Genomic DNA, 57,671 nt, shown 5'->3' with positions numbered 1-57,671 from the left:
CACTTCTGCTGGAGCTTCATATCCGGTACGCAGACGGTTCAAATGAGCTTATTAGCTCAGATCAGAATTGGCAGGCTGCAAAAAGCGCAATTATGATGTCTGAAATTTATAATGGTGAAACCTATGATGCTCGGCTGGAGCTGGATATCACCGATCCTTCATCAGAAGGTTGGCATCCAGTGGAGATTATTAACTATTCCAAAGCGATTATCGTTGCCCAGGAAAATGTGCCAGTGACACAAGTTGAAACCTTGAAGCCGATTGCACTGCTGACTACCCCGCAGGGAGATAGAGTGCTGGACATGGGCCAGAACATGGTAGGGTGGTTAAAATTTAATGTGAAAGGTCAATCTGGTCAGGCGGTAGAACTTCAGCATGCTGAAATATTAGACCGGGACGGAAATTTCTACACGGAGAATATGCGTAAAGCGAAACAGTGCATCCGCTATACTCTGAAAGGTGGAGAGCAAGAGACGTATGAACCACACTTCACTTTCCAAGGTTTTCGGTATGTGAAGCTTAGTGGGTTCTCAGCAGATCTTCAACTAGAGGATTTCACAGGAATTGTGATGCACTCCAATATGGAACGTACGGGTGATTTTCAGTGCTCAGATCCACTTGTGAATCAACTGCATCACAATATCCTGTGGGGGCAAAAAGGGAATTTCCTCGATGTGCCCACTGATTGTCCACAGCGTGATGAGCGGCTCGGCTGGACGGGGGATGCTCAGATGTTTGTCCGCACAGCCTCTTATTTGATGAATACGGCACCATTCTTTACGAAATGGCTGCGGGATTTGAAGGCAGACCAAACCCCTGAGGGCGGCATTCCGTTTTTTATTCCAGAGCTGAGAGCAGCTCCTCCTGGCGGTGGAGATACTAACCATTCTTCTGCGGCCTGGGGAGATGCAGCTACGATCTGTCCATGGACAATCTATGAAATGTATGGCGACAAAAGGCTGCTTGCAGAGCAATACGAGAGCATGAAGCAATGGATTTCTTATATTTATGCACAGGGAAGCAATCCCTATCTATGGAATACTGGGTTTCATTTCGGCGATTGGTTGGCGCTTGATTCCAAGCCAGACAGCTATGTAGGGGCTACAGATCGGGATTATGTCGCCACCGCTTTTTATGCCTATTCTGTTTCTCTGACTTTGAAAGCGGCAATAGCCTTAGAAAAATCGGAGGACGTGGACTATTATAGTGAGCTGCACGCCAAAATTATAAAAGCATTCAGTGATGAGTTCATAACACCTGCGGGAAGGTTATCCGTCTCTACACAGACTGCACAGATATTAGCCTTACGTTTCGATCTTGTAGAAGGGGTCGCCAAAGAACGTGCAATTCAGAAGCTCACTGAGCTGCTTGCTGAAGCTAAGGATCATCTGACTACTGGATTCGTGGGCACACCTTATCTGAATCCTGTGCTCAGCGAGATTGGAAATAACGAACTCGCGTATAAGCTTCTTTTTCAAAAGGATTATCCATCCTGGCTGTATCAGGTGACGAAAGGTGCGACGACGATTTGGGAGCATTGGGATGGGATCAAGGAGGACGGCAGCTTCTGGAGTGCAGATATGAATTCTTTCAATCATTACGCCTATGGCGCAATAGGTGAATGGTTGTATCGTTACGTTGCAGGAATTGGAACAGATGAGTTGGAGCCTGGCTTCAAAATCGTTCATATCAAGCCACAGCCAGGCCCCGGTCTGGATTATGCAGAAGCTAGTCTTGAAACCATGTACGGAAAAGTGGAGTCAGCGTGGCGGCGATCAGAGGATAATGGAATGGTGATCCACGTTACGATTCCTGCCAATACCAACGGTATTGTCGTTCTGCCTGGAGCCAATCAACTAGGGTTATTAGAAAATGGAGTTCCTGTAGAGCAGTCCAGAGGCGTGCACAGCATCAGCTTGGTCGATAACGGAGTGAGACTCGAAATAGGTTCGGGCAGCTATCAATTTACGTATTCTTTATAACCTATACTAGGGGGCTTCCTAGTGTGAACTGACATCGAGGGGTATTCGGTGTCAGTTTTTCGTTTTCGAATTGACGAATGTAGAGAGGAGTTATTATAATGATTTATATTGATATGAACTAAGTAATATAAATATAAATCAAATTGGAATTCACAAGGAGGAAGACAAAAGAATGAAAACAGAAGGAAAATTGACGATACATACGCAGCAGCGGGGGGCGGAGTTAGGCGATCTATTCGGTATTTTCTTCGAGGATTTGAATCATGCGGCCGATGGTGGGCTTTACGCTGAGCTAGTTCAGAACCGATCTTTTGAATTCGACCCGATTGACCGGGCAGATTATCATGCGCTGATGGCTTGGGAGCCTGTAGAACGTGGAGATGGAAAGGTGAATATCTCTGTAGAAGACAGCAAGCCCTTAAATGATCGTAACCAACATTATGTTGCCATCGATATTGTGGCTGAAGGTGACGGCGTTGGCCTGATGAATCTAGGCTTTAACAGTGGTATTCCGGTAAAAGAAGGCGAGAATTATAACTTCTCGGTGTATGCCCGCCGGGAGACAAGCTTTGATGTGCCGCTTACCGTAAACATCGAAAGCACAGACGGCACCATTCTTGGTGAAGTGGAAATAGCCGTTAGCAGCTCGGAATGGAACCGATATGAAGCCGTTATCACAGCTAATAGCACTGACACAAGCAGTCGTCTTGTAATCGTTACCAAAGGTAGCGGGAAGGTATATCTGGATATGGTTTCTCTGTTTCCTGAGAAGACCTTTAAGAATAGACCCGGAGGCATGCGTGAAGATATTTCGCTGCTGCTCGCTGATTTAAAACCTAAATTTATGCGGTTCCCAGGAGGATGTCTGGTGCATGACGGTTCCTTGGATCCAGATGACAGAGACTCCATGTACAGATGGAAGAATACGATTGGGGATGTTGCACAAAGACCGGCAAGACGCAATAACTGGTCATATAATCAGACGCTTGGGTTAGGTTATTATGAATATTTTCAGTTCTGTGAGGATATTGGAGCTAAGCCGATCCCCGTTCTTCCGGGCGGCTATGACCCGCATCATAAACGGATGGTCCCGCTGGATGAATTAACGCCTTGGATTGAGGATGCTTTGGATTTAATTGAATTCGCCAAGGGGGATTCTTCCACGAAGTGGGGAGGCATTCGTGCAGAACTGGGTCACCCCGAGCCTTTTGGGCTGGAGTATGTCGGCATTGGGAACGAAGAGGTAGGTACACCCTTTTTCGAGAGATATCCTTACTTTCATCAAGCCATCAAAGCAAAATATCCGGAAATCAAGGTCATTAATTCTAGTGGCCCGTTCTCTGCCGGCCAGGAATATGAACGGGGCTGGACGTCGGCAAAAGAGAATAAGTCTGACCTCGTAGACGAGCATTATTACTGTACACCTGAATGGTTCCTGGCTAATCATCATCGTTATGATGACTTCAAAGCGGATGAGCCAAAGGTATTCCTCGGTGAATATGCTTCATGGGGCAATACCTATTACAATGCATTAGTAGAAGCAGCATTTATGACAGGTCTGCAAAATAATGCTCATGCCGTTGGCTTAGCTTGTTATGCTCCAATGCTCTGTAATGTGGATTATATCAACTGGAAGCCGGACCTGATCTGGTTCAATAATCATGAAGTGTACGGAACGGCAAACTATTATGTGCAAAAGCTATTCATGAACCATCAGGGAGATCATTTGCTGAAGATGGAAGCAGATGGCTTCACGGCAACGAAGGAAAGCAGAAAGGAAGCGATCACTGGAGCCGTCAGTTTCGGTGTGGATGCCTCTGCTGCTCGTTTCTCCGAGATCACATTAGTCAACAATCTTACGGGAGAAGTGAAGACGTATTCTGACTTATCAGAGGAGGTTTCAAATCTGCCTGACCCTGCTCAGAACAGAACGGCTAAACGGACACTAGAGCTTGGTGAGACAGAGTGGGAAAACTATACTTTGCATTTTAAGGCTACACGAACCGCAGGGAATAAAGGGTTTATCTTCTATTTTGGTAAAGCAGATGATCAGAATCATTTGTACTGGGAGCTTGGTGGCTGGCAGAATCAGGATTCGATTGTGGCCTCAATTATCAACGGAAGAAATTCTGTTCTGACGCATGCTATGTTTACTGTTGAAACAGACGTAGAATACGATCTTAAGCTAGAAGTAGTGGGCAGACATATCCGTACTTTTATTAACGGAGAACTGGTGAATGAGACAGAAGATAAACTTCCGGTCATTGAACCGCTGTATTACACGGCAAGTGTGGAAGATTTAACGGGGGATATTATCCTCAAGACAGTAAATGTACAAGAGAACAGTGTTTCTGCAGAGGTTGTACTGGAATCTTTGGTAAAAGAAGCACTGACCATCGAAGTCTATGAAATGTCGGGATACCAGCTTGAGGACGAAAATAACTTTGAGAATAAGCAGCGGGTCTCTCCGAAACAAACCAGCTTTAAGACAGAAGGAAGCAGCTATACTTATGAATTTCCGAAGCAATCGGTGACAATTTTCAGAATAAAATAACGAAGACGCCCCCATGAATCTCTGGCTTATTAAAGATTCATGGGGGCGTTTCTATGACTATTACAAGTTAACTTAGCCGTTCACACGCAGTCGAATCACATTCCAGGAAGCTTTTGCGAGAAGGGCTTTTACATGTCCACCCTCAACAATGGCTTTGCCTTGGCTAGGCATCACATTATGTGGATTGGATTTGGTATTTACAGCTTTAATATCTTCATGTTCCAGTACAATATGCTCAATAATGTTTACGGAACTGAAGCTGCGCAGATCCACGTCGAGCTCTAGTCCTTCGGATAAATGGCGGTTTACAGCGAAGACGGTTACTTCATTCAGCTCCTCGTTGTATACACTAATGGCTTCCAAATAAGGCACATCAGTGAAATCTTTGGAATCGTATTTAGGGCTGGAAATCAGCGGGTGAAGTACGGTTCCACGACCATAAAGGGAAGCATGCAGGTACGGATAATAAGTAGTCTGCAGCCAAAGCGGTCCGCCATTTTCAGTCATAATTGGGGCGATAACATTGATCAGCTGCGCTAAGCAGGCCATTTTCACACGATCAGCATGCTTCAATAATGAAATAAGACAGCAGCCCACAACAAGTGCATCTTCAAGTGTGTACACATCTTCGAATTCTGGCGGTGCGATCTGCCAGTGTTGTTCGGCACGGCTGCTGCCTTGTGATTTCCATACATTCCATTCATCGAGCGACAGATTTATTTTCTTTTTGCTCTTTTTCTTCGCTTGAACATAATCACAGGTGGCAGCCACACTGCTGATGAAATGATCCAAATCCATGGAGCGGGCTAGGAAGTTAGGCGTGTCGTCATTGTTGTTATTGTAGTACGTATGCAGTGATAAATAATCCACATTATCATAAGAAAGATCAAGCACGGTAGCTTCCCACTCGGCAAAAGTGTCCATACCGCTGCCGGAGCTGCCACAAGCCACAAGCTCAAGCGTTGGATCGACCCAGCGCATAGCTTTTGCAGTTTCGTTCGCTAACCGGCCATATTCGACCGCGGTTTTAGCTCCAATCTGCCACGGACCATCCATTTCATTTCCGAGGCACCAGGTCTTAAAAGCGTGGGGCTCTTTATACCCATGAGAGATCCGCAGGTCACTGTAGTAGGAACCGGAAGGATGATTGCAGTACTCTACTAGATTTCTAGCTGCATCGATGCCGCGTGTTCCAAGGTTAACTGCCATCATGACTTCGCTGCCTACGAGCTTAGCCCAATCTGCAAATTCGTTGGTACCCACTTGATTGGTTTCTGTGGTCCACCAAGCTAATTCAAGAGATTGCTTGCGTTCATGCTTGGGTCCAACCCCATCTTCCCAATTGTAACCGGATACAAAGTTTCCTCCAGGATAACGGATGATAGGAACGTTTAGGGCACGAATAGCTTCGATGGCATCGTTCCGAAAACCATTCTGATCCGCAGTAGGGTGACCCGGGTCATAAATCCCACCGTAAACTGCTCTTCCTAAATGTTCGATAAATGAGCCGTAGATCCGCGGGTCTACTTCAGCTAGTCTGAAATCTTTGTCAATAATCATTGTCGATTTAATCGGCATGAGTGTACAGCTCCCTCTAGTTGAATTAATGATTTCACTAATTAAGTAATTGTTTTATGATTACATGATACTGATTTTAGCTTATAATAAGCAATGAATTAATTTAGGATTCGTTAAAATACTAATTCAATAAGCATAGGAGACGTTGAAATGTACTTAACCACAGATTCTGAATCCTTGCAGGTGTATGAAGCACTGGCAAGTGAAGTTAGGCTGCGAATTATTGAACTTCTGGACCGCAGAGAGATGCACATCAAAGAGCTGGCAGCGGAGCTCTATCTTAGTAGTGCAATTGTTAGTACTCATGTAGCAAAGCTGCAAAAAGCAGGCCTGATCAGTTCTAAAATGAGACGAGTAAATGGAGGGACCTATAAATATTGTTCTTTGTCTGCGAATTACCTGCAGATTAAATTATCGGGCTCCCGTGGAGTTGCCAGAAAGGTGGTTGAGGTGTCTATCCCTGTAGGGCAATATACCGATATTCAGGCTTCACCTACCTGCGGGATTGCTACTACTGAGAAACTGATCGGCTATTATGATGATCCACGTTATTTTCTGGACCCGGAACGGGTGAATGCCGGCATTGTATGGTTTGCGAAAGGTTCTATCGAGTACAAGATTCCAAATTATCTATTTCAAGATCAAGTGGTGCAAGAGATTGAGATTTCACTGGAAATAGGTTCCGAAGCTCCACATGTAAATGAGAAGTGGCCGTCGGATATCGGCTTTATGATGAATGGACAGGATTTAGGGAAATGGACCAGTCCGGGCGACTTTGGCCTCACTAGAGGACGATTAAATCCCATTTGGTGGCGTTCGGATGTTAACCAATATGGTTTGCTTAAGGTTCTGCGGATTAATGCAGGTGGAACCTTTGTGGATGGGCAGCAAATCTCAGATATTACCTTGGAGGATGTACGAGTAGAGCAGGATCAGTGGACCTTTCGTTTAACGGCAGAGAATAGCGGACGGAGAAGAGGCGGACTAACCATATATGGCCGTGGATTTGGGAACTACGAGCAAGACATTATGTTTAGAGTGTATTACGAATGATTTCGAGTTTGCAGGTAAAGTGTTTATAAGATTCTGTAGAAAATTTAAGCTTGTGTACCAATTATTACCTCTGATAAAATAAATATAAAAAATATATTGTAATGAAAACGTTTTTATGTTAATTTAAATCTATAAAAACGTTTTTATTCGTAAAGGAAGATTGAATCATTATGGAAAAGGTAACGATCAAAGATGTTGCCAGAGAGGCTGGAGTCTCCATTTCTACGGTTTCCAACGCGCTAAATGACGTAGATGTATTGAACCCGGAGACCAAATCACATGTTCTTAAGGTTGCGAAGCGATTAAATTATGTTCCTAACCTAAACGGTAAGCTCCTAAGGAACGGAAAAACCAAAATGCTGGGTTTTTTCACAACAAGTGTGTCGGGTCCATACTTCTATAAACTGGTCGAGTCCATGTCGCGTGAATGTGATCGACTAGGTTACGGGCTGAATGTATTTGTTACCAAGGATAAACAAGTGATTATGAGCAATATTCTAGGCCGGCGAGTGGATGGTGTCATTATCTACGAGGAGCTGAGAATAGACGAAGAAGAAATTGCTGCAATGGTGAAAGACAAGATTAAGGCTGTATTTTTAGATCGACCGCTTAAGAACGACACGATGGGAAGCGTGATTTTTGATTCCTTTGAAGCGGGGTTTGAAGCGACCAAATATTTAATCAGTCTAGGGCATAAAAAGATTGCTTACATATCTGGTGTGGATGAGATGTACGACAGTGTTCAGCGGAGAGAAGGATACTTAGCTGCTTTGCGTCAGTATCAGCTACCCACTCATGAAGAGTATATTATACAAGGATATTTTGAAGAAGAAAGCACTTACAACGCTATAAAATCTTTTCTTCATTATAGTCCTGATAAAATACCTGATGCCTTCTTGGCAGGGAACGACTTGAGTGCGATTGGATGTATTCAAGCTTTGAAATCGCATGGATACGAAGTTCCGCTAGATGTTAGCGTTATGGGGTTTGATGATATTGATATTGCGCAGTATTTCTCACCACCTTTAACTACGGTAAGAAATCAAATTGCTAGACAAGGTATTTTGGCTATTAATCACCTAGTTCGCATGATCCAGAAGAAGGAACAGGGCGAGATGATGAAATTGGCAGGTGAATTAGTCGTAAGAGGTTCTAGTCAAGTAAAGATTGGTCGGTAAGAACACATATATGTAATGGGTTCAAGATTTTACCCGATCATTTTTTATAATTTTGTTGTTTTGGGAGGGTTTTTTTTTCAAAAAAATAAAAACGTTTTTATTGTGTGGGGATCATGATTTGGAGGGGAGAAGAAAAAGTGGATAAATTAGCCGTAGTGCCAGCAAACGGAAAGAATCCAATGAGCGGGAAAAAGCCTATGGGGCAGAGGGTCAAAGAATTTGTAATTGATTACAAGAGACAATGGGAAATTCAATCCATGGTCATCCCGGGAATTATTTTTATGATTATCTTTTGTTTTATTCCGATTTACGGATTGACGATTGCTTTTAAAAGCTACACCGTAATTGATACGCTAGATTCTGCACCTTGGGTAGGGCTCGATAATTTCAGAATTATTTTATCTGATAAATATTTTTGGGACGCTGTAGTCAATACATTAGGGATCAGCTTTCTGAAATTAGCCATAGGGTTTGTTATTCCTATTATTTTATCCGTTATGATTTACGAATTAAGTGGCGGACGCTTTAAAAAGATAGTGCAAACCATCTCTTATTTACCACACTTTTTGTCCTGGATCGTTCTCGGCGGGATGCTGATTGCCTGGTTTTCCTCATCCGGTATGTTTAATGAGATTATGCTCAGTTTGGGACTGATTTCGAAACCGGTAAATATTTTGCTTGATGCGAATAAATACTGGTGGATTGCAACGTTATCCGATATTTGGAAAGAGGCTGGTTGGGGAACGATTCTCTACTTAGCCATTATGTCGAAAATAGATCCTACTTATTATGAGGCTGCCAAAATAGATGGCGCAAGTCGTATGAGACAAATTTGGAATATTACGCTTCCTAATATGAAGCCGATTATCAGTTTAAATCTGATTCTCACTGTAAGCGGTTTATTAGGATCAAATCTGGATCAAACCCTGGTATTGATGAATTCTCAGAACCGCGTTAAGGCGGAGGTCATTAATTCTTATGTGTATCGTATGGGTATGACGCAAGGTGACTTCTCTTATGCTACTGCTGTTGGTTTAGGTGTCTCCATCGTTTCAGTCATCCTACTGATTAGCGCCAACAAAGTATCCAGTAAATTAAATGATAATCAATCAGTTCTGTAGAAGGAGGCATTTCTGTGAATCGTACGGTGGCTAAAGAAGATCTCGATAGTCGAATCTTTAATACCTTAAATATTATCCTGCTCTGTATTTGTACAATCATTATTGTCGTTCCTTTATGGAATGTAGTCATATCCTCTTTAAGCTCGGGTAAGGCGCTTGCGGAAGGCGGATTCATATTTTGGTCTCCAGAGTTCTCCTTGGAAAATTATCGTGCTGTATTTCAAGATGAGACCATTGGTTTAGCGTTCGTAGTATCGCTTGCCAAAACATTTATTGGTGTCATTACCCACGTATTCTTTTGTGCCATGATCGGTTATGGCTTGAGTAAGAAATACATACGTGGACGTAAGCTGTATGTTGCCATGGGTGTAATCACCATGTTTTTCTCAGGTGGAATGATCCCTACGTATTTATTGATTAAATCATTAGGCCTCTTAAACAGCTTCTGGGTTTATATTATCCCGGCCTTGTTCAGTTATTATGATGTAGTTATTCTAATGAACTTCTTCAGAAATGTACCGGATTCACTTGAAGAGTCAGCCAAAATTGATGGTGCAGGTGACTGGCGCATTTTCCTAAAAATCTTTATCCCTCTTTCCATGCCGGCTATGGCCACCATTGCGTTATTTAACGGGGTTGGGCAGTGGAACGACTTTATGACCACTAAGTTATATATTACCGATCAATCGCTCTACCCGCTGCAGATGAAGCTCTATGAAATCATTGTTCAGTCGCAAACACAATCCATGCAAAATGTTGGTGGATCTGCGATTATCGAAACTACGACTAAAGGGGTTCAACTAGCAACAATTGTCATTACAACTTTGCCGATTGTTGTGATGTATCCAATATTACAGAGGTACTTTATCTCAGGCATGATGATGGGGGCGGTGAAGGAATAGTAAGTAAATCTCCAAGTAGTGAATGCTTACAAAACTTTTTAGGGGGAAACAAAAGATGAACAAAGCATTTGGGAAAAAAGGACTCAAACTTTGTACGGCACTTATGGCTGTTGTATTAGTATTTACAGGTTGCGGATCGAAAGGTAATTCTGACAGCTCCAGTAAAGAGTTAAGCTCCATTGAAGGCCGTTATACTATAGATCCGGAAACACCGGCATGGAAGCTGGATACAAAAAAAGAGACAACAGATCTGACTTGGTACGTGAATGCAGACTGGTGGAATACTGATTTCGGAAAAGACCTTGTCACTAAGAAAATTAAAGAGGATTTAAACATCAACATTAAATTCATTACAGGCGATGACACTAAGCTAAATACGATTTTTGCCGGCGGTGAAATGCCAGACCTGTTGACTATTTTTGATTCCAACTCTCCAGTCGTACAAAAAGCTGCTACATGGGCATTGCCTTTAAATGATCTGGCAGATAAATATGATCCTTATTTCAATAAAGTTGCAGAAAAAGATACGATGAACTGGTTCCAGTTAGCTGATGGCAAGACCTATGGATACCCTAACTATTCCAATACGCAAAACGATTATGATAGCGGTAACATCCCTGCCAAAACAGCCTTTGTCATCCGCAAGGATGTTTACGAAGCCATTGGAAAACCAAGCTTTGGAACTCCTGAAGAATTTAAGAGTGTAATGCAACAAATCAAAAAGCAATTCCCGGATATGATTCCTTTTGGTTTTAACTCCATTGGTTCAGGTACTGGTTCTTTGGGTGATGCACTGCAGGACTTTATCGGTGTGCCGATGGAAACTGAAATTGGTGATTTCTACAACCGGAATCTGGATGAGGATTACCTGACTTGGTTGAAGACATTAAATGAAGTCTACAGAAATGGTGACATCAGTGATGACAGCTTTGCTGATGACGGTACTGCCTTTGAAGAAAAAGTGAAATCAGGTAAATACGCAACAATGCTTCTAGATGGAACACCGCAACAAAGTGGTAACCTGCAAATCTTCATGACAGAAAATCCAGGTAAGGAATATGTCGCTATTGATGGACCACAAAGTACTGTTGGACATGAGCCAACATTGAATCAATCTGGAATTACAGGTTGGATGATTAGCTATGTTACTAAAAAGGCTAAGGACCCTGCCAAAGCGATTCAAATTTACACTTATTTGCTCAGCGACGAAGGACAAAAGCTCATGAACTACGGTATTGAAGGAGAAACCTATAAAGTTAACGACAGCGGTAAAATTGAATTCTTGCCTGAAATCAAAGACCTGCAATTAAATAATGCCGATAAATTCAAAAAAGATTACCGGATGGGCGAATTTATGTTCTTTGGACATGACCGTGATAAAGCGCTGAGTAATGACGCATTCGCAGATTCCATTAAACAAATGCAAGAGTGGGGCAAAGGAAAGCTAAAACCACACTTTATTCTTGAAAACATTAACCCGGCTCAAGGAACGCCTGAAGCTCGCAGTCTTACTGCAATTGATACTACTTGGAACACTACGCTTGTAAGTATGATCCGCGCTAAAGACGATGCTACATTCGACAGCACCTTAGCTGCTTACAAAACATTTTTAAATGATAACAACTGGGATAAGATTGTAGAAGTTCGTTCTGAAAAAATGAAAAACAACAAAGAAAAATTAGGCCTTAAATAAGTTAGAAAATAGAATGTGGCCCCTTCACTGGGGCCTCTTCATAGAAAGATGGAGGGAAACAACATGCCAGAGCTTAAAATTTATCAATCCACCGGGGAGAATACATTGTTTGTAGAGCAAAGTCTGCAACAATTAACTCCAATTGCTGACGCAGAGGCGACCACTACTGTAACTATTGACGAGAATCAAACCTTTCAGGAAATGGATGGCTTTGGAGCATCTTTTACGGATTCATCCGCTTATTTGATTAATCAAGTCCTGGACAACGAACAGAAAAAGGAAGTCATGAGCAAGCTTTTTGACGCACAAGATGGAATTGGTTTGTCCGTATTAAGAAATCCAATGGGGGCATCGGATTATGCTAGAGATATTTATAGCTATGATGATAGACCTGCACAGGAAACGGATACGGAATTAACCCACTTCTCTATCGCACATGATGAAGCAGACATTATCCCTTTGTTGCAACAAGCTCTGGAAATTAACCCTGAGATCAAACTGATGGCTTCTCCATGGAGTGCACCAGGTTGGATGAAGACTAGCGGATCGATGATTGCTGGAGAACTTAAACAAGAATATTATCAGGCTTATGCCGATTATTTTGTTCGATATATTCAAGCTTTTGAAGGGCACGGATTGCCAACTTATGCTGTAACACCACAGAACGAGCCTTTATTTGAACCCAAACACTACCCTAGTATGTTAATGTTGCCTGAGGCGCAAAAAGATTTCATTAAAAACTACCTGAAGCCGAGCTTTGTTAAGCATAACATCGCTACAAAAATTCTCTGCTACGACCACAACTGGGATCGTCCAGATTATCCGTTAACCGTGCTCGATTATGCAAAAGATGAAGTGGATGGTGTAGCTTGGCACTGGTATGGTGGCAATGCGTCAGCGCAATCAGAGGTTCTGAAAGCTTTTGCTGATAAAGAAGTGCATTTTACAGAAGGTTCTGGTGGAGAATGGATTCCTCCGTTTGAACAAGCCTTCTCCAATGTAATGAGGACAGGGATTGATATTCTTAGAAATCATAGTAAATCCTTTGTGTTATGGAATATGGCCTTAGATGAAAAGAACGGCCCAACCGTACCGGGTTTTGGCAAAAGTACTTGTCGTGGTGTTGTGACAGTCAACCAAGAGACCAAGGAGCTTACGTATACGCTCGACTATTATGCGCTGGCCCATTTCAGTAAATTTATTCGTCCGAAGGCTGTGCGCATTGACGCCTCCACCAATCAAGAAGTGATTCGTTCCGTAGCTTTTAAGAATACAGATAACTCTATTGCAGTTGTTCTGTTCAACGATGGTGAAAAGGCTGAGAATGTGGCTTTGAACTTGCCGGGAGCGGATGAATTATCTTTCCGTTTGGCGTCAAAAAGTGCTTTATCCATTTTGATAAAATAATTGCTGGACGTAGCTCAGAAGCATTCGAATCTTGATTCGGGTGCTTTTTTCATGAAAATAATCGTATAAAAAATCAATGTTCGGTAAGCAAAGTTTTGAATTTACGGATTTTCAATAATAGTAAATAAAAATGGCAGTCCAGAGCTGATGTTCAGCATCTGGACTGCCATTTATTTTTTTGTGTAATTGGATTGCCAGTTCTAACGTTCTAAACGGTAACCACCGTGAAATACAGGACCCACATATTCATTAAACGCAAATCCATTACGAATGGCTGCGGAGACAAAATCTTTAGCTTTTGCAACAGCCTCATGAACCGTTAAGCCATTAGCTAGACCGCCTGTAATTGCTGCGGCAAAAGTACATCCAGCCCCGTGATTGTGAGCGGGTTCGATTTTGGCTGTTTGGAATACAGTGTACTCAGAACCGTCGTAGAAGATATCAATCGCTTGATCGCCGCCGAGTGCTTTGCCGCCTTTAACCACGACATTACGTGCACCGAGCTTATGAATCAGACGGGCAGCTTCTTTCATTTCCTCAAGGGTAGTAAGTTTGCCAAGACCTGAAAGAACACCTGCTTCAAACAAGTTTGGGGTGACCACAGTTGCTAGTGGTAGCAATAAGTCACGAATAGCCTCAGCGCTGTCAGGGTTCAAGACTTCATCTTCACCCTTGCACACCATAACTGGATCAATAACTACATTAGTCTGAAGATTTTCTTTGATCGCTTGCTCTGCAACGCGCACAATTTCAACACTTCCAAGCATACCTGTCTTCATGGCATTAACCGGGCCACCAGCGAAAATAGTTTTTAACTGCTCAGCAACAATGGAGGCATCAATTGGATAAACATTATGGTGCCAGCCGTTGTCCGGGTCCATAGTAACGATAGTGGTCAAGGCACTAAAGCCGTAGGTACCATACTCTTCAAATGTTTTTAGATCCGCTTGGATGCCTGCGCCACCACTGGAGTCGCTGCCTGCAATAGTTAGAGTTTTAATAATTTGAGTCATGGTTACGTCCCCTTTATATATGTCTGAATTCATAAACAACGCATTGCATTGATTATAACAAAAAATAGCACCTACGTCTTTCTAAAAGCAAGAGCAAGGTTGAAAATACCTTCCTCTAACAATTCCCACCCTTAGTCCAGCTTCTCTGCGTTTGGGTCAGCAATGAAGAGCGGTCCATGATTATCTGTAAAGAACTTCATGAGGGTCTCCACTACTTCCTGCTGTGGGGATGTTTGAGCTTTATGTATTCCGATACTGCGGAATAAATAACCCCATTCTCCCTTATCGTAATAGGCAGCACCCTCGTCCTGATAGCCATTCGCGTCTGCTTGAAGCGTATATCTGACCGTTCTGGCTTCAGCTCCTGCAGTACCTAAAATATGCTGTTCGCTAAACTTAAGCGGATTATTAATGGTAAATCCCAACGCGTCAGCCCATTCGGCTTTTTCCGGGAAATAGGCTCCGATTGCAGTGATAGCACAGCCTATACAAGTCCAAGCCGTATCTGAATAGTTCATGTTTTGTTCCGGATGGTTCGGATCCTGAAAGGTAACTCCATAAGAACCGTTAGCGCCGACAACCGCGGTAGCCTGCCATCCGGCAGGAGCGAGTAGAAGATAACCTCCACCGATATCAGGGCGGTAGACCAGCGTTGCTTCTACTTGGTTTTTCATGTCTTGAGATATAGCAAAGGTCATTTCAGGTATGGGGGGGATTTCTGTGTTTACATATTCGCTGCCACTATCAATATTTAGCTGCGCGAGCGTGGTATGCAGTGGAATGATGACCTGCCCATTATCGGGATCACTGCTAGGAAATTCGAGCATTTTTAGAGTGGAGCTGGGTTCGTTATCTGCTTCATTATTAGTTTGTGCGTTGGTGGACGGGGGTGGAGTGGTGGGCGTTCCCCAGTCGAGCCCTTTATATCCAATCAGCAGTACTAGTACAATTACGACGCACAATATTGAAGTTAAGATCCAGCCGTTTCTAACGCTTTTTCGTTTGGATTTCATATATGCTGTACCTCCTTTGATCTTACTTATATAGACCTAAGAATGGAGTGAAAAGTTTCTTACATAATCTTTATATTTCTGAAGTTCTTCATGATCGGGCGGGATAGAGCGGGAGTCCGTTTCTTAAACCCTGCATATCAATATAGAAAGAATTTCAAACAAAGCGTGTAGGAGGGCGAGTATGGTTACGATTAGTTTATGTATGATAGTACGAAATGAAGAAAAAAGCTTGCACCGATGTTTATCTACCATTGCAAGTCTCGTAGATGAAATTGTTATCGTGGATACAGGCTCGACGGATAAAACAAAAGAGATTGCGTTGTCCTTCGGAGCTGTAATTTATGATTTTGAATGGATTGATAATTTTAGTGCCGCACGTAATTTTGCCTTTAGCAAAGCTACTCAGGAGTACATTTTGTGGCTTGATGCGGATGATTATATAAAGGAAGAGGATCAGATTCTTTTAAAAAAACTAAAAGAAATCCTGCCGGGACATATTCACAGTGTGAACATGCAATATAATCTGGCTTTTGACGAAGCGGGAAATGTCACAGCTAGTTTACGCCGCAACAGGCTGGTTCGGCGCAGCTGCAACTTTCAATGGATCGGGCCTGTTCATGAGTATTTAGAGGTAGGTGGTCCTTCTTTTAGTAGTGATGTCTGCATCACACATGAGAAAGATAAGGAATACACAGATCGTAATTTGCGGATTTATCAAAAACGTGTTGCACAGGGTGAAGTATTTTCGCCGAGAGACCAGTATTATTATGCGAATGAATTAAGAGATCATGCTATTAATGAAGAGGCTTGCAAATACTATGAGATTTTCTTAGCGGGTGGACAGGGCTGGATTGAAGATAATTTTCAGGCTTGCCTAAAGCTTGCCGAATGCCGGGAACGGCTGGGGGATAAAGAAGGTGCATTTGAAGCGTTATGTAAAACCTTGCAGTATGATAAACCACGTTCAGAGTTTTGTTGCCGACTGGGGGCACTTCTGCTGGAAAAAGGCCAGTTGCAACCAGCCGCATACTGGTATGAGCTAGCGATTCAACTACCGCGGGATTACGATTCGATGGGGATGAAGAATGGGATCTTTTATACCTGGCTGCCGCATCTTCAATTGGCACTCTGTTATGATCGTCTCGGCCAACACGAGAAGGCGAATCATCACAATGAAACGGCGTTGAGTTTTTATCCATCCCATCCTAGTATGTTATATAATCGCACCTATTTCAAAAATCTGCTTGGCGATAAGTATGTAACGCTTCAGGCTTAATTTAGTAAAAGAGATGCCCCAGCCGTTCTGATTATGACTGCTGGGGCATTTATGTGTTTTTTGGAGCTTGCAAGATTACTGGCGGTGGGGAACCTTCCCGTGATCCCCGGCAAGCTTCGCAGATTCGATTAGATTTCCGCGTACGAAGTAGCTATCGGACTCAGCTGACCTTAAACGCTGCTTTATGCCACATTTGGAATTCTAACGGACCGCATAGTCGCTATTGACCTGAAACACACTCGATTTGGAGCAATATCACAGTAATAGTTGCACTGGAGTCCGAAACTGTGCTCAAAAGGCGATAAATGAGCAAATAGCGTCATCTGGGTCCGGAAGCAGGGGGACATGGTGGATGGTTACTGGATGTAAGAGTAAAGTCAGGGGTGTAAGATTCCCGGCAGAGTAGGCGTAAAGGTGTGGCGGATGATTACTGTGTGTAAGAGTAAGCTCGTAGGTGGATCATTATCAGCAGCGTAGGAGTAAAGGTAGACAGTAATTAATATTCAGAAGATATCCCAAAGAGGGTAACCCAGCATCCATGAACTAGATGCTTGGTTACCCTCTTTTAGTAAGCTGGATTGTATTGTTGTTCCTTCTTATAATCGTTTGGAGGGAGACCTACTTCTTGTTTGAAAAGCTTGGAGAAATAGGAGTAGTTGCTATAGCCGACTTTGTTCGCGACGGTATATACAGACATATTTGTGGTTTCTAATAGATGTTTCGCAGCCGCGATTCGGACGTGGATGACGTAGCTTCCTAATGAAACCCCAGTTTCTCGTTTGAATATCCTTGCCAGGTAATCAGGATTGAGATAAACAATTTCAGCCAAATCATTTCGGGTCAGGTCATCGCCGTAATGTGAATGAATGTATTGTTTGATTTCTTCTGCGACTGACTTAGGCTGGGCAGCAAAGTCACGATATTTCATGGCTGTAGTGACAAGGTATTTAAGATATTCTTCCATATCCTCGATTGAATCCAAAGAGTGCATAGATAATTTATCATTAGTTTTGCCAGAGTATAATTTGTGCGATCGTATCCCTTTCAGGTTGAGAAATGAATAGACTAGCTGAACTACATCTAAACGGAACAAGCTAAGGACAGAGGTCTCAAGTGTTCTATTGTTAAGCATGACCTTTAAATATTGTGTAACTTCTACAAGAAAAGCAGTGAATTTATTCTGGTTCAGCAGCTCTTCCAAATAGGCAAGATCCGGTGGTGCATAGCCCGGTTTATTTTGCTGCAGATAAGCCTCCACCAAAAAGGTCTGATTTCTGCATCTCGTAATTTCCTCATCCATAGTCAGGGATTGTTTTAGAACATTCCCTACATTACTCAGTTTATCGTATAAGCCAATATTGCAGCAGACATCACATTTTAAATAAGGATTCGCCTTTTGAATAAAAGAAGAACATAATGCTTCAAGCAGTTGCGTGTCTGGTGCCTGGTTCCATTTTAAAATGGCGATCCAGTTATAATCTCTATATTCCAGAATGCTTTCGATGGTAAAACAAGGGTGCTGAAACAATTCGTACATTACATTTAGCAGGGCAAAATCAAACAGATCCTTTTCTTCTTTTCCCATGCTGCCATTGTAAGGGAATAAGTTAAATATCAAAGGCTGTAGAGTATCGCTCATTTGATAGGAGAGGTTTTGTTCTTCAATGGCATGTGTGATGTCTGCCAACTTAATCGGAAATGATGTACTGCCACTAACTAGCTTCCGCCAAAAATGTTCAAGAATCTTCGCCTGATTTTTTTGCCAAAAGTAACCGCCCTGAATGGCTTTTTCGTTTTTTTGCTGCTCTTTTGCTTGGGTGACCGCCTTTTGGATGATCAACATCAGCTTGTCAAATTCAATGGGCTTGAGGAAATATTCAAAGCTCTGCAATTCGATTGCTTTCTGCGCATAGTTGAAATCTGCATAATTGGTAAGAAGAATTGTCTGAATACTATAATTTCCCTCGCGAATCCATGCTAGTAATTCCAGTCCGCTGCCCTGCGGCATTTCAATATCTGAAATCAGAATTTGAACAGAATGCTTTTCTATTATTTCACGTGCTTGAGCGACATTATTAGCCGTATAAACAGTATCAATGTGGAGTGATTCCCAATCTATTTTCTTTTGCAATGCGGCAATAACATAAAAGTCATCATCAACAAGCAGTACATTCATAGTTTGCTCTCCATTCATTTAGATTTATTAGGAAGCTTCGGAAGATATAAGATTACACTAGCGCCGCCGCCCTCCAAATTGGAGAAGGTGACGGTTGCTCTTTTTAAATATAGGTACTCTAGTCTTTTAAGCGTATTCATAATGCCGATTTGCGTACCTTTACTTTGATCCAAGGGCTCTCCAAGATTAAGTTTCTCTAACACCTGAGGTGGAAAACCGGGACCGGTGTCGGTGAGCTGGATAACGAGCATTTCTTCTTCCTGTTCCATCTGTAATCGTTGTACTGTAAGTCTGATCTCGGCTTCATGTTCGCGTGAAATCGCATATTTAATTGAATTTTCGATAAAGGTTTGCAGCACTAACGGTGGAATTTCCACACTGCCTGCCTGATCCTCTTGTTCGATGTAATAAATAAATGCGTCCTGATAACGTTGCTTTTGAATCTCCAAGTAGGTTCGGACATGCTCGATTTCATCCTCCAACCGGACAAAATTCTCGCCATTCTGAAAAATGTAACGGAAATATTTAGAGGTAGACAACGTCATATTTTCAATTTCTTTATACATATGAATTTGCGCCATGCTATAGATGCTAGTCAGACAGTTTAAGAAAAAGTGTGGTTTAATCTGTAGCTTCATATAGTCCAGCTGTATTCTTTGTTTCTCCAGTTCCTGCTCGTACATAGCGATTTTAAAGGTTTTGATTTGTTCAACCAAGCCTTTAAACTGAGTGTTTGCTTGTTCCAGCTCTATAATCTCACTGCTTTTGAAATCTGCGGGTTGCCCAGACTCATTAATGAAAGCAAGGTTATCGGAGAAGCTTTGAATCGGACCTAACACTCTTTTTTTGAAAAAGAGCAGAACAATGCATAACGTGGAGGTCACAATGAAGAACAATAACATAATAAGCAGCTGGGCAATCATGATTTTTTCGAATATGCCATATTTAATGACCATTTTGGTGCTGAAGGTGGTGTCTGAGAATGCGCTGTTGATGGTTGTACGCGATTGCAAAAGATTAGCGAATCCTTCATTTTCCGTTATTAACGTTCCGCTATTGGAGATCGGACTGGTTAAAGGCTGTTCATTCTCATCTACTAGAGAAACATAACCATTGGCGCCAAGATTAATTTGGCGTAGCGGCCGGATCAGATTATCTGCGGAGATCAGTCCAATTAAATAACGATTGTAATAGGGCACGATATTAATTACATAATAATGGTTGTTCACAAGAATAGGCGTCCATTTGGAATAAAACTTCTCATACATCTCCTTATCATCAATATAAGAAATAATCTTCTTTTTCAGCTCCCTGTAATCCGTATAGGTTACGCTGATCGGTGCACAATTCAAAAAATAGGTCTCATTTTTCAAATAGTAGAAGAAGTTATACTCATGCCCGTAGTTTTTTTGCAGCTCGGTAAAGCGTTTGAACAGATTATCATTTGCTTTTAAGAACTCGATACTGTTGACCCCGTAAGTATTCATCGTTAGTAAGCTCTCATCGTTCCCAAGCGTCCAGCCCATATAGTGATTAATGTAGGCAAAATCATGATTAATACGATTGATGTAAAGCGCCGCAGTATCCTGCAAATTTCGAGTGGACTGCTGCTTAACGATGGAAATGGAAGCGATGCTGATTCCTAAATCCAGAATAAGGACTGTGAATGAAACCAACATCATGACTTTTATATAATGGCGAATGGGGTAGGTTTTGTGTTTCGCTGTTTTTTTGATCATAAAGTCATTATAAAACCTCTGCGTGAAAAAAACATAAGAACTCGCTATCGATTTCCCTCAAAGTCCGGATAGCACATACAGAAGTCGGGATACTGTTATTTAATCTCCCCAAGTAGAGCATTTAGCTTTTGTATTTTTTGTAAGCGAATTCAAAGGTCTGGATAACCGTCTTAATGTGTCCGGAATACGAAAAAATAAGAAGTTATTATAAAGCTATTCAGATGCATTTTGATAAATTGAAATGGGGGATTAAGAGATGAGTCAACACAGTAAGAAAAAAACTGCAAAGAAATGGACTGTGGGTCTGCTGGCGGCTGCGATGGTATTTGGAATTGCTGGCTGCGGCGGTAACAACGGGAATAATGCAGCGACAAATGAAACGAGCAGCTATAACAAAGAAGGTCTGCCGATTGTGAATGAGCCTGTGACACTTAAAGTGCTGACTGTCCGTTGGGGGAGTATGGGGGACACCTTTACGCAAAACCAATGGCTGAAGGATCTGGAGAAAAATACGAATGTCAAAATCGATTGGCAAGTAATGTCCTCCAATGACTGGGGTGAGCAGAAGTCGATTATGCTGGCAAGTGGCACGCTTCCGGATATCGTTTTGGGAGATCAAACCTTTGGGGATGCCGATATCGTAAATAATCTGAGCTTTTTCCGGCCGCTTGATGATTATATCGAGCAAAATATGCCTAATCTCAAAGCAGCTATGGAAGAAACCCCAGAAATGAAAAAAATCAGCACATTTCCTGACGGAAAAATCTACTCCCTGCCAACAAGACTTCCTGCACGTCCAAAAAGCTCACGTCAGCCTGTGATTAACAAGACCTGGCTGGACAAATTGGGCTTGAAGGTGCCTGAAACGATTGATGAGCTTTATAACGTGCTCAAAGCTTTTAAAGAACAAGATCCGAATGGGAATGGAAAACAAGATGAGATTCCTTTTATTGAAATTGGTAATGACTTGATTAGTCCTTTCGGAATTGCCGATTTAAATAACAATAATATGATCATCAAGGACGGAAAAGCGATATATTTCCCTATTTCGGAGGAGTTCAAAGAAGGTCTCAAATGGGAAAATAAATTGTATGCGGAAGGCTTGCTAGATAAAGAGGTATTCACTCAGGACGATACGATGAGATCGGCTAAGTTCCAGAATCCGGATGCTCCAATCGTAGGCTTTACGTACCAATGGACTCCAGACGCCGTGTTTGGGAAATGGAGCGATCAATATGTGACGATTCCACCGATTGCCGGACCAGATGGTAAACGTTATACGATCGGGAATCCGATTGGGATGAATCTTAACCGTAATGAGCTGCTGATCACCACGTCCTGCAAATATCCTGAGGTTGCCGCACGTTGGGCAGATCAGTTCTATACTGACGAAGCGAGCATTCAGAATTTCTGGGGTGCGATTGGAACGGTTATTAAGAAAAACGATGATAGCACTTATACATTGATGGATCCACCAGCTGGAACCAGCGCAGATGCTTGGTATTGGGATCAATCGCTACGTGATTTTGGACCGAAATATGTGAGCCCATCCTTTGAATCGAAAATTGTCCTGAACCCTGAAAGTGGAGATGGACTGAAGCTGCAGCTGGATAAGCTGGGCAGTGAATATGTAACCACACCTTTCCCTAACGTAATGTACACTTCTGAGGAGTTCGAGGAGCTGCCAACCTTGACTACGGATATCGACAGCTATGTGAATACTATGCGGGCGCAATTTATTAGCAAAGGCGGAATTGACGAGGGCTGGGATGCTTATGTGAGCAAGCTTAATAAAATGGGACTTGAAAAGTTAGTTAAGATTCGCACGGATGCTTACAGCCGTTATATGAACGTGAAATAACCTATTCGTCTTTCGAAAAAGGTGCTGCCCTGCAGGATAGCTGTGGGGTAGCATTCTCTATTTTAAATAAGGAGGGGATGTCATGAAATCTAGTCCACTTCATTTCGGGCGGAAATTCGGACAAATCAAACAAAATTGGGGTCTCTATCTATTGCTTTTTCCTGCTGTAGTTCTGACGTTATTATTCGCGTACAAGCCAATGTACGGGGTGCTGATTGCTTTCAAGGATTATAGCCCGGCGTTGGGAATTGGAGGCAGCCCTTGGGCAGGATTCAAATACTTCGAGAAATTCTTTCATTCCTATCAATTTTCATCAACGATTAAAAATACACTGATCATCAGTGTGTACAGTCTGATTACCTTTCCGATTCCAATTATACTGGCGCTGATGGTTAACCAGATGAGACCAAACCGGTTCAGACGTTTTTTCCAGACGGTGTCCTATATGCCGCACTTTATCTCCACGGTAGTAATGGTGGGTTTAATGATGATTTTGTTCTCACCTAGCACCGGACTGCTGGGCAATATATATAGTCTTTTTGGAAAAGAGGCTCCTGATCTGATTGGCTCCGCTGGATTATTCAGCAGTGTATATGTTTGGTCGGATGTGTGGCAGCATGTCGGCTGGGACAGCATTATCTTTATCGCTGCGCTCTCCGCAGTTGATCCTAGCTTGTACGAGGCGGCAACCGTAGACGGAGCAAGCCGGATGCATAAAATTCGTTATATCGATATTCCGATGCTGATGCCAACAGCGATAACCTTGCTTATTTTGCGGGTCGGTGGATTGCTTGGGGTTGGTTTTGAAAAAGTGTACTTAATGCAAAATGACTTGAACATCACTTCAAGCGAAATTCTTTCTACTTATGTCTACAAAATTGGCTTGCTCAGCAGTCAATATAGCTTTTCCTCGGCGATCAACCTATTCAACACCGTTATTAATTTTATTTTATTGATCATGGTCAATCAGATTTCTAAAAAACTAAGCGAAAATAGCTTGTGGTAGAAGGGAGGAGAATTGAAATGGGAGGTTTAGAGACAGTTACTAAAGGGAATGTGGGGAAAATAAAGAAGAATCGTTCTTCGGATACTATAATGGAAATAGTGATGTATGTTATATCAGCAATTTTTCTAGTTATCTTAATCTATCCGCTATATTTTATCGTCATTGCTTCGTTCAGTGATCCTTCCGCGGTGGCGGGGGGGCAGGTTTGGTTATTTCCTAAAGGGTTCACCTTCGATGGTTACAAAGAGCTGCTGCGTCATGAAAATATTTGGATCGGTTACTGGAATACCATCATGTATACGGTGGTAGGGACGGCAATCGGTTTAATTGTAAATATTTCTGCGGCCTATGCGTTGTCCAGAAAGGATCTTGTGGGACGGAAATATCTTTCCCTGTTTTTCATCTTTACGATGTTTTTTAATGGGGGGTTAATTCCGACTTTTCTAACGATCCGTGATTTCCATCTGTACGACACATTTCTGGTGATGGTACTGCCTTTCTCCGTTGGGGTGTTTAACATTATCGTTGCCCGCACCTTTTTTCAGTCGAGTATTCCGGGAGATTTATGGGAAGCTGCACAGATCGATGGTTGTGGAAATCTTCGATATTTTGTACAGATCGTTTTGCCACTATCGAAGGCGATTATTGCCGTGCTGGGTCTATGGATCGCCGTTGGTTACTGGAATTCATATTTTAATGCCTTGATCTATTTGAAAAATCCTAATATGTATCCCTTGCAGCTGATTCTGCGAAATATTCTGATCACCAATCAGATGCAATCGGGGATGGGAACCGGGGAAGCTGCGCAAATCGCACTACGACTCGCCAATATGATGCGGTATTCTGTTATTATCGTGGCAACGGTTCCGATTATGTGTGTGTACCCCTTTGTACAAAAATACTTTAACCAAGGGGTAATGATCGGCGCAGTGAAGGAATAGTACATTCGGCTATTCTACTAACATTCATTCGTAAGGAGCAAGAACGTTATGAAAAAGCAACAAAAAAACAGGATATATAGAACAATCACCGTCATTCTTTTAGTGACAACGTTGCTTGCTAGCCTTACTGCCTGTAAAGGGAGCAATGGGGTTAATTCTGTTGAACCTGAGCCGGGCGGATTTAACAAAGAAGGATTGCCGATAGTGGATAAGCCTGTGACGCTGAAAGTACTCACTGTCCGGTGGGTAAGCATGGGAGATTCTTTTACCGAGAATCAATGGCTCAAGGATTTGGAGAAGAACACGAATGTCAAAATCGAGTGGCAGGTGATGTCCTCCAATGATTGGAGTGAACGGAAGTCTATTATGCTGGCCAGCGGCACACTTCCAGATATCATTTTAGGGAGTCAGACCTTTGGAGATGCGGATATCGTCAATAATTTAAGCTTATTTCGGCCGCTAGATGATTATATTGAGCAAAACATGCCTAATCTCAAAGCAGCTATGGAAGAAACACCGGAAATGAAAAAAATCAGCACCTTTCCTGACGGGAAAATCTACTCGCTGCCTGCAAGATTACCCTCACGTCCTAAAAGCTCACGTCAGCCTGTGATTAATAAAACCTGGCTGGACAAATTGGGTTTGAAGGTACCGGATACGATAGACGATCTTTATAACGTGCTAAAAGCATTCAAAGAACAAGATCCGAATGGAAACGGAAAACAGGATGAGATTCCTTTTATCGAATTAAGTAATGATCTAATCAGTCCCTTCGGAATTGCAGATTTGAATAATAACTTCATGGTGGTCAAGGACGGAAATGCGGTTTATTACCCGATTTCAGAGGAATACAAAGAAGGGCTCAAATGGGAGAGCAAATTGTTTAAAGACGGATTACTTGATAAAGAAGTATTCACTCAAGACGAAACGATGAGATCGGCAAAGTTTCTAAATCCGGATGCCCCAATCGTAGGCTTCTCTTATCAGTGGACGCCAGACGCTATGTTTGGCAAATGGAGTGATCAATATGTGACCATTCCGCCAATTGCTGGACCAGACGGGAAGCGCTACACCGTTGGGAACCCGTATGGGATGAATCTGGAACGCAACGAGCTGTTGATCACCACATCCTGCAAGTATCCAGAAATTGCAGCACGCTGGGCGGATCAGTTCTATACCAATGAAGCCAGCATTCAGAATTTCTGGGGTGCCATTGGAACGGTGATTAAGAAAAATGACAACGGTACGTATACATTGATGGACCCTCCAACCGGCACCAGTGCGGATGCTTGGTATTGGGAACAGTCACTCCGGGATTTTGGGCCGAAATATGTAAGTCCAGCTTTTGAAAAGACCATCTTTCTAAATCCTAAAACCGGAGATGGACTGAAGCTACAACTCGATAAGCTGGGAAGTGACTACACAACACCACCTTTCCCCAACGTAATGTACACTGCAGAAGAGTTTCAGGAGCTGCCGACCTTGACCACCGATATTGATAGTTACGTCAATACAATGCGTGCTCAATTTATAATCTCAGGTGTTATTGACGAGCAGTGGGATGACTATGTGAAGCAGCTACGGGGGATGGGCCTCGAAAAGATGGTGAAAATTCGGACAGATGCTTTCAGCCGTTATATGGGCGTTGAATAACAAGAAATGAGGTTTTTACTTGATGGGAAATATAATGAAAGAGCCAACCCCTTTGGCGACCCAATTAAAGCTGCATTCTGAACCAGGCAGTAATGCTGACGCGATTATTCAGGGGGAGTGCTATCGGTTCACTGTCTTAACTCCGGAGCTTATCCGGATGGAATATAGTGAGGAAGGTTTTTTCGAAGATCGGGCGTCGCAGACCGTTGTGAATCGCAATTTCCCGGTTCCAGAGTTCAGCGTAATAGATCTGGGGAATAAACTTGAGTTGATAACGGAGCGTCTGCATTTAACTTATGACAAGCAGCCTTTCTCCCGGCATGGTCTCAATGTTCGGGTGAGAAACGAAGCGGGTCACCTAATGAGTGTCTGGAATTATGGAGATACAGTCCAAGATTTGGGAGGAACAGCACGTACCCTGGATAATGCAGATGGTGCCATTCCGCTGGAGCACGGACTACTTTCACGTGCGGGGTATACGTTAGTTGATGATAGCACCTCCCTAGTACTGGAAGAGGATGGACGGGTCGAGCTACGGGCGTTGGCTGGCCTCGATGTTTATTTTTTTGGATACGGTCATGATTATTTGCACTGCTTGAAGGATTTCTATCACCTTTGCGGTCGTACGCCCCTATTGCCACGTTATGCCCTTGGCAACTGGTGGAGCCGTTATTACCGATATTCAGAAGAAGAATACAAAGCGCTAATGGAGCGGTTTGAGCTCGAGCGAATTCCGTTTTCCGTCGCTGTTATAGATATGGATTGGCATCTCGTCGATATTGATCCGCAGTACGGCAGTGGTTGGACGGGTTATACCTGGAACCGGGAACTGTTTCCGGAGCCTCAAAGATTTTTGGCATGGCTGCATGAAAAAGGACTTCGAGTAACGCTCAACGTACATCCAGCAGACGGTGTACGAGCGTTTGAAGATCCTTATCTAGCCATTGCTGCGGAGATGGGTATGGACCCGGAAAAGGGTGATGCTGTAGAATTTGATATTACGGATCCGAATTTTTTGCGAGCATACTTTAAGTTTCTGCATCATCCGCTAGAGAATGAAGGTGTGGACTTCTGGTGGATTGATTGGCAGCAGGGTGGAGTGACTAAAGTACCGGGACTAGATCCGCTTTGGATGCTGAACCATTATCACTATCTGGATAGCGGCCGGCGAGGCAACCGGCAGATTACTTTCTCACGTTATGCAGGTCTTGGCAGCCATCGTTATCCTGTGGGCTTCTCTGGAGATACCATTGTCACTTGGGAGTCGCTGGATTTCCAGCCATACTTCACAGCCAACGCCGCTAACGTGGGATATGGTTGGTGGAGCCATGATATCGGGGGCCATATGAATGGTTATTTAGACGATGAGTTGGCAATGCGCTGGGTGCAATTCGGTGTGTTTTCGCCTATTCTGCGGTTACATAGTTCTGCTAGTGCCTTTAACAGCAAGGAGCCATGGCGATTCAATAAGATTGCGGAAGATGTGATGAAGGATTGCCTGCGTTTGCGGCATAGTTTACTTCCCTATCTGTACACGATGAATCGCTATGCCAGCCGCGATAGTCTTCCGCTAATCCGACCGATGTATTATCATCATGCGTTGTCGAATGAAGCCTATGAAGTGCCCAATGAATATTATTTCGGAACGGAACTTATTGCCTGTCCGATTACACAGCCGGTCAATCCAAAGGTAGGCGTTGCCGAATTTAAGGCTTGGTTACCTGAAGGGATTTGGATAGATTTTTTTAACGGAAGAGTGTACGACGGTGGCAGAAAGCTTTCTCTTTATCGCAATCTTGAGAATATCCCTGTATTAGCTAAAGCAGGTGCTATTGTGCCCATGGCAGATCTGACGCAATTCACCTCTTCAGTGGATAATCCGAGGCATATGGAGGTCCGTGTATTTGCGGGAGGAAGGGGTCATTTTCATCTCTGGGAGGATGAGGGCGATACTGCGGAGGATCAGGACGATCAATGGTGTGATACAGAAATGATCCTGGAAATGGGGGATAGAGCCAGCTTCAAGATTCTCTCTGCTCAGGGAAATACAAAGGTTGTGCCTGAGCGGCGATCATGGAAGTTGTCCTTTGTTGGTTTTGCTGATACGAAGGTACAGGTATTCGCTGGCGGCACAGAAATCGAAGCAAACATAGACTATGATGAGGCTACACATACGCTTACGATCATGATCTCGGATCAAGCGGTAGAGCATTCCTTGGAGGTAACGTTCACAGATGCCCGGATTGCGGTGAATTCCGTAGATGATGAGGTGTTCAGCCTTCTGAACCGTGCGCAAATTCTTTTCCAATTGAAAGAGCAAATTTACGATGTAGTCAAAGCAGCAGTAACGCCGATGGCGGCCCTGGCTTCTCTTGCCTCGTTGGATCTTGAACATACACTGTATGGAGCGTTATGTGAAATACTATCGGCAAGACTTTAAGCACTATTTCATTTAATTTAATAAAAAAGGAGGTTCTCTCTGTGCGCTGGCATAAAGAGAACCTCTTTTTTATTAGGAATGAACCGCTTCTACTTAATTAGCAGGGTTTGAATGGCATGAGCCGGAATCATGTTCTCAGCCAGTTCGTCATGGAAGCGCAGGGTGAATGGAAGCTCTTGCTCTGTGCGGTTCATAACGATAACAGCAATAGTGCCATCAGGGTTGCGGAAAGCTGTTGTTTCAAGCTTATCTGTATATTTAGAGAAACCAATACGTTTAGCACCCGGACGAATATATTTACTGAAGTGCCCGATGTAATAGAAAGAGCTCTCAAAAGTAATTTCATCGTTTTTGGTATCTCCGATAATTGGAGCATCGCAGTAATTTCCTACATGGTTAGGTCCACCTTGCTCATCCAAGACAATGTTCCAGTCCGTCCAGCTCGACATCCAGTTGTTCAGATTGCCAATGATATCATGTCCGTAACGTTCACCGGTGTTCCATGAGCCGAGATGAACGCCACCTTCTTGGCAGCCTTCGCTGAAGAACAGCTTTTTATCTGGGAAACGATCATGAACGGCAGAGAGGGCTTCGAAGTGATCACCGGAATACCAGTGAAAGCAGATTCCCCATATGTATTTGGACGCAACTTGATCTTCAAAAGCAACCTTAGCACGGTCATACACCCGTTCTTTATTATGATCCCAGATCATAACCTTTACATGGCTCAAGCCCGCTTGTTCCAGAGCAGGTCCCAAGTAGTCACGCACAAAATCCTTTTCTTCTTCGGCGGTATACAGGCAGGAATCCCATCTTTGTACAGCTTTGGCTTCATTCTGAACACTGACAGCCCAGATATCAATCCCTTCTGCAGCGTACGCCTCAATATATTTAACGAACATGTTAGCCCAAGCCTTACGATATTCAGGCTTAAGAGCTCCGCCTCCGTTCATTTGCCCGTTTGTCTTCATGAACGCTGGAGGACTCCATGGGGAAGAGAACAGACGGAAATCTTCACCTACAGCTGCGGCAGCATTTTTTATGAGGGGGATAACCGACTCGTGATCTCTGGAAATATCGAACGAACGTAGCTCCGCATCGCCTTCCTCTACATAAGCATAGTTGCCCAGTGAGAAGTCGCAGCTTTGGATATGTGAGCGGCAAAGGGTATATCCAATGCCGTGCTCAGGATGAAAATAAGCGTCGATGATTTCTTTTTGTTTAGCTGCACTAAGTTTAGCGATAGTAACGGCAGAGGACTCCGTAAGAGCTCCACCAAAGCCTTCAATTTCTTGATACTCCAGATCATCATAGATATTGATTAGCTCTGATTCGACTCCTGACGTATCGGGAAGGAAAATCAGAGGGTCCTTTTCTGTTAAACGATCCGTGGTTTCTTTAGCGGTTTGAATGACGCGAATAGTTTTACTCATAATGCTTGATAACCTCCTACATATGAATTCTGTCTTTATTATAGAAGGAGATTCACTGCACTTTGAAGAAACTATATGGCTAAGAACCTCAACAATCTGGTCATCGACTACTATAGAATGAGGAGCATATGCGATGGAAACAAACAGCGTTCAAATTAGTCTGTGTGGATTTATCCGCCATACTCAGCCTTTTCGGCAACTATATCGCAGTGGGTTGGATACCTATATCATCAGGCTGCAAGCAGAAGGGGAATGTGAAGTCCTTATCGATGGAGAAATGACTGCCGTAGTGCCGGGGGATCTATTGTTATTTAAGCCCTACGATATATATGATCTGAGAATCGGTGAAAAGAAAAGTCCTTTGGGACATAGTGTGGACTATTTTGTAATGTGTACAGGGGAATGGGTGGACCACTGGTGGAACCTGCGTGAGCGACCCAAAAAGGTTAGAATTGCGGATGATGGTAAGCTGCAAAGTATATGGCAACAGCTTGATCTGGAGAATAGAAGACTAGATGGGGGTAGCCCTGAAATACTTGAAGCACTATTTAAAGCTTTATGTTTGTTGTTAGATCGGGCTATGGAAGAGGCACCTGCATCATCTTCGGCTTCGCTTCTACACGGACTTAAAATGAAGAGTTATGTGGAGGAGCATGCTACTTCAGAGATCAGACTAAAGGACGTAGCTGCTCATGCTGGAATTAGTGTGACAAGGGCCGTACATTTATTCAAGATCCAATTCGGTTATTCTATTATGCAATATGCGGGGCAAATCCGGCTTGCGATGGCACTGAGATTAATGGACAATACCAATTACACCTTAGAGCGTATAGCAGAGGAGACGGGGTTTGGAAGTTACACCTATTTTCACAGGGTGTTTCGGGAGCGTTATGGTGTCTCGCCAGGTATCTATCGAAAGAGAGAGTAGAAGGTTTATCAGTAAAAAGAAGCTGCCCCATAAATCATAGAGTAGGACTCAGGGGCAACTCCTCGATTAGACGTTAATTATAGTAAGGCCAGCCAGCAGAATCCCATTCGAGATCACTGATTAACAATTTGGGTGCGCCATTCTCAGCGACACTGTAAGCATGGCGGACGATAACGTTGGTTCCGTATATATCCTGTCCACCAGGACCCGCCCAAAAACTGTTGCCGCTATCGATGACCGTAGCCCCGCCATTTTTCATATCGGTACCGTCCTTCGCATAGAAAGGCCCCAGTACGCTGGTTGAGCGTCCCACTGCAATTTTATAGGTGCTGTTTACGCCTGAGCAGCATTGGCCAATGGATACGAATAGATAATAATATCCGGTGTTTGGATTGTAAACCATGCTGGAGCCTTCAATCCCCCCGGATTTAGTCGCAATGCGATACGAGTTGCCCGTTGGCTTCATGGTTGTTTTGTTGATGGAGGTAATGTAAATCCCGTTGCTCCAGGAACCGAAGGTCATCCATAGGTTTCCGTTAGCATCTGCCGTAATGTTAGGATCAATGGCGTTATAATTGGAGGCGTCATTAGACGAGATAACGACACCTTGGTCCGTCCATTTTCCCCCGGAGATCGATTTAGTAGTTACTAAACCAATAGCAGACACTCTTGAGCCGAATGTGGAGATAGAATAATAGAGGTAATAGGTACCGTTATAGTAGAAAATTTCTGGGGCCCATACATCTAGCCCTTCTTGATTGGGAACGTAAGAGCTCCACCAGGAGGGTTTCGAGGTATAAATCGGGAGGGAGCGAATATAGTTAGTTCCATCGTTTGAAAACATCACTTGGAGACCTGATCCCGTGCTGAATACCCAATGTGTGTTCCCCTCTTTGATATATGAAGGGTCGTGTACGTTGGTATCTCCAGTCAGATTCCAGGTTGCTGCATAAGCTTGCGATCCTCCTGAGAAAACAGTTGTAAAAAGCATTAAAAAAGACAACAATAACAACCGATAACCTTGCCTACCTTTTTTCGCCATATTCCTTCTCCTTTTAGTTTAGATTTCCCTAAAGTGTTTCATTGTTTTGCGATTGATAACGCTTACATAATATCTTGTATTATTTCTCTAGTCAATGATTCTTTTGGATCAATAAAAAAGCAAATCTCAGCCATTGGAGACTTGCTTTTTTATATTTTTATAATAAATCTGTGATCGCTTGTTCAAATAATCTGACACTATTTTCCCAAGTCCATTTGCGCGAATATCTTTCCCCCTGCTCCGCTAATTTAGTTCTTAAGTTGGGATCACGTATTAAGCGGATGACATCTTCACCGAGCCGGTTCTCATATCGATAAGAGAGCAAACAGTTTTTCTTGTGATGGGCGTATTCCATATTCCCACCCGAATATACACAGACTAACGCTGCTCCACAACGCATGGCCTCAAGTCCCGGTAAAGAACCTGTATCAAAAATACTTGAGCTAACAAAAATATCCGCACCGTTATAGTGATAGCAGAGCTCCTCATCATTTGCTGGCGTAAAGAACCGATATTTGCCAGTAGCTTTCATTCTTTGGAGAATTTCTGAGGTGTTGAACTCGTCAGGCGGACTGATGAAGTTAATATTTACATCGGGATATTGGCTTTTTACGTAATCCAGCTGTTCTATAAGATAATCTTGCTCGCGGTGCCAGGAGAAGCCGCGTTCTGTTTTTCTTAATATAGCTGTTATGTTTAAAGGCTCTTGAAGACTGTGACGGATATTCATATTTTTAAAAGAGGAGCTAATGCCAATGGGCACGATACTGCCGGTGATGCCATGATTTAAAAAGATCAGCTCCTGCTGCCAACGTGATAAAACGATTAGATGCTCAGTGATGTGATAGGAGGGGAAGGAGCGTCCGTTATCCGGTAAAAAAGGAGGCTCATAACATAAAGATAAACGTACATGAACCCCTTTTCCTTGTTTGCTTGCTGCTTGGGCGATGGGGACAGTTGTATAATAATTAGAAACAATGACGTCTCCGGGAGGAAAGTCATGCTCGTGAATATTCATATGTGAGGAGCGGATTACGTTTGCGCGCACATCATAAGAAATAGCGCCATCCACAGGCAAGAGGAGGTTGACCTGATGGCCCAAATCTGTCAGCCCATTGGTGAGCTCTACCAGCATACGTTGTGCTCCGCCATGAGATAAGGTCAGAATAGGGAATGTGAATCTCATTGATAATCCCGTCCCTTCCAAGTTAGAGCTGTAATAGTGAAACAATATGATTCAATCGTTATGTTTCTTATTTTATTCAGCTCCTATAGAAAAGTACCATTTAACAAGTTTACAAACAAAAGTAGAAGGAAGAGGGATTAGTATGAGTGAAATCATTATCGAATGTATGAGAAGGCTCGATCAATCCTTGGGGTATGTGGAGCAAGCTGTAAATAAGCTATCGACCGAAGAGATATGGTTTCGTCCAAAGTCAAAAATGAATGCCATTGGTAACCTATGCCTGCATATTGCGGGCAGCGAATATCAGCATCTGGTCAGCGGAATCGGCAATAAGCCAATAGAAAGAGATAGACCTAATGAATTTTTGACCAGAGGCGGTTATTCATCACAGGAATTATTGCAGTATATGCTGAAGGTCAGGGAAGAAAGCCGTGAGGTGGTGGGCAATTTGACGAAGGCTGATCTAGAACGGGAGGTCACCATTAGTTTCCCTGAGGGGGCTGGAATGGAGAATTATACTTGGAGTATTCAAAAGATTATGATCGGAGCGGTAGAACATTATTCCTATCATACAGGTCAAATCGTATATGCCTCCAAATTGCTGCAGGCAGAGGATGATCATCTGCTCAATAACTGGAAACACTATTTTTGAGCATAGATAAAGCTGGGATAGATGCGCAGCTGCTGCTAACACCTATCCTCAGAAGTGGGTTTTTATTGTGTTATAGGAGCAAGCTTCTTCAGTAAAGCAACTGTATCATTAACCTCCAGATCCTTGATATCTTCTAATGACACATCGATCATTGGCTTATATTCTTGGAGTTTGCGCAGGAAAGCTTCGGTATGGAATAATCCGCTGCCTGCTTTTCCGTGGTATGCTTTTTCACCATCTTGATAGATATCTTTTAAATGCGCCAGAATGATACGATCGCCGAATAATCTGAAGGAATCATCGACAATTTGATCCTGCAAATGCGCAGCCGTGCCAATAAAATTACAAGGGTCCAATACAACACCTATACAGCTTGATGGGACTTCATCTAAGATGCGGCGCATCTTGTCTGGTGTAGAAAGTGTATGTGTGCAGACCCCTTCTAGTCCTAGAAAAACGCCCCATTTTTCAGCTTCCTCTGCAAGTTCTTCTATAGTTGCCCTTAACGTATCCCAGCCGATAGCTTCGTAATGGACCGGATCTTGTGCTTGAAAAGTAGTCAGCGCACCGGTCTCTGTTGCCACCATAGGTGCGCCGAATTGGCGGGCATAACGAAGATGCTCTTTAAAACGATTGATCTCAGCTCTCCGGATGACAGGATCCGGATGAACAGGGTTGATGTAACAGCCCAAAACACCGATACGTATTCCTGCTTTATCAAATTGTTCGCCAATATAGCTGGCAAGACCTGGACTTAGTTTACCGGTAGAAGTGTCGATGTCCTGAATGGCTTTGGATAATGCAAGCTGAACAAAATCGATATCATAATTCTGAAGGGTTGCAGTTAACGACTTGAGCGGCAGGCAGCCAAATGTGTGGGCTAGAGTTCCGTATCTGATGGGTAACCTCTCCTTTAATAGAGTAAGTATGAGTAATAACCTTCATAATAGTAACGCTTTCATAAGGATGCAAGTGATTTATCATTATCGCCGGTCAGGAAATTGATGATTTCAGTGTTGACTCTATCCGGTTGCTCATGATTAATGCCGTGTCCCGCACGGGGGATGACTTGGTAATGAAACTTTCCGTCCTCTAAAATATCTATGAAATCCTTTGATTGTTTTAATGCGTGTTCTCCTACTAAAAAATAGAGCTTATCTCTGACGGCAACTGCGGCGTTTCTATCGTATTTTTGAAGCTTATGAACAAACATAGCTTGTTGATTATGAGTGCGCATTAAAAGGATTAGATGAGCAGCTACTTCTGGGTGATTGTCAAATAAAGGGGAGTCAGGCGCACTTAACTTCTTCAGCACTTTCAGTAAATTGCGATCCGTGGGAACCAGAATCTCTGGGAACATCATCATTAGCGTTTGCAGCATGGCTTTGATTGGTGTGGTGACCATTCCGCCTTCCAAACAAATCACACGGTTCACTTTGTCCGGTTGCTTGGTCGCATAATTAAAAGCAATATAGGCGCCATTTGACACCCCTGCAATATTAAAGACGTCTATGCTCAGATGTTTGGCTATTTCATTAATCCATTCCACCTGCTCAAACTTTTGTTTATTAAAGTACGCATTAGGAATGCTTTTTCCGGGTCCGCCCAGAGTATCAATAGCGATGCAGTAAAAATGCCGCGATAATTCCTCGATGTTAAGGAGCCACATGACCGCCGAGTTATCACCAACGCCATGAAATAGAAATAAGGGGGGATTACTCTTTTGCCCGGTAAGGATACAATGCGTCAGCCCATATGTGGTTGGGAGATCGAGTTCTTCAAGAGGAATAGGCCACTGATCAACTAGCTGTTGGTAGGACTGCCACACTTGTTCTTTCGCCTTGGCATTCTTAAAGCTATTTACCATCACAAACCTCCTTAGTGAAAAATACAACATCTGTATCTTATTCCAATAAGTATACTACGAGAGTGCGGAAGGAGGGGCGAGAAATAGAAACATTCCTGTGAAAAGTGGGGGAGCAGAAGGTGATTAGAGGGTGAGTAGATGGTGATTAGATTAGATAGATTAGTTTAGATACCTGTTGCTTGATCACCTAGTAGTCACTAGGAGCCAGATAAGTGTATTTCATACAACTAAATTGCTACTTTACTCTCACTTCGGTGATATAGATGTACTTTGTACAACTATATCTCTCGTAATTAGCTGATTTAGCTAAATTGGGCGAATTTAATTGCACAAAGTACACTTAATACATTAGGCGTGAGCATTGAAGTATATTTTAGTTGTAGATTGTGCAATTAAATAATGCATGCCGGTCTTTTTTGCGGTAAATTTTTGATAGGGAAGTTATTAATAACGTTCTAGGGGGGGATTATTATGCTTGTTGAGCTAAAGGAAGCTAGCATTTCAGATGGACGCGATATTTTTGAGATGATTGTGGAGATAGGTCCGGGGGAAAATGGATTCGTCAACAATGGATTTGATCTGGCTTTCAGTCAATTTCCTGATTTCATCCGGGAGAGGATAGCACTTTCACAAGGTGATAATCTTCCACCACAGTATGTAGCACAGACCAACTACTGGCTACTGATTGACTCCTATCCCGTTGGTGTCGGAAAATTAAGACATTCCTTAAATGATCAATTGAGGAAGTCAGGTGGACACATTGGCTATAGTATCAGACCCAGTGAGAGAGGAAGAGGTTATGGTACGATTTTTTTGGCAGAGCTGTTAAAAAAAGCTGCGGACATGGAGATTGATAAGGTCATGCTGACTTGTGAGCCGGACAATATATCTTCGAGAAAGGTTATTGAAGCGAACAAAGGAAAACTACATGGCATTAAGGATGAAAAATGTAACTACTGGATCACCTTAAGCTGGTTTGAAAAATAGTGGAGGAGTTGCCAAGAGGCAGCTCTTTTTTGTTATTCACGAGGTTATTGTAGTTTATCCAATGTAGATTCGTCTAAAATGTGAAAATAATTTAAAATTTTGTTGAAAGCGCTCTATTCAAACACAAACAAATAGTTTAAAATCAAAACAAACAAAAATAAACAAAAAAACAAACATTCAAAAACGGAGGTATTCACAAATGGTACAAAACTTATGGGATTCATCTCGGGAAACGAAATTAAACGGGGGATTGGATGCTTTAGTGTTCCGCTCTAATCTGCTGGGAGAAGATCGCCGAGTCTGTAACTTTGGCGGAGGGAATACCTCCAGCAAAACGATAGAATTGGATTTTCGCGGGCGTGAGGTAGAAGTAATGTGGGTGAAGGGCAGTGGTTCTGACCTTGCTACAATGAAAGCAGGCAATTTTACCGGACTAAGGCTTCAGGATATTGCCCCGTTATTTGAACGTGATGAAATGCCAGATGAAGAGATGGTAGCTTATCTCGCAAATTGTATGATTGACCCTAAACATCCGCGTGCTTCCATCGAGACGTTGCTGCATGCGTTTTTACCTTTCAAACATGTGGATCATACGCATCCAGATGCCATTATCAGCTTATGCTGTGCGCATAACGGTAAGGAAATTGCCCGTGAGATTTATGGGGATCGTTTCGTATGGGTGCCTTACATCCGTCCAGGCTTCACTTTATCCAAAATGATTGCCGAAGGTGTGCTCGCAAACCCGAAAGCTGAATTAGTGCTGATGGAGAAACACGGTCTCGTGACTTGGGGGGATACACCTGAATCTTGTTATGACAAAACAATCTCCATAATTAACGAAGCGGAAAGTTATATTGAAGAAAGAATTGAAGATCAGAACCTATTTGGCGGCCGCAAATCAGAAGCACTTCCAGAAGCAGAGCGACGGGCTGTAGCGGCCGCAGTGATGCCACTGATCAGAGGCGCAGTTAGCGATGAGCGTAAAATGATTTTGACCTTCGATGATGCGGAGGATGTGCTGCGTTTCGTAGGAGGGGCTGACTCGGAGAAGTTATCTGATGTAGGCGCAGCTTGTCCGGATCATTTGGTACATACCAAAATGAAGCCGCTTTTTGTTGCGTGGGAGCCAAACACCAATGATATCGATGGCTTGAAGGCGAAGCTGAGCGAAGCGATTAGCGCTTATAAGGAGCAGTACAAAGCATACTTCGACCGTAATAAACATGAGGGCGATGTAATGTTCGAGGCTGCGCCACGTGTGATCCTGATTCCTGGCGTGGGCATGATCAACTCAGGTAAAAGCTGGAGCAATTCTAAGATCAGCGGAGCCTTGTATCACCGGGCGATTGCTGTTATGCGCGGAGCTACTGCACTGGGAGATTTCGTCTCTCTTAGTGAGAATGAATCGTACAATGTGGAATATTGGCCCCTGGAATTATATAAATTATCACTGGCTCCGGCAGAAGCGGAGTTCTCCCGTAAAGTTGCCTTTATTACAGGTGGTGCCGGGGGAATTGGGAGTGAGACGGCTCGTCGTTTAGTATCAGAAGGGGCGCATATTGTATTGGCAGACCTCAATCTGGAAGGTGCACAAAAAGTAGCGGAAGAGATTAACGCTAAGTATGGTGAAAATCGTGCATTCGCCGTTAAAATGGACGTAACTCAGGAAGAGCAGGTAACCGCAGCATATGCGGAGACAGCACTTTTTTATGGCGGGGTCGACATTATCGTTAATAATGCTGGGCTTGCAACCTCCAGTCCGTTTGATGAGACTTCATTAAAAGAGTGGAACTTGAATATTTCTGTACTGGGCACAGGATATTTCCTCGTTGCACGCGAAGCTTTTAAAGTGATGAAGGAGCAAAAAATCGGTGGCAGCATGGTGTTCATCGGCTCCAAAAATTCTATTTTTGCAGGAAAAAGCGTTTCGGCTTACAGTTCTGCCAAGGCGCTCGAAGCCCATCTGGCCCGCTGTATAGCAGCTGAAGGCGGAGAGTTTGGCATCCGTGCCAATACGATTCTGCCCGATGCAATTTTACAGGGATCAGCCATCTGGAATTCGAACTGGCGTAATGAACGGGCGGCTGCTTACGGGATTGAGCCGGATCAATTAGAGGAGCATTACCGTAAACGCACGACGCTGCTAGTTAATATTTATCCGCGTGATATTGCCGAAGGCGTTGCTTTTTTTGCTTCTTCCAAGTCAGAGAAAACTACGGGTTGTATGCTGACAATCGACGGTGGAGTGCCAGCAGCTTTTACTAGATAAGAGGTAGCTTGAATATAGATAGGGATAACGGAGGGAAATCATGCTGATTGCAGACAGATATGAACGAATCGTAGAACTAGTGAATGAACGCGGCAGCATCCGTGTCTCAGAATTGAGTACATTATGCCAAGTGACGGAAGAAACCATTCGCCGCGATCTGGATCGATTGGAAAAAGCGGGGCGGTTGCTGCGTTCGCATGGCGGAGCAGTTAGCCTGCGTGACCGGCAACCGGAGACCCCTTATGCCGAACGAGAAATCATGAATGCAGCGGAGAAACAGCGGATTGCCCGTGAGGCGGTAATGATGATTAAGCCGGGCGATCGAATTCTGCTGGATGCCAGTACAACGGCTTGGTATATGGCTTCGCATTTGCCGGATATGCCGCTTACTGTGTTGACCAATTCTACTAGAGTGGCAGCAGAGTTAAGCGGGAAGGAGCGGATCGAGGTCTTTTCTACAGGCGGACAGCTGAGCCGCAGATCAATGTCCTATGTTGGTCATTTAGCAGAACGTTCGCTTGAATTGTATTACGTGGATAAGATGTTTTTTTCCTGCAAAGGATTTCATCTCGAACGTGGCGCTAGTGAATCAAATGAGCTGCAAGCTATGGTGAAACGAAAGATGATTTCTATAGCGGAGCAAGTGATCTTATTATGTGATTCCAGTAAATTTGGAATACAAGCGTTCACACATTTTGCGGCTCCTAGTGATGTGGATGTCCTAATAACGGATTACAACCCTGTTGGAGAACAAATGAAGCAGTTGCAGAAGCTGAACATCGCAATAACGACGGTGTAGTAAATAGTTGTGCAGGAGGTGAAGGCATGAAGGTATCGATGTTTATAACTTGCGTCAGCGATGCCGTGTTCCCGAAGGTCGGGGAAGCCATGGCTCGTCTGCTAGCCAGGTATGGCGTACAGCTGGAGTTCCCGGAGGTGCAGACTTGCTGCGGACAGCCTGCGTACAACAGTGGATATTGGAATGAAGCGCGGCAAGCTGCACTTACGATTCTACAGGCTTTTGATGACAGTGATTTTGTCATTGCACCTTCCGGATCCTGTACGGGGATGCTTCATCATTACCCTAAGCTGTTTCAGGATGATCCGGTTAATCTGGTCAAGGCGCAGAATTTGCAACGCAAATCCTATGAATTTAGCCAGTTTATGGTGCAGGTACTTGGCGTAACTGATCTAGGAGCAGTCTTTCCGCATAAGGTTACCTATCATCCTTCCTGTCATGGCACAAGGATTCTAGGGATTCGCGACGAACCTATGCAGCTTATGCAAAATGTGAAGGCGATGGAGCTGGTGCCACTGCCTTTTGCTGAGGACTGCTGTGGGTTTGGTGGAACCTTTGCCGTGAAAATGTCTGATATCTCCGGGGCAATGGTCACTGAGAAATCAGATCATGTGCTGGAGACGGAAGCAGAAATCCTAACGGGTCTGGATATGGGTTGTCTGATGAATATTGCCGGGAATCTGCGTTACCGCCGCGAACCCGTTCGAGTTATGCATTTAGCAGAACTGCTGTATGAGGGGGTGACTGATAAATGAGCCAAGCCACCACCAATCCTACGGCGGGTTCAGAGAATGGAAAGCCAGCTACGGTAAAAGAACGTGCAGACTTGGCGCTGAATAATGACTTTTTACGCAAGGCTGTTCGTTTTACCACGGAGAGACTGCGTGATGGAAAACAGAAAGCGGCTAACGATCATGGCCACTGGGAAGAGTGGCGTGAACGTGGGCGGCAAATCCGTCTACACACGATCGCCCATCTTGATTACTATCTGAACCTTTTTGCAGACAAGGCAAGAGTAAACGGCACACATATTCATTTTGCAGCAACGGGTGAAGAGGCTGTGAAGATTGCCCTTGAAATCGCGCAGCGAAAACAGGCAGCTTCTGTGGTCAAATCCAAATCAATGGTTACAGAGGAGCTGCATTTAAATAAGGCGCTGGAATCCATTGGTGTGGAGACCATAGAGACGGATCTGGGGGAGTATATTATCCAGCTTGCCGGGGAAACCCCGTCACATATCATTATTCCGGCGATTCATAAGAACCGCTACCAGATTGCCGAGCTGTTGTCCAAAGAGGCAGGAGAGGAGCTTTTGCCCGAAACTACTATCCTTGCTGGATTTGTAAGGCGTAAGCTGAGAGAGAAGTTCCTTGATGCGGATATCGGAATGACTGGCTGTAACTTTGCTATTGCAGAGACGGGTTCGATGGTGCTGTTCGAGAATGAAGGTAACGCTCGTATGGTCACCACTTTACCGAAAACGCAAATTACCCTGATGGGGATGGAGCGGATTATTCCTTCGTGGAGTGATCTTGAAGTGATGGCTACATTATTGCCTCGTTCGGCAACAGGGCAGAAGTTAACGGTATATATGTCGGGTATTTCTGGTCCCCGCAGGGATAATGACGGTGATGGGCCGGAAGAGCAACATATTATTATTCTTGATAATGGTCGATCTGAGCAGCTAGGCGATCCTGAGTTTCAGGAGCTGCTGAACTGCATCCGCTGTGGAGCTTGTCTGAATGCTTGTCCTGTCTACCGTCATATTGGCGGTCATGCATATGGAGGAACGTATAGCGGACCTATAGGAGCGGTGTTGACTCCGGCGTTGAATAAAAATGTAGATCAATGGGATGACATCGCCTCAGCCTCTAGCCTGTGCGGAGCATGTTATGAAGCCTGTCCGGTCAAAATCCCTCTGCATGATATGCTCATCTATTTACGGCGGCGTAAGGTAGAACGTGGTTATGGGGATAAGGCAGAAGGTCTCGGCATGAAGGGTTTTGGGGCGATCATGGCGAAGTCACAGCGATTTAGTAATGTGATGAAGGTAGGTAGAATCGGGCAAAAGCTGCTCGTACGAGACGGAGGAATTCCGTCGAAACTGGGGCCGCTGAAAGGTTGGAACAATTATCGGATCGCCCCGAAGCTGGCAGATCAATCCTTCCGTGAGAGCTGGAAGGGGCTGCAACAGGAGCTAGACAAGAACAGTCGCGAAATGGACCCGGCGATACAGAAGCGAATGGAAGATTTACTAGCGAAGCGGAAGCCGGAAGAGCTGGAAGGAGGGGCCGGGCATGACTGAAGAGACGCACAGTAACTGGTTGGAACGTATGGAGCAGGATTCACGTGAACAGCAGCAGGCATTCATGAATGATATCGCACGCCGCCTGAAGCGGCCGAGAATTACTGAAGCTCCTGCACATCCTTTTCGCGGCGCACCGCAGTATTGGCAGCAATTCCAGTGGAGTCCGGAGGAAAGGATTGAACAATTTACGGCGAATTTTCAAAGCGCAGGTGGTCATGTATTTCGTATGGAGGATATGGATGAAGCCAAAGCTTTCATCGTCAGCAAAGTCAATGAGATGCTCGCACGGTATATTCTCCGGCAAAATGTCACCGAGCTAGCAGCATTTCGACTAGAGGAGGAACTCACAGATACACGGGTGTCTGTCTGGAATACAGATGATCAGGAGGCATGGAAAGCTAGGGCGGCCGAGGCTGATATTGGAATTGTGATTGCGGATTATGCAGTTGCCTATACAGGCTCCATTACTGTGCTGTCCTCTGAGAATAAAGGCCGTTCAGTCAGCTTATTACCTACCGCATTAATTGCCATCGTTCCATTGGAGCGGCTGAAGACTCGTCTCGGTGAGGTGCTTATTGATTTTGATGAAGCTGGGCCATCGGGGCTGCCGGCGGGCATTCACTTTATCTCCGGACCTAGCCGTTCAGCGGATATTGAGAATGATCTGACGATAGGCGTGCATGGTCCAGGAATCGTATTCGCTTTGCTAGTAGGCTGATAGGAGATAAGGAGTGTTGTATAGGGATGAATACACAAGCTCATAATCAAATTCAGAATCATATTGCTGTTGATATCGGAGCCTCTAGTGGGAGAGTGGTCTGCGGAACCTTGCAGCAGCCGGGAGGAACCCTGTCTATAGAAGAAATTCATCGCTTCAGTAATGGATTCGCTGAACAAAATGGTAATCTATATTGGGATATAGATTATTTAGTTGCTGAAATCGTCAAGGGCTTACAGCAGGCCAAGGCTAGAGGGATCGAGCGCTGCACCGTGGGCATCGATACTTGGGGTGTCGATTATGTACTTCTCGATCAGGAGGGAGCGCGGATCCATGAGGTTTTTTCTTATCGTGACTCCCGAACGGATGGAGCGATAGAGAGGCTGCATCGCAATATCTCAACTGAAAGCGTTTACGAAAAGGTGGGGATACAATATCTCCCGATTAATACATTGTATCAGCTGTTTGTGCATGATCAGGCGGAGCTGGAAGCAGCACATTCCATCCTGCTGGTCCCTGATTATCTTTATTATCGGCTTACGGGTCGCAAGATTAGTGAAGTGACGATAGGTTCCACCTCTGGGATGCTGAATCTTCACACTCGTGATTACGATGAGGATCTTCTGTCGGTGCTTGGTCTTTCAAAAGAGCAATTCCCTCCCTTAACAGAACCTGGGGAACCCGTTGGGAGGTTGACGGAGGACTTGGCGGCTCGCGGTGATCTTCCAGATTGCGAGTTCATAGCAGTAGCCTCTCATGATACAGCATCAGCTGTATTAGGGGTTCCGGCAAACAGCGAGAACTGGGGATTTCTCAGTAGTGGTACTTGGTCACTCATCGGGGTGGAACGGGGTTCAGCCATCACAAGTCCAGAGGCAATGTTACGCAACTATACGAATGAATGGGGAGCCTACGGCTCATTCCGGTTTCTTAAGAATATTATGGGCATGTGGTTGATTCAAAAGGTTCGTGAGGAGTACGGCGGACAATACAGCTTCGGCGAGCTGGTAGAGCTGGCAGCACAAGAAATCCCTTTTAGATCAATCATTTATTGCAATGATGAACGATTCATGAATCCACAGAGCATGATTGACGAGATCCGGAGCTATTGTGTGGAAGCAGGACAGTTGGTTCCTCAAACGCCTGGGGAAATGGCTCGATGTGTATTTGATAGTCTTGCTTTATCTTATTATTTCTACATTCAGGATCTCCAGCAATTGACGGGTGACAACTTAGAGAGGCTGCATATCGTTGGCGGAGGTGCGAATAACGGTCTGTTGTGCCAGATTACGGCAGATCTGCTGGAGATGGAAATTCACGCCGGACCAACGGAATCTACGGCTTTAGGCAATCTAGTGGTGCAGATGATCAGCACGGGTGCTGTAAATGATCTTCAAGAGGCGAGAGAAATTATAAGTCGTTCATTCCAAGTTACATCTTATATACCGAAGGGGATGGACCCCACGACCAAAAAGGCGGCTTTGGCACAGTTCGCCCGGCTGCAGGCCGTTAATTAGTAGCTAAGTTAAGAGGCACGCGAGCCAAAGAGAGGCAAAAGTGCCTCACCTAAAACACACTAAGCTAAAAATCAGGAGGCTCAATCATGGAGCAGAGTAAAGAGAGCTTACAGAGCATTCAGAACAGCTACAATGAAGCGAAAAAGCTTTACGCACAGCATGGGATCGACGTAGATAAGGTGTTGCAGCAGCTAGCGGAAATTAAGATTTCTTTGCATTGTTGGCAAGGTGATGATGTGAAGGGATTTTTGAATAAGGAAAAAGAACTGAGCGGCGGGATCGCAGTCACTGGAAGTTACCCGGGGAGGGCCGGGAATCCGGAGGAGCTGCGCCGTGATTTGGAACAGGCCCTTGCACTCATCCCAGGCCAACATAAAATAAATTTACATGCTATTTATGCGGATACAGAAGAGACTGTAGATCTCGATGCTTTAGAGCCTAAGCATTTTGAGCGATGGGTGAGCTGGGCCAAAGAGCAGGGACTCGGATTGGATTTCAATCCTACCTGTTTTTCTCATGAAAAAGCAAACGATGGCTTCACACTGAGCCACCCAGATCCTGAAATCCGCAACTTCTGGATCGCTCATTGCAAGGCCTCACGTCGAATCGCCGAGTCCTTTGGCCAGGCATTAGGTCAGCCTTGTGTGACTAATTTTTGGGTTCCAGATGGTTACAAAGATACGCCGATCGACCGTTTGTCACCAAGGGTACGGCTTCAGCAGTCACTCGATGAAATCTTCAGCGAGGAAATCGATCAGCAATATAACATTGATGCTGTAGAAAGTAAGCTGTTTGGTATTGGTTCGGAAAGTTACGTGGTTGGCTCACATGAATTCTATATGGGTTATGCGCTAAGCCGGGGCAAGGCGGTGTGCTTCGATGCTGGGCATTTCCATCCAACCGAGACGATTTCGAATAAGCTGTCTTCCTGGCTGCTGTTTGGGGATCAATTGCTGTTGCATGTTAGCCGTCCAGTACGCTGGGATAGTGATCATGTGGTAACTATGGACGATGAGCTGCTCGAGATTGCCCGTGAACTGGTTCGTGGCCAGTTTCTGGACAGAACGCATATTGGGTTAGATTTTTTTGACGGAAGCATCAATCATCTTGCTGCTTGGGTGATCGGAACACGAAATACATTAAAAGCTTTGCTTCGTGCCATGCTGGAGCCAATCGAGCAATTGAAGCAAATTGAGCTGGATGGAGATTACACTTCAAGACTTGCCTTGGTCGAGGAATTTAAATCGTATCCGTTTGGAGCCATTTGGGATTATTATTGTGCGAAGAATGGCGTACCGGTCCGGGAAAGCTGGCTAAATGAAGTAAAACAGTATGAGGCAGAGGTTTTATCGAAAAGATAGAGGTAGAAGTAGAAGCAGAACGAGCTTTGACAATATAAGTAGATAATAGATAGGCGGTTACCAGCAGGTGGCCGCTTTTTTTGTTTATAAATCGTACATTATTTGAATTCAGCTCTGATCTCTGCTATGTTTTATCCAAAAGAGAGCGAGGCGTAAACTATGAAACAATATGGACCGAACCCGAATACGCTCTATCCCAATGATCAAATTAAAAGTATCTGCTATATAAAAAATGCGATTACAAGAGACAATATCATTGTTGGCGATTATACCTATTATGATGATATAAACGGTGCAGAGAAGTTTGAGGAACGTGTGACTCATCATTATGATTTTATTGGCGACAAGCTTATTATTGGAAAATTCTGCGCGATTGCCAAAGGCATTGAATTTGTCATGAATGGTGCCAACCACCGGATGAATTCGGTTTCGACCTATCCGTTTAATATTATGGCACATGGCTGGGAACAGGCGGTCCCGGATTTAAAGGATCTGCCGCTAAAAGGTGATACAGTCATCGGAAACGATGTTTGGATTGGACAAAATGTTACGATTATGCCAGGTGTGCATATTGGAAACGGAGCAGTTATCGCAGCCAATTCTACAGTTGTAAAGGATATCCCGGCGTATAGTGTAGCTGGAGGAAATCCCTGCAAAGTGATTAGACAACGTTTTGATGATGAAATGATCGAATATCTTGAAGCGCTGAAGTGGTGGGATTGGGATGCAGAGCGAATCTTTAATAATCTTGAAGTGTTATGCAGCAGCGATTTAACGAAAATCAAAGCGATCGATTAATCGTAAGTAGGTTCAGGATACGGACTTTAGTTTATCTTAAAGATATAAACCTCAATTGAGGGAATACTTTAGGTATGTACGTCATATGAACCTTTCGGAGGGAACCGGCAATGAAGAAAGATAAGGTCAAGAATAGCATGGAGCTCACTGCAGAGGAATTTCCATATAGCAAAGAAAATGAGGAAATGGTAACGCAAAATTTTTGGACGAAAACTAAAAAGTTTGCAGGCAAAATTCCATTTACTAAAGATGCTATCGCGATGTATTATTGTGCCGTCGACGCTAAGACACCTTTATGGGCGAAAGGAATTGCTTTCGGTGCATTGGCTTATTTTATTTCTCCTATAGATGCTATACCCGATGCGATTCTAGGCCTTGGATTTACAGATGATGCAGCGATTATCGCAGCAGGCATTAAAGCGATATCCGGTCAGGTAACCAACGAACATAAGGAAAAGGCGGAAGCGTTTTTTAATGGGGAAAAATAAAAGGTGCAGCATTAAGCTACACCGTTATATCTGTACTTTCAGGACAGCTTTCTGCGGAAAGCTGTTTTGTTTTGTACACCTCGCCCCAATCTTTCATGAGTTTAATAATAGGAATCAGTGTCTTGCCGAATTCAGTTAAAGAGTATTCGACTTTTGGGGGAACCTGATGGTAGACCTCACGGTGTACAACCCCATCCTCTTCCAACTCTCTTAGTTGCAGGGTCAGCATACGTTGGGTAATTCCCGGGCAGATCCGGCGGAATTCGTTAAAACGTTTCGTGCCATCAATCAAGTGATAGATGAGAATTCCTTTCCATTTGCCTCCTATAACGTCCAGTGTGAATTCTACAGGGCAAGCTTCTTTATTGCTTTCCGGGAAATTTCCGAAGCCACCTTTTCGGTCACGCATAGCTGTTCAACTCCCATGGTATCATTTTGTATACTACATAACATTATTGTGCGTACTTTTAAAGAAGTGATATATATACTAATATTAAGCATGTGATCGGCAAACAGTCAAATGCCCGTCGATTCTAATCAAGTAAAGGGAGTGTTACTCATGGATACTTTATCGTTAAACAAGAATGAAATCCTGTCTGCATATCAGTTCAGACATGCAACTAAAGAATTCGATAGCCATAAAAAAATTAGTGAATCGGACTTTCAATTTATATTGGAAACTGGACGATTGTCACCAAGTTCATTCGGATTCGAGCCTTGGCGTTTTGTGGTAGTGCAAAGTCCGGAAGTACGTGAGAAATTACGTCCTAATGCCTGGGGAGCACAAAAGCAATTGGCAACCGCAAGCCATTTTGTGCTTATTCTCTCACGTCTTCCTAAAGATATGGCTGCTGACTCCGATTATATTAAAGGGATCATGGAGAATGTGCAGGAGTTGCCTCCGCAAGTAATGGAAGGAAAACGTAAAGTTTTTGATAAGTTCTTGAAGGTTGATTTCGGACTGATGGCGAATGAGCGGGCGATGTTCGAATGGAGCTGCCGGCAGACTTATCTGGCACTTGGGAATATGCTGACATCAGCTGCGTTAATTGGGATCGACTCCTGCCCAATAGAAGGTTTCGATAAAGCAAAGGTTGAGCAGATATTGGCAGAAGAAGGTATTATGGACGCTGAGCATTTTGGAATCTCTTGTATGGCAGCTTTCGGATATCGCCTGAATGAACCACGTGGTAAGACGCGTCAAGGTGCAGAGCAAGTAATTCAGTGGGTTTAACGAAATTGAATTTTAATCTTTGAGCCTGTAAAGTCTCTGTATTCTGGGGATTTTGCAGGTTTTTTTGCGATATTTCTTTTAAGATTCAAAAAGTAATTGAAAGTTTCATGAAAACTCTGATACCCTTATGAAGGTGACTCAATATTAGCGCTATCGCTTTAACTTAATAATGAAGGGATCCTGCATCATGAAAATCATTCGCATTATTATCCAAGTGTTCCTGCTATATTTGTTCTACTTGGCTGGGGACTATCTGCAAAAGCAACTGCATCTCCCCGTGTCCGGGAGTATCGTAGGATTACTGTTACTTTTTGTTCTATTGCTATTCAGGGTCGTGCCTGTGAAGTGGATTGAAGAGGGTGCAACAACGATATTAGCTTATCTTCCGTTATTTTTTATTCCAGCGACAGCTGGGATCGTGAATCATATGGATATCTTTAGTGGTAGAGGTTTACTATTAATCCTAATCCTTATCGTTAGCAGTGTTCTCACGATTGCCGCAGCTGCACATTCTAGCCAATGGCTTACTAGTGTAAACAACAAGCTGAAAGCGGGTTGGAGCGGCAAGAGACTAAGCGAAAAGGGGAAGGAAATATAATGTTTTTTATCGCAACAGGTATTGTACTGCTTAACGTAGCTATTTATTTGATGATGTCAGTAGTATATAGACGATTTCGTATTCCTGTACTTATTCCCGCGCTTACAGCAACAGTGATTGTTGTAACTTTACTGCTATATTTTCATATTCCGTATGATACATATATGATAGGCGGCCAATGGATTAATCAGCTGCTCGGTCCTGCTGTAGTCTCGTTAGCCTACCCATTATATAAACAACGTAATGTGTTGATTGAGAATCTCCCGGCGATTCTGGGCGGAGCGATTGTGGGACTGCTTATAGGGATGTTTAGTGGACTGCTTTTGGCGGCAGGTCTAGGATTCTCTAAATTATATGTTTTATCTTTATTACCTAAATCGATCACTACACCTGTAGCGATACAGATCTCGAACAGCTTAGGTGGGGACTCTTCTTTAACTTCCGTATTTGTTATGATTGCTGGATTTACTGGTGCGATTGGCGGACCTTTTATCATCAAGCTGTTTAGAATTCGTAGTGAGGTTGGAATCGGAATTGGTCTCGGAACTGCTTCTCATGCTCTAGGAACAGCAAAGGCCTTGGAATATGGTGAACAATCCGTTTCGATGAGCTCGGTTGCGATGACTGTATGCGCGATAGTTGGTTCTTGTATCGGCCCACTTGTAGCGTGGATGATGTACCCTTAAATTATTCTTTTAATTGGACTATGTTTGCAAAACACTCCATCGGGTAACTATAACTAAGGAACAAAAAAAGCAAAGCACCTGAGGAGGATTTCACATGTCCGATCACACACAAGATGAAGCGGAAATCCGCAACAAGGAAAATAAAGAAGGCGATTCATTAGCTGAAATTAAGAAGATGGAGAACGGTGTAGACATCGAGCCAGAGGCAGATGAGTGGGTAGCCAAACCTGCTGAATCCTCACACCCAGATCCGCTTCCCGATAATTTGGAGTAAATGATTCGGAAGACAGGCTGTCCTTTAGGGGACAGTCTGTTTTTGTTGATGATTGTAGTAAGTATTGTATAATAAATAAAAGTACAACCTCATCAGAGTGTTTTCTCCAAGTTCGTCTTAGCTTTTCGCAAATTTCACAGATCTTTGCCAATGGGGAGGAAATGGAATGCGTAGTCGAAATGAGAACAGCCGTTACCGGCAAAAACGTGGTGAGGCTCTCGCAGGAAACTTTGAGAAAAAGTACGGTTCAAACTTTGGCGTACGCAGTGAGCTTAAGATGGATGCACTGAAGAATCAAAACGACGATCAGTTGCTGACGACACCTCATGAAGAAGAGCATAAATAATTAGAAAATAACGAGTGGGAGACTTTTACTCCTGGAATTCTGGAATGAAGGCATAACCTTTTGGGTTATGTCTTTTTTGTGCGCATATTTCCTGAACGATCAAGACATAATAGGGCCGGATGGGCAACTAAGAAAATAATGACAACGAGAGGCGGGATTAGGTCATGATTATTCCTATATTTTCGTTAAGTGAAGATATAGCAGTTACTGTGGTGGGCCAATACTTTTTTTATTTTATGGTCTATTCCTTTTTAGGCTGGGTATTGGAAGGGACCTATAATCTATACAGTAATGGAAGCTTTCGCAAAGAAGGATTTCTAAAAGGTCCATTTAAGCCGATGTATGGCTTTGCTCCACTATTGCTATTGATTGCTAGAGATTTGACGCTGCCACTTCCGCTTTTCCTATTTCTTGCGCTAATCATTCCTTCTGCTGTTGAATTTATAAGCGGTTGGCTGTTAAAAACGGTATTCCATAAGCAATGGTGGGATTACTCAGGAATGTCTTATCAACTGCAAGGGCATATTTGCCTGCGTTTTTCTCTATATTGGTGGGGGCTTTCAGTAGCTAGTGTGTATGTAATTCAGCCGCTTATGGAGCTTTTATATTCGGGTGTTCAGCCTATTTGGAAATTCGTGCTTCCGATCGTGGGGTTCTACTTTATGGCGGATTTATTATGGACCTGCTGGAGCCGTTATCGGATGGAGAAAACCCCTCAATATCAGAAATAATGGTTTCCTATATGTATACAATGAGTCTTCTTTTGTGTATCAAGCACAAACATTTCGTGGACAGGCATTTCGATATTGCATATCCGTTTCTAGTCATAAATAATATAGCAATATATTAAATACTAGACGGACTGGTGGCGATAACGATGACAGGGAAGATTCTAGTGAGCGCATGTCTGTTAGGGCATAAAGTACGTTATGATAATGGCGATGTTCCGTGTCTCGATGCCCGATTCCTAAAGTGGTATGAGGAAGGGCGTTTTGTCCATATTTGTCCAGAGGTAGTGGGCGGTTTGCCAACCCCTCGTCCTGACGCACAGCGGCAAGGAGATCGGGTAGTGACGGGGGCAGGCACGGATGTTACCGAGCCATTTATGAAGGGGGCTCAAGCCACACTAAAGCTGGCTAGGGAGCATCAGGTTGCATTAGCTATTTTAAAACAAGACAGTCCTTCATGCGGAAGCCTGTATATTCATGATGGAACCTTTAAAGATACGAAAGCACCGGGAGAGGGCACCACTACGGAGCTGTTGAGGAAAAATGGGTTTAAAGTATTTGGCGAAGATCAGCTGGACGAAGTCGAGCAGGAACTCGCACGTATGGACGGGCAGGTTATTCTTTAAGTAATAAATAGGTTGCAGGATACATAGTGTGTATAAGGGGAACGAAGCAGTGTCCTTGGGAGAGGAAATGCCGTCCGATGAGCCATCCTTCATTTGGGATAGGAGGCGGACGCAGATGAGTATTGATCAGCTCATTGCTTTGCTCGTTCTTGTCATTATGATCGTACAGCTTGCTGGCACAAAAGGTAAACACTAAGTCTCACCTCATTGTAACTGCTTCCGGAGCTCAGGATTTTTTGAGTTCGGAAGCTTTTTTTGTCCCTGGCTATGCATATTGTGAAATCTAAAGGATTCCTTCATAGTGATGTCTAATATACATATAGTGGGTTTTTGGGAAGTCCAAGGAAAGAAATTAGGGGGAACTATGAAATTTAGAACATGGATAATCATTGTTCAGTTGTTTATGATTGCTGTGCTTGTAGGCGTTTTGGCGGCCGATCTAGGTAAGCCAGGCTCAGATGAGTCTAAACATGATGATATTTTAATACATTTTGATCAAAAAGATTTAAACAGGATAAAAGAAACGGTTCAAAGGTTTAGTGAAGGTAAAGGGGATAACCTGATGTTGATTGAGCCAACCACGGATAGTGGACGGTTAATTCATGATTTCTATTCTAATGGTAAAGAGCTTCATTGGGTAAAGGATGATACAAGAGATGCATGGAGTAATAGTCCTGGGAAGATCGAATATGTATGCAAGGCGATTGAACTAATAGAGACAGGTGAGCGGTTTAATGTCGAGTTATCCCAATGTAATGTTCAGCCAGACGGTGAGAAAATAAATGTGATCAGCTTTTTAAAAGAAAGATTATAAACCCATTTACGGAGAGGATGGATGATCAATATGCCGATGTCTGAGTACTATCAAGGAATTCGAGGGAAAGTGGGCTCAGAATTATTAATGATGCCTTCCGTAGCTGCAGTAATAAGAAATAAAGAGGATGAGATTCTATTCATCCGCAAGCCAGGAGAATCTTTGTGGGGATTGCCTGCGGGAGCGATTGAGCCAGGGGAGCGTCCTGGAAGAACCTTACGCAGAGAGGTATATGAAGAGACAGGGTTGATGGTTCATCCTATGTCTATTTTAGGTGTTTTTGGTGGAGCGAAATATAGATACGAATATAGTAATGGCGATCAGGTAGAATATACGGTTATTGTATTTGAGTGCTCTATCATCAGAGGAACGCTTAGAGCTATAGATGGGGAGATCGAAGAATTTAAATTTTTCAAAGAGAACGAGCTGCCAGAGATTGCAATTCTATATCCTAGAGAGATTTTTATAAAAGACCGAGAGAAGACTGCAACGATATTTGAGTGACTGAGAGGAGTGCCTCATGAAGACCTACATTTATATGGTTAGACATGCAGTGTCACCTTTTGTATTAGGGAATGAGCGGGAACGGGGATTATCCGAAAAAGGGCACGCAGACGCTTATAGAATCAAAGAGCTTTTGGCGGAGGAGAAAATTACACATTTTGTCTCCAGTCCATATAGACGAGCCGTAGAGACGATCAAGTATTTGGCAGAAGCTTCGAACCAAGAGATTGAACTGTATGAAGAACTCAGAGAACGAGCAATCGGAAGTGTCGAGATTGAAATTAGTGAAGATGACTTTCTGCAGGGCATTCGGACATCATTCAGCGACAAATATTATAAAATGCCGGATGGAGAGAGTACTCAGGAAGCACAAGAGCGTGCAATTCCTGTTATCAAGCAATTAATTAAACAGCATAAAGGCGGCAAAATCGCTTTAGGTACGCACGGGAATATCATGACCATTATCCTGAATTACTTCGATAAGAAGTATGGATATGAGTTCTTTGAACAGACGTCCAAGCCGGATATTTATAAGCTGGAATTTGAAGAATTGGAGCTTACCCATGTGGAGCGGCTGTGGGACTCCGAAGTGCTGAACAGATGAAATATTTTATAAAGCTGAATGCACTAAGCGTACTTTATGCCTTTATGTTATTTATTGTAATAGAGCTGCCATTGAATATTTATCGAATCAGCAGAATTTCAGGCTTGGTGGTTCCCAATCACAGAACCTGCAGATAAACCTGCACCGGTAACAGGACTGATCATAATAGGAGCCATGATTATTTATCCGTTTTATATCGCAATGATTAGTATTATCGCAAGCATCACTTTTAAGTCAGACGCTGGATAGAGGTTGGAAATGAGGATCAATGATTTGAAAGAAAGACTTTTTTATACTTGTATCTGCCTCGTTGTTATTGTATTGGGGTTAAGCTCTAGAGTATTCACGAATCAGCTGCCTTTGTTTGTATCTAGACATTTCGGAGATGCGCTTTGGGGCAGTATGGTTTATTTTATGTTTCGGGTCCTACTGGTAAATCAAAAGCTAAGGCTCGCCTTTGTATGGAGTTTGGTGTTTAGCTTCGGCATAGAATTTAGCCAGCTGTATCAAGCGGAGTGGATCAACAGCATCCGATCTACAGTATTGGGTGGTCTAATTCTCGGAAAAGGATTCCTATGGATCGACCTCGTTAGATATTTGGTTGGCATTACCCTTTGTTATGGATTGGATCAATACTTTCACCAAAAGGTGCACCGAAATGATAAATAGTGTTTATTGGAGAGGAACCTTTAAATGGTAAATAGTTTGATTGTGGTATGCTTGCTTACGATGATTATTCACACGGCAGAAACCTTATCGTATTCGGTACGATATGCCGGAGTGAAGCTGAACAAGATAGCCATTGCTTTATCTCTCACAGGCATTATTGTTCTCGTCTCAAGAACTGCAAATATGATCCAAGCTCCACTGACGGCTAAATTCGTAGATTATGCCAAAATACATTCTGATTTTCCGCTTCTAAATTACTTGAGAATTATATTATTGGCTTCTTCCTTAGGAACATTAATTGCCATTGCTGTTTTTCCTACCTTTGTCGGCTTGTTTGGGAGAATCATCTCTAAGCTTGAAATTGAGGGTTCTATCCCAAAACTGCTTACCAGTGTAACGATCGGGCAACTAAAGAACACAAGAAAATACATAAGAAAACCAAAAGTGAATCTATATAACTTCAGATACCTGGGGATTCCTAAACGATTTATTGTGATGAATGTTTTTGTTACAGCCTTTTACACCGTAGGTGTCATATCATCATTGTATGCTGCTCATCTAATGCCTCAATATAGCACGACTGCTTCTCAAGCTTCCGGACTGATTAACGGTATGGCGACTATTCTGCTGACCATATTTATCGACCCACAGCTTGGTCTAATTACCCATAAGGCTACTGAAAATGTAGAATACCGTGATCAGCTAGGAAAAATATATGTGGTATTGATGGGTTCTCGATTTGTAGGCACTATATTTGCTCAGCTCCTGATTGTGCCCGCAGCCCAGCTAATTAGTATGTTAGTGAAGCTGATTTGAGCCAGTGGGGCTAATCATTAGCGAAGTTTAGATTCTGCTGCTCTTAGAGCTAGCGAGATCTTCTGCTCCCAGCTGTAAATATTCTGCTGCATGGAATGAATTCGTTTCATTTGCTCATAGGATGATTTCAATTCTGTAGCGGCTCTAACTGCATCACCTTGCTTAACAGCTGCTTTATATTGTTTGTCAGCATCCGCGCGTACTTTCTGCGTGACAGTGAGATTCTTACTTTCGGCAGTTATTTGTTTCTTTAAAGCAGTGATGGGTGCTAACGCATCTTTGACGGGTTTAAGCTTAGCAGCGGTTTGCTTGCGAGCGGCTGCCAAAGCGGTTGTCTTTGTCTTAATTTCGGCTCGGGCCAGGGTTACAGCAGCCTTTAGTTTATTACGCTTCAGTTCCAGCAATGTGACTTTTTTCAAGTCTTTAGCTTTCTTGGCTGCGGTAAACTGTTTACCGAGTGTGCTGTATTGTTCCAGAAGGGGAGCGTGTTTCTTCTGAACTGAGGTTGCTTCTGAAGATAAGCGGCTTAACAGTGCTTGATCTGTTGACTGTATGACGGAACGAATAGATTTCAGAGTGTCATTATTCTGCTTGCGTAACTTCTGAATTTCTGAGTTATCTGTCTTGAGGGTGGCTTGAAGCGCGGTATAATTACCATGAAGACTGTTAATGTCATCCAGCGCGGCATCCCAGCCAGTAGCAGCAGACACAAGTGTAAGGTTACAGGTTAGGAAAGCTGCTACCAGCACTAATTGAGCCACCCATTTTAAATCCCTAATTCTGAAAATGTTCTTTCTACATCTGGCGGTACCTTTTGGTTTAAACATTCATCTCAGCTCCTTAATGAATTAGTTAATATACGCAAAAAAGCACCTCCAAGATAGGCATTGACGCCTGTCTTGCGAGGTGCTTCTCCCGCACAGAAATATAAAAGATGCTCTTACTATAACTTGAAATTAATGGATAGTCAATGGACAATAGAACGTTTGTTTGCTTGTTTTTATAATTGTGAAATACAAAGGGGAGTAAATATGAGTTCACATCTAGAGTATGGGCACGATCGAGTGGCCCTGATTACCGGAACCTCCAGTGGATTTGGATTGCTGACAGCGCTCAATTTGGCTGGACAGGGGTTTAAGGTGATAGCAACCATGCGTGATTTAAACCGTAAAGCCGAGCTGGTGCAGCAGGCAGAGCAGGCAGGAATTTTAAAGCAGCTTCATTTAATGACCATGGATGTCACCGACAGCGATTCTATAGAGATAGCAATATCTTCAGTACACGAAACATTTGGAAGAATTGATGTTCTAGTCAATAATGCAGGTTTTGCCATTGGCGGTTTCATAGAAGAAATATCTATGGAGGAATGGCGGCGGCAAATGGAGACGAACTTTTTTGGATTAGTGGCTGTGACAACAGCTGTGCTGCCCATTATGCGAGAACAGCAGAGCGGCACGATTATTAATGTGGGAAGTGTAAGCGGATTATCCGGATTTCCAGGTTATGCGCCTTATGCAGCTTCTAAATTTGCTGTTGAAGGTTTCAGCGAAAGCCTGCGTCATGAAATGTCCCCTTATGGAATACGGGTGGTATTAATTGAACCGGGTTCCTTCCGTACACCGATATGGGGAAAAGGCATGGAGCAAATTCGACGTAAGGAGGATTCTCCGTATAAAGAACGTCTTGACGCTGTGCTACGATATTCCAAACATACTGCTGAGACAGCGCCTGACCCTAGTCAAGTGGCTAATCTTATCGGTCGTATTACCGAAATGAAAGCACCACGGCTACGTTATCCTATCGGCAAAGGCACGCGAATCTTAATCTTAGGCAAAACGCTGCTTCCATGGAAATGCCTGGAGAGAATTATTGCGAAAGAATTGAGGGGATAGGATGGAGTCATCCATAAATATAACAATCATTAAACTAATAGGTTATATGTCCAGTTTGATGACCGTTTTTTTATGGCTAATTTTTATATTCATCAATCCATATGCTGAGATTACGAATCGCTCCACTCTTGTAATTAGTATAATTATGTTGTTATTACCGGCGGGGTTATTAGCAATAGGTGTCTTTTTAAACAGAAGTCGGCTAATGCTGCTTGCATTTATCTGGAGTTTTCCCTACAGTTTATATATGTTATTAACGCCCGGAATCTTTAGGTTGTTCGGGATTACGAGCCTAATGTATTTACTTTGTTTTGTGTTATTTAGAATGAACAAGATTAGATATTGAACAAGGATAGAGGTGTGCCGATGCTAGAATCGTCCGGAATCCATATCTGCTTCAACGCAGATGGCCGTGAAATAGAAATCCTCGATGTTACTCCATTTGGCAAAGATAAATTTCGAATTGAAGAGACACCGATTTTTAATCCGGCTGTTACAATGGGAGATATTATACAGGTGAAGGAAGAAAATGGAGTCTATTATTACCAAGAGACCGTCCAGAAATCTCCTTTCAAAAGATACGCTTGGCTGCTTAGCAAAGAGGCTGTTGATTCAACGGCCATTGCAGATTTTAAACATAGAATTATAGAGAATGAAGGCAAATGTGAGTTGATCTTTGGCGGTTTGTTCGTCATTCATATTCCTAAGAATACTTCGATTGATGTTGATGGGGAAATGAATCGAATTATTGAGCGGTTCGAGATTTGAATACTAAGAAAAATGCTGCGTCATGAAATGCAAGGAAACTTGCACACGATGACTGCAGCATGGAGAATAGAAGAAACGCTTTTTATTTTATTTCTTCCATAAATGTCTTGAAATTTTCAGTGATTTCTTTTGATTTAGTATGGTGCAGATAATGTCCTGCATCAAGTTTTACC

Annotated in this window: 54 protein-coding genes (2 of these 54 only partly in view); 41 read left to right on the top strand and 13 right to left on the bottom strand. The window is 43.4% G+C overall.

Annotated features, from left to right (window positions below; translation table 11 throughout):
* On the top strand, positions 1 to 1,982 hold the 3' portion of the coding sequence (locus MKY63_RS30105) for a family 78 glycoside hydrolase catalytic domain (RefSeq protein WP_036689730.1). Its footprint begins 685 nt before the window's first position; only the last 1,982 of its 2,667 coding nucleotides appear in the window; its start codon lies off the left edge, out of view; the stop codon is at positions 1,980 to 1,982.
* Between the two features lie 172 nt (positions 1,983 to 2,154).
* Positions 2,155 to 4,536, top strand: coding sequence for an alpha-L-arabinofuranosidase C-terminal domain-containing protein (locus MKY63_RS30100; RefSeq protein WP_036689732.1), 2,382 nt, complete (start codon positions 2,155 to 2,157; stop codon positions 4,534 to 4,536).
* Positions 4,537 to 4,608: 72 nt separating this feature from the next.
* On the opposite strand, the gene MKY63_RS30095 is transcribed toward MKY63_RS30100, so the two are convergent.
* On the bottom strand, positions 4,609 to 6,114 hold the full coding sequence (locus MKY63_RS30095; protein WP_036689733.1) for an alpha-N-arabinofuranosidase: 1,506 nt from the start codon (positions 6,112 to 6,114) through the stop codon (positions 4,609 to 4,611).
* Between the two features lie 150 nt (positions 6,115 to 6,264).
* Here MKY63_RS30095 and MKY63_RS30090 point away from each other — a divergent pair, with 150 nt between their 5' ends.
* The 6 genes from MKY63_RS30090 (at position 6,265) to MKY63_RS30065 (ending at position 13,468) form a co-directional block, all read left to right on the top strand.
* On the top strand, positions 6,265 to 7,167 hold the full coding sequence (locus MKY63_RS30090) for an ArsR family transcriptional regulator (RefSeq protein ID WP_036689735.1): 903 nt from the start codon (positions 6,265 to 6,267) through the stop codon (positions 7,165 to 7,167).
* A 170-nt stretch (positions 7,168 to 7,337) separates the two neighbouring features.
* Positions 7,338 to 8,345: a LacI family DNA-binding transcriptional regulator gene (locus MKY63_RS30085; protein ID WP_036689737.1), complete on the top strand. Its 1,008-nt coding sequence runs from the start codon at positions 7,338 to 7,340 to the stop codon at positions 8,343 to 8,345.
* A 179-nt stretch (positions 8,346 to 8,524) separates the two neighbouring features.
* Entirely contained in the window at positions 8,525 to 9,466 is a 942-nt protein-coding gene (locus tag MKY63_RS30080) for an ABC transporter permease subunit (RefSeq protein ID WP_036689816.1), read from the top strand.
* 14 nt (positions 9,467 to 9,480) lie between these two features.
* A complete protein-coding gene (locus tag MKY63_RS30075) occupies positions 9,481 to 10,368 on the top strand; it encodes a carbohydrate ABC transporter permease (RefSeq protein WP_036689738.1) in 888 nt (295 codons plus the stop codon).
* 55 nt (positions 10,369 to 10,423) lie between these two features.
* Positions 10,424 to 12,061, top strand: a complete 1,638-nt coding sequence (locus tag MKY63_RS30070) for a sugar ABC transporter substrate-binding protein (protein ID WP_036689740.1) — start codon at positions 10,424 to 10,426, stop codon at positions 12,059 to 12,061.
* 63 nt (positions 12,062 to 12,124) lie between these two features.
* Positions 12,125 to 13,468 carry a glycoside hydrolase family 30 beta sandwich domain-containing protein gene (locus MKY63_RS30065; protein ID WP_339810888.1) on the top strand — a complete coding sequence of 448 codons (1,344 nt, stop codon included), beginning with the start codon at positions 12,125 to 12,127 and terminating at the stop codon, positions 13,466 to 13,468.
* Positions 13,469 to 13,668: 200 nt separating this feature from the next.
* Here MKY63_RS30065 and thiD read toward each other — a convergent pair whose 3' ends face one another.
* Both thiD and MKY63_RS30055 read right to left on the bottom strand, forming a co-directional pair.
* Entirely contained in the window at positions 13,669 to 14,481 is an 813-nt protein-coding gene (thiD, locus tag MKY63_RS30060) for a bifunctional hydroxymethylpyrimidine kinase/phosphomethylpyrimidine kinase (RefSeq protein WP_036689743.1), read from the bottom strand.
* Positions 14,482 to 14,612: 131 nt separating this feature from the next.
* A complete protein-coding gene (locus MKY63_RS30055) occupies positions 14,613 to 15,494 on the bottom strand; it encodes a DUF4850 domain-containing protein (protein ID WP_036689745.1) in 882 nt (293 codons plus the stop codon).
* 181 nt (positions 15,495 to 15,675) lie between these two features.
* Here MKY63_RS30055 and MKY63_RS30050 point away from each other — a divergent pair, with 181 nt between their 5' ends.
* Positions 15,676 to 16,770: a glycosyltransferase family 2 protein gene (locus tag MKY63_RS30050; RefSeq protein WP_036689746.1), complete on the top strand. Its 1,095-nt coding sequence runs from the start codon at positions 15,676 to 15,678 to the stop codon at positions 16,768 to 16,770.
* A 565-nt stretch (positions 16,771 to 17,335) separates the two neighbouring features.
* Here MKY63_RS30050 and MKY63_RS30045 read toward each other — a convergent pair.
* Both MKY63_RS30045 and MKY63_RS30040 read right to left on the bottom strand, forming a co-directional pair.
* Complete coding sequence (locus tag MKY63_RS30045) at positions 17,336 to 18,946, bottom strand: helix-turn-helix domain-containing protein (protein ID WP_339810884.1); 1,611 nt, start codon at positions 18,944 to 18,946, stop codon at positions 17,336 to 17,338.
* Positions 18,947 to 18,960: 14 nt separating this feature from the next.
* Positions 18,961 to 20,685: a sensor histidine kinase gene (locus MKY63_RS30040; RefSeq protein ID WP_076130368.1), complete on the bottom strand. Its 1,725-nt coding sequence runs from the start codon at positions 20,683 to 20,685 to the stop codon at positions 18,961 to 18,963.
* Positions 20,686 to 20,941: 256 nt separating this feature from the next.
* On the opposite strand from MKY63_RS30040, the gene MKY63_RS30035 reads away from it, so the two are divergent.
* The 5 genes from MKY63_RS30035 (at position 20,942) to MKY63_RS30015 (ending at position 28,586) form a co-directional block, all read left to right on the top strand.
* The gene (locus MKY63_RS30035) at positions 20,942 to 22,546 is read left to right on the top strand and encodes an extracellular solute-binding protein (protein WP_076130367.1); all 1,605 of its coding nucleotides are present in this window, start codon (positions 20,942 to 20,944) and stop codon (positions 22,544 to 22,546) included.
* A gap of 82 nt (positions 22,547 to 22,628) precedes the next feature.
* Entirely contained in the window at positions 22,629 to 23,552 is a 924-nt protein-coding gene (locus MKY63_RS30030) for an ABC transporter permease subunit (protein WP_076130366.1), read from the top strand.
* 17 nt (positions 23,553 to 23,569) lie between these two features.
* Positions 23,570 to 24,493 (top strand): carbohydrate ABC transporter permease, encoded by a 924-nt coding sequence (locus MKY63_RS30025; RefSeq protein ID WP_076130365.1) that lies wholly within the window; start codon positions 23,570 to 23,572, stop codon positions 24,491 to 24,493.
* A 48-nt stretch (positions 24,494 to 24,541) separates the two neighbouring features.
* Positions 24,542 to 26,146: an extracellular solute-binding protein gene (locus tag MKY63_RS30020; protein ID WP_076193823.1), complete on the top strand. Its 1,605-nt coding sequence runs from the start codon at positions 24,542 to 24,544 to the stop codon at positions 26,144 to 26,146.
* A 22-nt stretch (positions 26,147 to 26,168) separates the two neighbouring features.
* Positions 26,169 to 28,586 (top strand): TIM-barrel domain-containing protein, encoded by a 2,418-nt coding sequence (locus MKY63_RS30015; protein ID WP_339810881.1) that lies wholly within the window; start codon positions 26,169 to 26,171, stop codon positions 28,584 to 28,586.
* Positions 28,587 to 28,675: 89 nt separating this feature from the next.
* Here the strand turns inward: MKY63_RS30015 and MKY63_RS30010 are convergent, their stop codons facing one another.
* Complete coding sequence (locus MKY63_RS30010; protein WP_339810878.1) at positions 28,676 to 30,019, bottom strand: glycoside hydrolase family 30 protein; 1,344 nt, start codon at positions 30,017 to 30,019, stop codon at positions 28,676 to 28,678.
* Positions 30,020 to 30,152: 133 nt separating this feature from the next.
* On the opposite strand from MKY63_RS30010, the gene MKY63_RS30005 reads away from it, so the two are divergent.
* The gene (locus MKY63_RS30005; RefSeq protein WP_036689756.1) at positions 30,153 to 30,947 is read left to right on the top strand and encodes a helix-turn-helix domain-containing protein; all 795 of its coding nucleotides are present in this window, start codon (positions 30,153 to 30,155) and stop codon (positions 30,945 to 30,947) included.
* Positions 30,948 to 31,020: 73 nt separating this feature from the next.
* Here the strand turns inward: MKY63_RS30005 and MKY63_RS30000 are convergent, their stop codons facing one another.
* Both MKY63_RS30000 and MKY63_RS29995 read right to left on the bottom strand, forming a co-directional pair.
* On the bottom strand, positions 31,021 to 31,989 hold the full coding sequence (locus tag MKY63_RS30000; protein ID WP_036689758.1) for a glycoside hydrolase family 43 protein: 969 nt from the start codon (positions 31,987 to 31,989) through the stop codon (positions 31,021 to 31,023).
* 157 nt (positions 31,990 to 32,146) lie between these two features.
* Positions 32,147 to 33,175, bottom strand: coding sequence for a glycosyltransferase family 4 protein (locus MKY63_RS29995; RefSeq protein WP_036689759.1), 1,029 nt, complete (start codon positions 33,173 to 33,175; stop codon positions 32,147 to 32,149).
* A 142-nt stretch (positions 33,176 to 33,317) separates the two neighbouring features.
* On the opposite strand from MKY63_RS29995, the gene MKY63_RS29990 reads away from it, so the two are divergent.
* Positions 33,318 to 33,827: a DinB family protein gene (locus MKY63_RS29990; protein WP_076214450.1), complete on the top strand. Its 510-nt coding sequence runs from the start codon at positions 33,318 to 33,320 to the stop codon at positions 33,825 to 33,827.
* A 62-nt stretch (positions 33,828 to 33,889) separates the two neighbouring features.
* On the opposite strand, the gene MKY63_RS29985 is transcribed toward MKY63_RS29990, so the two are convergent.
* Positions 33,890 to 34,606 carry a sugar phosphate isomerase/epimerase family protein gene (locus tag MKY63_RS29985; protein ID WP_254924566.1) on the bottom strand — a complete coding sequence of 239 codons (717 nt, stop codon included), beginning with the start codon at positions 34,604 to 34,606 and terminating at the stop codon, positions 33,890 to 33,892.
* A gap of 179 nt (positions 34,607 to 34,785) precedes the next feature.
* The gene (locus tag MKY63_RS29980; RefSeq protein WP_076100760.1) at positions 34,786 to 35,694 is read right to left on the bottom strand and encodes an alpha/beta hydrolase; all 909 of its coding nucleotides are present in this window, start codon (positions 35,692 to 35,694) and stop codon (positions 34,786 to 34,788) included.
* A gap of 471 nt (positions 35,695 to 36,165) precedes the next feature.
* On the opposite strand from MKY63_RS29980, the gene MKY63_RS29975 reads away from it, so the two are divergent.
* The 10 genes from MKY63_RS29975 to MKY63_RS29930 all read left to right on the top strand — a co-directional run bounded on the left by MKY63_RS29975 (position 36,166) and on the right by MKY63_RS29930 (position 46,939).
* Positions 36,166 to 36,681 (top strand): GNAT family N-acetyltransferase, encoded by a 516-nt coding sequence (locus MKY63_RS29975; protein ID WP_076317010.1) that lies wholly within the window; start codon positions 36,166 to 36,168, stop codon positions 36,679 to 36,681.
* A gap of 199 nt (positions 36,682 to 36,880) precedes the next feature.
* Positions 36,881 to 38,950, top strand: a complete 2,070-nt coding sequence (locus MKY63_RS29970; RefSeq protein WP_076317009.1) for a bifunctional aldolase/short-chain dehydrogenase — start codon at positions 36,881 to 36,883, stop codon at positions 38,948 to 38,950.
* Between the two features lie 40 nt (positions 38,951 to 38,990).
* Positions 38,991 to 39,749 (top strand): DeoR/GlpR family DNA-binding transcription regulator, encoded by a 759-nt coding sequence (locus MKY63_RS29965; RefSeq protein ID WP_076317008.1) that lies wholly within the window; start codon positions 38,991 to 38,993, stop codon positions 39,747 to 39,749.
* Positions 39,750 to 39,775: 26 nt separating this feature from the next.
* Positions 39,776 to 40,504: a (Fe-S)-binding protein gene (locus tag MKY63_RS29960; RefSeq protein WP_036689769.1), complete on the top strand. Its 729-nt coding sequence runs from the start codon at positions 39,776 to 39,778 to the stop codon at positions 40,502 to 40,504.
* Entirely contained in the window at positions 40,501 to 42,054 is a 1,554-nt protein-coding gene (locus tag MKY63_RS29955) for a LutB/LldF family L-lactate oxidation iron-sulfur protein (RefSeq protein ID WP_339810870.1), read from the top strand. Before MKY63_RS29960 ends, MKY63_RS29955 begins: the two co-directional genes overlap by 4 nt.
* Positions 42,047 to 42,775 (top strand): lactate utilization protein, encoded by a 729-nt coding sequence (locus MKY63_RS29950; RefSeq protein WP_339810867.1) that lies wholly within the window; start codon positions 42,047 to 42,049, stop codon positions 42,773 to 42,775. Before MKY63_RS29955 ends, MKY63_RS29950 begins: the two co-directional genes overlap by 8 nt.
* A gap of 26 nt (positions 42,776 to 42,801) precedes the next feature.
* Positions 42,802 to 44,292, top strand: a complete 1,491-nt coding sequence (gene rhaB / locus MKY63_RS29945; RefSeq protein ID WP_256715506.1) for a rhamnulokinase — start codon at positions 42,802 to 42,804, stop codon at positions 44,290 to 44,292.
* A gap of 86 nt (positions 44,293 to 44,378) precedes the next feature.
* Positions 44,379 to 45,653, top strand: a complete 1,275-nt coding sequence (rhaA, locus tag MKY63_RS29940; protein ID WP_339810864.1) for an L-rhamnose isomerase — start codon at positions 44,379 to 44,381, stop codon at positions 45,651 to 45,653.
* 159 nt (positions 45,654 to 45,812) lie between these two features.
* Positions 45,813 to 46,451, top strand: coding sequence for a Vat family streptogramin A O-acetyltransferase (locus tag MKY63_RS29935; protein ID WP_339211793.1), 639 nt, complete (start codon positions 45,813 to 45,815; stop codon positions 46,449 to 46,451).
* Positions 46,452 to 46,561: 110 nt separating this feature from the next.
* Positions 46,562 to 46,939, top strand: a complete 378-nt coding sequence (locus tag MKY63_RS29930; protein WP_080742463.1) for a YkvA family protein — start codon at positions 46,562 to 46,564, stop codon at positions 46,937 to 46,939.
* A 16-nt stretch (positions 46,940 to 46,955) separates the two neighbouring features.
* Here MKY63_RS29930 and MKY63_RS29925 read toward each other — a convergent pair whose 3' ends face one another.
* Positions 46,956 to 47,348 (bottom strand): helix-turn-helix domain-containing protein, encoded by a 393-nt coding sequence (locus MKY63_RS29925; RefSeq protein WP_036689775.1) that lies wholly within the window; start codon positions 47,346 to 47,348, stop codon positions 46,956 to 46,958.
* 150 nt (positions 47,349 to 47,498) lie between these two features.
* Here MKY63_RS29925 and MKY63_RS29920 point away from each other — a divergent pair, with 150 nt between their 5' ends.
* The 13 genes from MKY63_RS29920 to MKY63_RS29860 all read left to right on the top strand — a co-directional run bounded on the left by MKY63_RS29920 (position 47,499) and on the right by MKY63_RS29860 (position 54,838).
* Positions 47,499 to 48,173, top strand: coding sequence for an NAD(P)H-dependent oxidoreductase (locus MKY63_RS29920; RefSeq protein ID WP_036689777.1), 675 nt, complete (start codon positions 47,499 to 47,501; stop codon positions 48,171 to 48,173).
* A 187-nt stretch (positions 48,174 to 48,360) separates the two neighbouring features.
* Positions 48,361 to 48,771 carry a CidA/LrgA family holin-like protein gene (locus MKY63_RS29915; RefSeq protein ID WP_036689778.1) on the top strand — a complete coding sequence of 137 codons (411 nt, stop codon included), beginning with the start codon at positions 48,361 to 48,363 and terminating at the stop codon, positions 48,769 to 48,771.
* Positions 48,771 to 49,457, top strand: coding sequence for an LrgB family protein (locus tag MKY63_RS29910; RefSeq protein ID WP_036689780.1), 687 nt, complete (start codon positions 48,771 to 48,773; stop codon positions 49,455 to 49,457). Before MKY63_RS29915 ends, MKY63_RS29910 begins: the two co-directional genes overlap by 1 nt.
* Positions 49,458 to 49,551: 94 nt before the next feature.
* A complete protein-coding gene (locus tag MKY63_RS29905; RefSeq protein ID WP_036689781.1) occupies positions 49,552 to 49,731 on the top strand; it encodes a hypothetical protein in 180 nt (59 codons plus the stop codon).
* A 166-nt stretch (positions 49,732 to 49,897) separates the two neighbouring features.
* On the top strand, positions 49,898 to 50,077 hold the full coding sequence (locus MKY63_RS29900) for a hypothetical protein (protein ID WP_036689783.1): 180 nt from the start codon (positions 49,898 to 49,900) through the stop codon (positions 50,075 to 50,077).
* Between the two features lie 164 nt (positions 50,078 to 50,241).
* Positions 50,242 to 50,808 (top strand): putative ABC transporter permease, encoded by a 567-nt coding sequence (locus tag MKY63_RS29895; protein WP_052096957.1) that lies wholly within the window; start codon positions 50,242 to 50,244, stop codon positions 50,806 to 50,808.
* A 146-nt stretch (positions 50,809 to 50,954) separates the two neighbouring features.
* Entirely contained in the window at positions 50,955 to 51,431 is a 477-nt protein-coding gene (locus tag MKY63_RS29890) for a DUF523 domain-containing protein (RefSeq protein ID WP_339810857.1), read from the top strand.
* Positions 51,432 to 51,480: 49 nt separating this feature from the next.
* On the top strand, positions 51,481 to 51,627 hold the full coding sequence (locus tag MKY63_RS29885; protein ID WP_155288116.1) for a hypothetical protein: 147 nt from the start codon (positions 51,481 to 51,483) through the stop codon (positions 51,625 to 51,627).
* A 168-nt stretch (positions 51,628 to 51,795) separates the two neighbouring features.
* Positions 51,796 to 52,245, top strand: a complete 450-nt coding sequence (locus tag MKY63_RS29880; RefSeq protein WP_036689788.1) for a DUF4362 domain-containing protein — start codon at positions 51,796 to 51,798, stop codon at positions 52,243 to 52,245.
* Positions 52,246 to 52,275: 30 nt separating this feature from the next.
* Complete coding sequence (locus MKY63_RS29875; protein ID WP_038574363.1) at positions 52,276 to 52,749, top strand: NUDIX domain-containing protein; 474 nt, start codon at positions 52,276 to 52,278, stop codon at positions 52,747 to 52,749.
* A 16-nt stretch (positions 52,750 to 52,765) separates the two neighbouring features.
* On the top strand, positions 52,766 to 53,353 hold the full coding sequence (locus MKY63_RS29870) for a histidine phosphatase family protein (RefSeq protein ID WP_076100752.1): 588 nt from the start codon (positions 52,766 to 52,768) through the stop codon (positions 53,351 to 53,353).
* Between the two features lie 258 nt (positions 53,354 to 53,611).
* Positions 53,612 to 54,022, top strand: a complete 411-nt coding sequence (locus MKY63_RS29865; RefSeq protein ID WP_051491644.1) for a DUF2809 domain-containing protein — start codon at positions 53,612 to 53,614, stop codon at positions 54,020 to 54,022.
* A 24-nt stretch (positions 54,023 to 54,046) separates the two neighbouring features.
* Complete coding sequence (locus MKY63_RS29860; RefSeq protein ID WP_036689792.1) at positions 54,047 to 54,838, top strand: lipid II flippase Amj family protein; 792 nt, start codon at positions 54,047 to 54,049, stop codon at positions 54,836 to 54,838.
* 17 nt (positions 54,839 to 54,855) lie between these two features.
* Here the strand turns inward: MKY63_RS29860 and MKY63_RS29855 are convergent, their stop codons facing one another.
* On the bottom strand, positions 54,856 to 55,665 hold the full coding sequence (locus tag MKY63_RS29855; protein ID WP_094902000.1) for a hypothetical protein: 810 nt from the start codon (positions 55,663 to 55,665) through the stop codon (positions 54,856 to 54,858).
* A 204-nt stretch (positions 55,666 to 55,869) separates the two neighbouring features.
* Here MKY63_RS29855 and MKY63_RS29850 point away from each other — a divergent pair, with 204 nt between their 5' ends.
* Together MKY63_RS29850 and MKY63_RS29845 are read left to right on the top strand one after the other, a co-directional pair.
* Positions 55,870 to 56,730, top strand: a complete 861-nt coding sequence (locus MKY63_RS29850) for an SDR family oxidoreductase (RefSeq protein ID WP_339810852.1) — start codon at positions 55,870 to 55,872, stop codon at positions 56,728 to 56,730.
* Between the two features lie 366 nt (positions 56,731 to 57,096).
* On the top strand, positions 57,097 to 57,498 hold the full coding sequence (locus MKY63_RS29845) for a DUF4265 domain-containing protein (RefSeq protein WP_036689795.1): 402 nt from the start codon (positions 57,097 to 57,099) through the stop codon (positions 57,496 to 57,498).
* A gap of 82 nt (positions 57,499 to 57,580) precedes the next feature.
* Here the strand turns inward: MKY63_RS29845 and MKY63_RS29840 are convergent, their stop codons facing one another.
* Positions 57,581 to 57,671, bottom strand: the final stretch of a protein-coding gene (locus MKY63_RS29840) for an alpha/beta hydrolase (RefSeq protein ID WP_339810850.1). The gene runs 887 nt beyond the window's last position; only the last 91 of its 978 coding nucleotides appear in the window; its start codon lies off the right edge, out of view; it ends in the stop codon at positions 57,581 to 57,583.

Source organism: Paenibacillus sp. FSL R7-0189 (assembly GCF_037969925.1).
GTDB lineage: Bacteria > Bacillota > Bacilli > Paenibacillales > Paenibacillaceae > Paenibacillus_AQ > Paenibacillus_AQ odorifer.
The sequence above is the reverse complement of the archived record's forward strand: the minus strand, read 5'-3'. Positions and strand labels throughout refer to the sequence as shown.

Coding starts and splice junctions, on each gene's coding strand:
- MKY63_RS30100 (WP_036689732.1), top strand. CDS start 2,155: ATGAAAACAGAAGGAAAATTGACGATACATACGCAGCAGCGGGGGGCG.
- MKY63_RS30095 (WP_036689733.1), bottom strand. CDS start 6,114: ATGCCGATTAAATCGACAATGATTATTGACAAAGATTTCAGACTAGCT.
- MKY63_RS30090 (WP_036689735.1), top strand. CDS start 6,265: ATGTACTTAACCACAGATTCTGAATCCTTGCAGGTGTATGAAGCACTG.
- MKY63_RS30085 (WP_036689737.1), top strand. CDS start 7,338: ATGGAAAAGGTAACGATCAAAGATGTTGCCAGAGAGGCTGGAGTCTCC.
- MKY63_RS30080 (WP_036689816.1), top strand. CDS start 8,525: ATGAGCGGGAAAAAGCCTATGGGGCAGAGGGTCAAAGAATTTGTAATT.
- MKY63_RS30070 (WP_036689740.1), top strand. CDS start 10,424: ATGAACAAAGCATTTGGGAAAAAAGGACTCAAACTTTGTACGGCACTT.
- MKY63_RS30065 (WP_339810888.1), top strand. CDS start 12,125: ATGCCAGAGCTTAAAATTTATCAATCCACCGGGGAGAATACATTGTTT.
- thiD (WP_036689743.1), bottom strand. CDS start 14,481: ATGACTCAAATTATTAAAACTCTAACTATTGCAGGCAGCGACTCCAGT.
- MKY63_RS30055 (WP_036689745.1), bottom strand. CDS start 15,494: ATGAAATCCAAACGAAAAAGCGTTAGAAACGGCTGGATCTTAACTTCA.
- MKY63_RS30050 (WP_036689746.1), top strand. CDS start 15,676: ATGGTTACGATTAGTTTATGTATGATAGTACGAAATGAAGAAAAAAGC.
- MKY63_RS30045 (WP_339810884.1), bottom strand. CDS start 18,946: ATGAATGTACTGCTTGTTGATGATGACTTTTATGTTATTGCCGCATTG.
- MKY63_RS30040 (WP_076130368.1), bottom strand. CDS start 20,685: ATGATCAAAAAAACAGCGAAACACAAAACCTACCCCATTCGCCATTAT.
- MKY63_RS30035 (WP_076130367.1), top strand. CDS start 20,942: ATGAGTCAACACAGTAAGAAAAAAACTGCAAAGAAATGGACTGTGGGT.
- MKY63_RS30030 (WP_076130366.1), top strand. CDS start 22,629: ATGAAATCTAGTCCACTTCATTTCGGGCGGAAATTCGGACAAATCAAA.
- MKY63_RS30025 (WP_076130365.1), top strand. CDS start 23,570: ATGGGAGGTTTAGAGACAGTTACTAAAGGGAATGTGGGGAAAATAAAG.
- MKY63_RS30020 (WP_076193823.1), top strand. CDS start 24,542: ATGAAAAAGCAACAAAAAAACAGGATATATAGAACAATCACCGTCATT.
- MKY63_RS30015 (WP_339810881.1), top strand. CDS start 26,169: ATGGGAAATATAATGAAAGAGCCAACCCCTTTGGCGACCCAATTAAAG.
- MKY63_RS30010 (WP_339810878.1), bottom strand. CDS start 30,019: ATGAGTAAAACTATTCGCGTCATTCAAACCGCTAAAGAAACCACGGAT.
- MKY63_RS30005 (WP_036689756.1), top strand. CDS start 30,153: ATGGAAACAAACAGCGTTCAAATTAGTCTGTGTGGATTTATCCGCCAT.
- MKY63_RS30000 (WP_036689758.1), bottom strand. CDS start 31,989: ATGGCGAAAAAAGGTAGGCAAGGTTATCGGTTGTTATTGTTGTCTTTT.
- MKY63_RS29995 (WP_036689759.1), bottom strand. CDS start 33,175: ATGAGATTCACATTCCCTATTCTGACCTTATCTCATGGCGGAGCACAA.
- MKY63_RS29990 (WP_076214450.1), top strand. CDS start 33,318: ATGAGTGAAATCATTATCGAATGTATGAGAAGGCTCGATCAATCCTTG.
- MKY63_RS29980 (WP_076100760.1), bottom strand. CDS start 35,694: ATGGTAAATAGCTTTAAGAATGCCAAGGCGAAAGAACAAGTGTGGCAG.
- MKY63_RS29975 (WP_076317010.1), top strand. CDS start 36,166: ATGCTTGTTGAGCTAAAGGAAGCTAGCATTTCAGATGGACGCGATATT.
- MKY63_RS29970 (WP_076317009.1), top strand. CDS start 36,881: ATGGTACAAAACTTATGGGATTCATCTCGGGAAACGAAATTAAACGGG.
- MKY63_RS29965 (WP_076317008.1), top strand. CDS start 38,991: ATGCTGATTGCAGACAGATATGAACGAATCGTAGAACTAGTGAATGAA.
- MKY63_RS29960 (WP_036689769.1), top strand. CDS start 39,776: ATGAAGGTATCGATGTTTATAACTTGCGTCAGCGATGCCGTGTTCCCG.
- MKY63_RS29955 (WP_339810870.1), top strand. CDS start 40,501: ATGAGCCAAGCCACCACCAATCCTACGGCGGGTTCAGAGAATGGAAAG.
- MKY63_RS29950 (WP_339810867.1), top strand. CDS start 42,047: ATGACTGAAGAGACGCACAGTAACTGGTTGGAACGTATGGAGCAGGAT.
- rhaB (WP_256715506.1), top strand. CDS start 42,802: ATGAATACACAAGCTCATAATCAAATTCAGAATCATATTGCTGTTGAT.
- rhaA (WP_339810864.1), top strand. CDS start 44,379: ATGGAGCAGAGTAAAGAGAGCTTACAGAGCATTCAGAACAGCTACAAT.
- MKY63_RS29935 (WP_339211793.1), top strand. CDS start 45,813: ATGAAACAATATGGACCGAACCCGAATACGCTCTATCCCAATGATCAA.
- MKY63_RS29930 (WP_080742463.1), top strand. CDS start 46,562: ATGAAGAAAGATAAGGTCAAGAATAGCATGGAGCTCACTGCAGAGGAA.
- MKY63_RS29925 (WP_036689775.1), bottom strand. CDS start 47,348: ATGCGTGACCGAAAAGGTGGCTTCGGAAATTTCCCGGAAAGCAATAAA.
- MKY63_RS29920 (WP_036689777.1), top strand. CDS start 47,499: ATGGATACTTTATCGTTAAACAAGAATGAAATCCTGTCTGCATATCAG.
- MKY63_RS29915 (WP_036689778.1), top strand. CDS start 48,361: ATGAAAATCATTCGCATTATTATCCAAGTGTTCCTGCTATATTTGTTC.
- MKY63_RS29910 (WP_036689780.1), top strand. CDS start 48,771: ATGTTTTTTATCGCAACAGGTATTGTACTGCTTAACGTAGCTATTTAT.
- MKY63_RS29905 (WP_036689781.1), top strand. CDS start 49,552: ATGTCCGATCACACACAAGATGAAGCGGAAATCCGCAACAAGGAAAAT.
- MKY63_RS29900 (WP_036689783.1), top strand. CDS start 49,898: ATGCGTAGTCGAAATGAGAACAGCCGTTACCGGCAAAAACGTGGTGAG.
- MKY63_RS29895 (WP_052096957.1), top strand. CDS start 50,242: ATGATTATTCCTATATTTTCGTTAAGTGAAGATATAGCAGTTACTGTG.
- MKY63_RS29890 (WP_339810857.1), top strand. CDS start 50,955: ATGACAGGGAAGATTCTAGTGAGCGCATGTCTGTTAGGGCATAAAGTA.
- MKY63_RS29880 (WP_036689788.1), top strand. CDS start 51,796: ATGAAATTTAGAACATGGATAATCATTGTTCAGTTGTTTATGATTGCT.
- MKY63_RS29875 (WP_038574363.1), top strand. CDS start 52,276: ATGCCGATGTCTGAGTACTATCAAGGAATTCGAGGGAAAGTGGGCTCA.
- MKY63_RS29870 (WP_076100752.1), top strand. CDS start 52,766: ATGAAGACCTACATTTATATGGTTAGACATGCAGTGTCACCTTTTGTA.
- MKY63_RS29865 (WP_051491644.1), top strand. CDS start 53,612: ATGAGGATCAATGATTTGAAAGAAAGACTTTTTTATACTTGTATCTGC.
- MKY63_RS29860 (WP_036689792.1), top strand. CDS start 54,047: ATGGTAAATAGTTTGATTGTGGTATGCTTGCTTACGATGATTATTCAC.
- MKY63_RS29855 (WP_094902000.1), bottom strand. CDS start 55,665: ATGTTTAAACCAAAAGGTACCGCCAGATGTAGAAAGAACATTTTCAGA.
- MKY63_RS29850 (WP_339810852.1), top strand. CDS start 55,870: ATGAGTTCACATCTAGAGTATGGGCACGATCGAGTGGCCCTGATTACC.
- MKY63_RS29845 (WP_036689795.1), top strand. CDS start 57,097: ATGCTAGAATCGTCCGGAATCCATATCTGCTTCAACGCAGATGGCCGT.